This window comes from Cryobacterium gelidum (assembly GCF_004403985.1).
GTDB lineage: Bacteria > Actinomycetota > Actinomycetes > Actinomycetales > Microbacteriaceae > Cryobacterium > Cryobacterium gelidum.
In genome coordinates, this window is sequence record NZ_SOHL01000007.1 from 1 (window position 1) to 47,233 (window position 47,233).

Here is a 47,233-nt window from a genome sequence, read left to right on the forward strand (position 1 = left end):
GGCAGCGCTCGGGACTGAGGCTTCGCTGGCTCAGATCGGCTGTGCTGTACACCCACGGCAGCTGGTAGATCTCCACGGCCGGCTCCGCGAACAACCTGTTACGACGCATGCCGATATTGTCGATTATGTCAACAAGTAGAGTGGTTATTACCAAATTTTGCTCTTGGGCCCCGGTTGATATTGAGTGCCCATTCCCGAAATATGCATCTGACCAAGTGTCTTGCTGAATCAAATTAGTAATCGCGCCCTGGGTCGGGTGCACGCGGGACGTGTTTGACCCATTGGGAACGCNTCGCGCCCTGGGTCGGGTGCACGCGGGACGTGTTTGACCCATTGGGAACGCCCATTGACTCTGTCGTTATTTGGGTGCCCCGCGAGACACCGACCGAGGCCAAACCAGCTCACGCCAGCACCTCCATCGGGATCGCCGCGAACGCTCGCGTGACCAGCCGGGGTCTGATCATCTGGTACCGAGGCTGCAGTGACTCCGGCGCACCGTGGATTTGACCACCGAACTCGCCGGTCAGAAGATCAAGCACGCCCGCGGCGACCTCTCCCACCGACTGGTCCACGCTCGACAGCCCGATTGCGGCAGCGACCGGTGTGTTGTCGTAGCCCGTCACCGGCACCCGCTCAGGGTTGGCGATCATCGCTCCCAGGGCCAGCGAGTCGCTCGCGCAGAGAACTGCGTCCAGCGGCCCAGCCCTGCGTCGCAGGTCCTGCATCGCAGCGGTACCCTCGGCCACACCATCGACGGTAACCACCTCGAGCTTGGTCAGGTCAGCCTCGGTCACGTCGCCGCGTTCGTGCATCGCATCGTGCCAGCCGCGGCGCCGGTCATCGCCGGTATCCGCCGAGCTGGGCCAGCCAATGTAGCCGATACGCCGCGCGCCGGCATTCTGCGCCGCCCGGGTCGCCTCATGCAGCCCGGCCCAGCCATCCACATCTACCCAGAGGTGCTGCGGGTCGCTCACGTCGTCGGTCCCCCAGGGCCGCCCAAAGGTCACGAAGGCGATCTTGTTCTCGATCAGCCACTTCGTGCGGGGGTCGCCAGCAAAAGTGGAAGTAAGCACGAAGCCGTCCACGTCGGCCCCGTCGTTCAGTCGCTGCAACTGGATGATCTCGTCCTCAGGGCTGGTCGCGGTGAACAGCAATACCCGTAAACCCTGTTTGTCGGCCTGCTCGGTCAACGCGTGCAAAAACCGATCCAGCACAGACCCCGATATGCCGTCGATCATCGGATCCAGCCGGATGCCAATGGTGGAGCTGCGTCGGGTACGCAATCGCCGCGCCGAGGCGTGCGGGCGGTAGCCCAGCTGCGCGATCGCAGCCTCGACCCGTTCGCGCGTATCGGCGCGCACAATGCCGGGCGAGTTCATCACATTTGAAACGGTCTGGCGGGAAACGCCTGCCGCGAGTGCAACATCCGTCACCGTAGGCATCGAAGCCATAGTCGATCCTCCCCACGAACCTCAGAATGCATCGATCCAATATTGGATCTCCACAGGCTACCGCTTTTGCATTGGCTGAAGCCTCACCGCATTGGATCGATCCAAGAAATTATTTGATCGATCAAATAAAGTCAGCTACTGTGAACACCACACAAGATGTGCGCACCGTAGCGCGATAGAAGGAGCATCAAGATGCAACGACGCAACTCCCGCTTGCTGATCGGCGCAGGTCTCACCGTGGTCGGTGCCCTCACCCTCAGCGCGTGCGGTTCCGGATCCGGTTTCAGCAGTGACTCCGCCACCACCGGAGGCGAACTCACCAGCGACTCCTCCCAGGGTCTCTCGGTTCTGATCGGCTCAAGTGGGGACGCCGAGACCGCTGCCGTCAACGCCGCCGTGGCCGCCTGGTCCAAGACCTCCGGCACCAACGCCGAGGTCAGCGTCGCGAGCGACCTCAATCAGCAGCTCGCCCAGGGCTTCGCCGCGCAGAAGCCTGCCGACGTGTTCTACCTCTCGACAGATGCCCTCGCCGGGTACGCGTCGAACGGCTCGCTGCTCGCATATGGTGACAACCTGGCCAACAAAGACGACTTTTACCCCAGCCTGGTCAGTGCCTTCACCTATGACGGCGAGTTCTACTGCGCCCCGAAGGACTTTTCTACCCTGCAGCTGCTCATCAACACGGATCTCTGGGCCCAGGCCGGGCTCACGGATGCCGACATCCCCACCACCTGGGACGAGCTCGCGACGGTGAGCGCAACGCTGACCACCGGCTCCCAGGTGGGCCTCGCCCTCGGCAGCGAATACGCCCGCCTGGGCGCGTTCATGGCCCAGGCCGGCGGCAGCCTGATGAACGAGGACAGCACCGAGGCCACCGCAAACAGCCCGGAGAATGTTGCGGGCCTCGAATACGCGCAGACGCTCCTCAACGACGGCGTGATGAGCTATGCCAGCGAGATCGGTGCAGGTTGGGGCGGCGAGGCGTTCGGAAAGCAGTTGTCCGCCATGACAATCGAGGGTAACTGGATCACCGGCGCGATGACGAACGACTTCCCCGACGTCAACTACACGGTGGCCGAACTGCCGGCAGGTCCAGAAGGCAAAGGCACCCTGCAGTTCACCAACTGCTGGGGCATCGCCGCCGACAGCCCCAACCAGACCGCGGCCCTGAACCTGGTGGAACAGCTCACCAGTAAGGACGCCCAGCTAACCTTCTCCGAGGAGTTTGGCCCGATGCCCTCGATCATGTCGGCCGCCGCCGAGTGGAAGAGCGCCAACCCCACCCTGGTTCCGTTCCTGGACGGCGCGGACTACGCCCAGGGCGTGCCCATTGTGAAGGGCGCCGCGGATGTCGTGAGCGACCTGAACGCACAGCTCGAGTCACTCAAAACCGGGAACGCGCAAGCAATCCTCGACTCCACGCAGAAGAACCTTCAAGCGCTACTGAAGTAGCCCCATGTCGATGCCTGCACGCACGCCTCACCGCTCCGGCATCCGGGGCGGTGAGGCCGCCTCGGGGTGGCTCTTCACAGCCCCGATGATCATACTGCTCGGGATGTTTTTGGTCATCCCGGTGCTGATGGCCCTCTGGGTCAGCTTCTCCGACTGGAACGGTCGCGGCAGTCCTTTTTCCGGCTCCGTTGCTTTTGTGGGCTTGGACAATTATTCCGCTCTCGTCGGCGGCGGCGGCCTCGCCGAACAGGACTTCGGCACAGCGTTGCGCAACAATGCCTGGTACGTCCTTCTGGTCGTGCCGATCCAGACGACGCTGTCCCTGTTCTTGGCCGTTTTGGTCAACCGGCAGATCTTGCGCGGCCGCGGCTTTTTCCGCACCGCGTTCTATTTCCCGTCGGTCACCAGTTCTGTGGCCATCACGGTGCTGTGGCTGTTCCTGTTCAGCGCCAGTGGCGCCGTCAACAAACTGCTCTCATTCATCGGCGTCAACGGACCGAACTGGTTCAACGACCCTAGCGGAGTGCTGCACAACATCTTCGAGGCGTTGGGCGTCGAGACGGGCCCCGCCGTCCTCACCGGCAACTCGTTCCTCGGTATCTCGTTCTGGGAATGGCTGGCCGGGCCATCCGTTGCCATGAGCGCCTTCATTTTAATGGCCGTGTTCACCACGAGCGGCACGTTCATGCTGTTGTTCATCGCCGCACTGCAGAACCTCAGCGGAGATGTCGTCGAGGCCGCCATAATGGACGGCGCCAACGGTTGGCAACGGTTCTGGCAAGTCACCCTCCCCCAGCTGCGGCCGACCCTCTTCACCGTGCTCACTCTCGGCCTGATCGGTGCCTGGCAGGTTTTCGACCAAATTTATACCGGCACCCAGGGCGGGCCAGGCAAGACGACACTCACCCCGGCCTATCTCTCCTACCAGGCCGCCTTCACCAACCAGGCCTGGGGCCAGGGCGCCGCGATCGCGTTCATCCTGTTCGTGATCATCGTGGTCTTTACCCTGTTTCAACGGTGGCTACTGGCCGAACGCACGGTTTCCGCCCGGCGGATGCGCTTGTACCTGAAAACCCCAACCTCCGGAGGTTTCAAATGACCACCACCGTGAGAACCCGCATGCGCCTCAGCACCGCCTCCCAGCGACTGCGCAACCTGAGCCGGCCGCAGCTACCCACCAGCGTGATCGCCGGCCGGTCGCTGCTCTACGCGATCCTGATCGTGCTCGCGTTGATCTACATCGCTCCCTTCCTCGTGCAGGTCGCGACCTCCTTCAAAACGGATGTCGAAGCAGCCACCAATCCCATCTCACTGCTACCGCAGACCTGGTCGACGTCCGCGTACGAGAGGTTGTTCCTCAACTCGGACTTCCCGATCTGGTTCCAGAACTCCGCGATCGTCACGGTCTTCGTCACGCTCGGCCGCGTGTTCTTCAACTCTCTGGCGGGCTACGCCCTAGCCCGGCTGCATTTTCGAGGCCGCAATGTGATCTTCGCGCTGCTCATCGCTGTGATGAGCGTGCCCGGGGTGGTGCTGCTGATTCCCAAGTTCCTGGTGATCAACCAACTCGGCATCTACGACACCTATGTGGCCATGATCGTGCCGCTGCTCACCGACGCCGCGGGCGTCTTCATTATGAAGAACTTCTTCGAATCGATCCCGGCAAGCGTCGAAGAGCAAGCACGCATCGACGGGGCAGGCAACTTCCGAGTGTTTTGGTCGATCGTGCTGCCGATGGCCCGGCCGGCCCTGGTTACGATCATCATCCTGTCGTTTCAGGGCTCCTGGAATGAGCTGTCGCACTTCATCGTGGCCACGCAATCGCCCGAATTGACCACACTCACCAAGGGAGTGGCCTCGCTGGCCTCCGGGCAGCTGAGCCAGGGGACCCAGTACCCGCTCAAGCTCGCCGCGGCGGCGATCATGACCATCCCGGTCGCGGTGATGTTCTTCATCTTCCAAAAACGCATCATGAACACCACTGACGGCGCTGTGAAGGAGTAGTCGGCGCCGTCCGTTTTTTCCCCCAGATCACACCACAACACCTTGGAGTCGTACCTCACTCATGTTCTCTCACCCTGTCCAGCCGTTGCTCCATAATTCCGCCATTGTTTTGGCCGCGCCAACCCAGGCATGGTCCGGGTCCGACGGACGCACGACGCTTCCTATCCATGGCCTTTACCACTCCGACACCCGTGTCCTCTCCGGCTGGAGCCTTCGGGTCGGCGGGTCTGCGGGCGAACCGATCGGCTCAGCTGCTCGCGGCGCTGGCGAGATGACGTTCAGTGCGCTGCTGCGCCACCTTGACGACCGCACCGCCGACCCGCGGTTGCGACTGGAGGTTACCCGCAGGGTCACGGCCGGCCACCTGACCGAGAGCATCACTCTTATTTCCGGACTGCAACACGCGATTGACACGACTGTTTCCGTGCGCCTGGTTCCCGATTTCGCGGACATGCAGATCGTCAAGGCCGGCCTTGGTGGCGGCGCTCAGCTAGTCACATCTGGGACAGCCGACCTACCCGAGGCGCCGGTCATCACCGTGAAAGAGACGGGCACCGGCATCCATCTGACCACCCCGACCGTAGCTGCTCTAGTGAGCCTGAGCCACGACGGTGTGCCGAGCACTGCTGCCACAGAAGTTGGCGGCGACTGGTCGGTTACCGTGCCCGCCCGCGGCAGCGTCACCGTGCAGTGGACGATCGATATCGAGCACTCAACGACCGTGGTTCAGGCGGCCTCGGGCCTGCCCGAGTGGGCCGGGGTATCGGTGAGCTCCGGCGACGCACGCCTGGACCGCTGGGTGCAGCGCGCACTCGACGACCTCTCCGGCCTGCGAATGGCAACGACGGCACGGCCGGATGAGCCATTCCTTGCTGCCGGCGCCCCTTGGTTCTTCACCCTGTTCGGCCGAGATTCACTCTGGGCTGCCCGGTTCCTGCTCCCCCTCGGCACCGAGATCGCGGCCTCCACTCTACGGTTACTCGCCCAGCTGCAGGGCACCCGGAACAACGCCGAGACCGCAGAACAGCCCGGCAAAATCATGCACGAGCTGCGGCCCGCCGCGTTCACGATCCCCGGCGAAGACATGTCGCTACCGCCGCTCTACTACGGCACCGTCGACGCCACTCCCCTGTGGGTCTGCCTGTTGGCCGACGCCCACCGCTGGGGCATGGCCGACGCCGAGGTCGAGGCCCTCCTGCCACACCTCGAAGCAGCCCTGGCCTGGATGCGCGACTTCGGCGACAGCGACGGTGACGGATTTCTCGAGTACGTCGACAGCACCGGGCACGGGCTCGCTAACCAGGGCTGGAAGGACTCCGGTGACTCCATCCAGTGGCGTGACGGAAGCCTCGCCACTGGGCCTATCGCTCTCTGCGAGGTCCAGGCATACGCCTACCAAGCCGCGATCGATGGCGCCGGCCTGCTCGACGCATTCAACCGGCCCGGTGGCGACACCTGGCGCGCCTGGGCCGAGGAGCTTAAGACCCGGTTCCGCCAGTCATTCTGGATCGACTCCGCGCAGGGCCGCTACCCGGCTGTGGCCCTGGACGCGTTCAAACGCCCGGTCGACACCGTCACCAGCAACATCGGCCACCTCCTCGGCACCGGCTTGCTCTCCGCCGAAGAGTCCGCCCTCGTCGCTGCCCGTCTGGTCTCTCCCGAACTCAACTCCGGCTTCGGCCTGCGCACCATGTCCACCGACTCGGCCGGGTACTGGCCGGTGAGCTACCACGGCGGCTCGGTCTGGACCCACGACACCGCGATTGCCATCGCCGGGCTCGGCCGCGCCAGTTTCGGTGCCGAGGCAGGCGTTTTGATCACCGGTCTGCTCGCAGCGGCCGAATCGTTTGACTACCGGATGCCCGAACTCCACTCCGGCGACGCCTCCACAGCTGTCACCGCGGCGGGGTCCTACCCTGCCGCCTGCCGCCCGCAGGCCTGGTCCGCTGCGGCTGCAGTGTCCGTGCTCAGCACCGTGCTGGGCCTCGAACCGGACCCGGTAACGGGCGAGGTAACGTCCACTCCCATCAGCCCCGCTATCGTCGGAACCGTCACGCTAAATGGCCTGGCCGCCACTCTCTGAGTCGGCTGAGGTCCGCCTTCGCTCACCCTGTCAGCGGGTCAGCCGATGACGGCGACCATGTCAATATCTTGATGAAGCCCCACCGGAATCTTCCGATGGGGCTTTTTCACACCCCAAATCCTCGCCGGCCGAACCGCCGCTCGCGCTTTCCACTTCCCACTTCCCACTTCCCACTTCCCACTGGATCTTGTCGTAGTTGAACACGATGTCGAATGCACCAGCCCCCTTGTCCGACCTATCGACGAGAAGGAGCTGGAACGAGTTGAGTTTGTCTGTGCCACCGGAGTAGTAGCCGACGTTGACCCAGTTCACACAGAACGCGTTGTGGCCGTCAAAAACGGTCTCGCCATAGCCGTATCGAACAAGATCCGATTCGCCTCCCCTGGTGTCGACATCAGCGAAGGACGGCGCGATGATCGGCGTGCTCGCCGCGATGAGTCCGAACGGAGTGAACGTCGACAGCGGACCATCGAAGGTGACGTTCCCATTGTGCACCCAGAGGTGATCGTAGGTCGCGCCCTAGAAATCGACATCGAACGGAAGATCAACCTGCCCGCTGTACGAGTCGTCATTTGCGGGAATCGCGTTCTCGCTACAGGCGGCCGAGTCGATGATCGCAGCGCCACCTGCGGCGATTGCAGACATCGGGCTGACTCCAACAGCCAGCACACCCGTTACTCGCACGAAATCTGGGGCGCCCCACGTCGACGATTAGCCATGAGTTGCGGCGCAACTCACACCCGACAACGCGCAGCTACCGGCCATATGCCGCTTAGAAACGTTGCGTGATCAGAGCGGGCCGGCCCAAGCCGAGCAAGCTCGACGACCGGCTGTTTGCCGCTGCCGTGGAGGAGCGGTTGCGGAAGAACTGGAGTCCACAGCAGATCAGTGACGATCTCGCGGTCGTGTTCGCCGGCCAAGGCGAGATGCAGGTCTCCCACGAGTCGATCTATCAAAGCCTCTACGTTCAAAGCCGTGGTTGCGTCGGAGTTCACCTGCACCGGCACCCGCGGCGGGGCCGGTCAGCGCGGAAACCGCGGGCCACGCAGCTGAACGCGGCGGGTGAAATTCGCGACAAAGTGATGCTGAGCGATTGGCCCACAGAGGCCAATGACAGGCTGGTCGCCGGTCATTGGGAGGGTGATCTGATCGTGGGTTCGGCGTCGGGATCGGCGATCGCGACGTTGGTTGAACGCACGACGCGGTTCGTCGTGTTGGTGCACCTGCCCAACGGCGCTTCCTCGGAGCGAAGTCGCCAGAGTCCTTCCACTTCAAGGCGCGGGGGCACCGGATTATGGCGGATGAAATCGTCGAGCTTTTCAGCAAGCCGGTGCTGCCTTCCTTCGTGATCAAGCCGCAGCAAATCGTGACCCGCTCGCCGTTCGTTTCCGGGCGCTCAATGCATTTCAACGCAGCGTGGCCCGGAAGCGACGTGATCATGACCCTGATCTCGCCAAGTGGCGTCCGGTACGACCGCTCCAACACTCGTGAAGCCGTTCACGGGAACGGGCCCACTTATGAGTACTTCGATATCGACAACCCCGAGCAGGGCACCTGGACGGTGGCGATGTTCGGCGCTGACGTGGATCCACTCGGCGAGCCCGTCAGCTATACCGCCGCCGACCAACCAGTCCCGAACGTCAAGCCGACCGCCTCGTTCACAACCTCCGGATCCGGCACCACGTACCGCTTCGATACCTCCGCGTCGACAGACCTCGACGGCTCGGTCGAGGAGTACTTGTGGGACTTCGGTGACGGGGCGACAGCGTCAGCTCCGACAGCGGAGCAGAGCCCCCCGTGTGCTCGCACGCACAAAGATGCCAGGCGCAAGCACGACGGTCCGATGCAGCCCTCAAGCCCCGGTGGACTCGCGAACGACCAATTCGGGCTGAAACACGATATGTTCGGGCTCAAACGTGTCGCCGACCTCGGCCTCGCGCAGCAGCAGGTCGACTGCGGTGTAGCCGATCAGCACGCTCGGCTGACGGATCGACGACAGCGGCACCACGGCCGCAGCGGCGAAAGCGATATCGTCGTAGCCGATCAGGGCGATATCGCGCGGCACGTGCAGCTCACCGCGCATGTTGAGCGCCTGCAGCACACCGATGGCGAGCAGATCGTTGGCGGCAAAGATGGCATCGGGACGGTCACCGGGTGCCCGCTCCAACACCAGCTCGCCGGCGGCACGGCCGGCCAGCACCGAGAGGGCATCGGTTTCGATGACTTCCAGAGACACCGACGGATGTTTAGCAACGGCTTCCCGCGCACCCTCCAGCCGATCGACCACCTGCCGAATGCTGATTGGTCCGCCAACGAAAGCGATACGAGTCTTGCCGATGGACACCAGGTGATGCGCAGCGAGGCGCCCGCCCGCAACGTCGTCGACGGCGACGGAGGAAAAGCTACGGTCCTCCGTCTGGCGATCGACCAATACGGTCGGTGTACCGCGAGCGCGCAATCGGGTGAGTCGGTCGCCGACGTCACCAAGCGGTGAGATCAATACTCCGTGCACACGCTGTTCCTCGAACAGGTCGAGGTAAGCGGCCTCACGGGCGAGACTGTCGTCGGTGTTGCCGAGTAGAACTGCGAGCCCCTCTTCGGTTGCTCGATCTTCGGCACCACGGGCGACATCGGTGAAGAATGGGTTCGCGACGTCGAGCACGATGAGCCCTAGGCTGCGACTCCGACCGGCCCGCAACTGACGGGCGGCGTCGTTGCGTACGAAGCCGAGATCGGCAATGGCAGCTTGAACTCGCGCGACCGTGCCCGGCGACACTTTTTCGGGTCGGTTCAACACGTTCGACACCGTACCCACCGATACGCCGGCGGCGGCGGCGACGTCGTTGACGCTGATCGATGCCACACTGACTCCCTTTTCGCTGGGACGCCTCCGGCGGCCCAGCCCTCAGCCTATTGGCCATAGGCGCCCACAATGAAACGAATCAACACAGGTGGCCGAGTTTCATGTCAATTGGGAAACGATGATGGAAAGTGCTGTTGACGATCAGGTGGCCGCCACCCTAGTATTCACTGAGTAGCCGAAATGAAACGATTCATTCAGGCATTTCCTCGACGCGGAGGCACGACCTCGAAATGATCAACACTCCCGAACCGACCATCGGACGGTCGATTACACCGCTCCTGTCATTGCGCGGGGCGGCCAAAGCATTCGGCCCGGTCATCGCCCTCGCCGACGGCGTGGTCGAGATACTCCCCGGTGAGATTCACGCCTTGGTCGGCGAGAACGGTGCGGGCAAGTCCACCCTGGTCAAGATTCTGGCGGGGCTTTACAGCCTGGACGCCGGCGAATTTCTGGTTCGGGGGAAGCCGGTGACCTTTCGCACTGTGGCCGACAGCAAGGCTGCCGGCATCTCCGTTATCTATCAGGAGCCGACGCTCTTTCCCGATCTCACAGTCGCGGAAAACATCTTTATCGGGCGACAGCCCAAGAACGCACTCGGCCTGATCAACCGGTCGGCAATGCGCAAAGAGGCTCGTGCCCTGTTCGAGCAGCTCGGCGTGCGCATCGATCCGGACCGCATCGCCGAAGGACTCTCGATCGCGGACCAACAGATCATCGAGATCGCCAAAGCGATCTCCCTCGATGCGAACGTGCTAATCATGGACGAACCGACGGCGGCACTCTCCGGCCTCGAGGTGGAACGACTCTTTCAAGTCGCACGGGCCCTGCGCGCGAACGGCGCGGGCATTCTGTTCATCTCGCACCGGTTCGACGAGGTATTCGCGCTGTGCGACCGCATCACGGTCATGCGCGATGGCGAATACATCACGACCCACCAAACCAACGAGGTGACCTCGCCCCAGATCGTGCGTGAGATGGTCGGTCGGGACGTTGGCGCCCTATTCCCCAAGGTGGTCGCCGAGGTCGGAGAGACCGTGCTGAAAGTGTCTGACCTTTCGCGCACCGGCGTCTTTGCTGATATCAGCTTCGAGGTCAAGGCCGGCGAGATCGTGGCACTGGCCGGCCTGGTGGGTGCCGGTCGCACGGAGGTGGCTCGCGCCATTTTCGGTATCGACCCCTACGATCACGGCTCAGTAGAACTGCACGGCGCTCGCGTCAAACCGAACAACCCGCAGGCGGCGATCGACGCCGGCATGGGTTTTGTTCCCGAGGACCGCCGGAAGCAGGGACTCGTCATGGACCTCTCGGTGGCACGCAACGCCGCCCTCACGCTGCGCAACCGCCTGTCGCGTTTCGGCCTCATCAACGCTGCAACCGAGCGCCGCGCGGCGGAGGATTGGACGACCCGCCTGCAGGTGAAGACGAGGTCCCAGGAGTACAAGGTCTCCACCCTTTCCGGCGGCAACCAGCAGAAGGTCGTGTTGGCCAAATGGCTGGCCACCGAGCCGACGTTCCTCATCGTCGACGAACCCACGCGTGGCATCGATGTCGGCACCAAGAGTGAAGTGCACCGTCTACTGTCAGATCTCGCCGGGCGAGGCATTGCCATCCTGATGATTTCCAGCGAACTGCCCGAAGTCCTGGGCATGGCCGACCGAGTACTGGTCATGCACGAGGGTCGTCTCACCGCCCAACTCGACCGAGCGGATGCGACAGCCGAGTCGATCATGCACGCGGCAACCGCAAAACTGGAGCGCTCACGATGACCATCGGCACCTCGCCACCCGACACGGCCGGCACCGCGATGCGGCGCACCTCGGGCGTACTGGCCTCCGTGCTGCGCCTCCGGGAGCTTCCGGTCACGCTGGCCCTTATCGCCCTGGTCGCCCTGACCTATCTGGCCAATCCGCTCTTCCTCGGCCAGCAGGGCATGAAAGACCTGCTTCTGAACGCGACGATCGTCATCATCCTCGCCGTCGGGCAGGCGATGGTCATCATCACCCGCAACGTCGACTTGTCGGTGGGGTCGATCCTCGGCATCGTTGCTTTCAGCACCGGAACCCTGTTCGTGGCCGTTCCGGGTATTCCGATCGTGCTGATTTTTCTCTCGGGAATGGCGCTCGGTGCCCTGCTCGGCAGCGTCAACGGTTTTCTCGTAACCGTCGCCAAAGTTCCGTCGCTCGTCATCACCCTCGGTACCCTGTACATTTACCGCGGTCTCAACAATGCGTGGGCCGGTGGTACGCAATACTTCGCCGGAGACCGGCCCGACAGCTTCGGCGCCCTGTCCGTCGACACCATCGCCGGCTTTCCCCTGATCACCCTGATCGCAATCGTCGTCGTCATCATCATCGCAATTTTCATGGCGTCCACGCGACCCGGTCGTGATTTGTGCGCCATCGGCTCCGACCCGGAAGCGGCCAAACTGTTCGGTATCCCGGTCACTCGCCGCGTGCTCCTCGCCTTTCTCAGCAACGGCGTGTTAGCCGGTCTCGCCGGCGTGCTCTACGCCAGCCGGTTCAACTCGGTTGGAGCGACGACCGGAACCGGCCTCGAATTCGACATCATCGCCGCTGCCGTCGTCGGCGGCGTTGCGATCTTCGGCGGCAGCGGCACCGTTGTCGGAGCCGCCATCGGCGCGCTGCTGCTGACCACCATCACAAGCGCCCTGACCGCCATACGTGTCGACAAATTCTGGCAGCAGGCCATTGTCGGCCTGCTCATCCTGGCCGCGATAGTCATTGATCGAATCGCGCGCATTCGAACAGCGAAGAAGCTCCGACACAGTGAGGCACGCGATGTCTAATCCGCCGACCGAACTGCTCCCGACCGCGACGAACAAATCCGGAACCCGCTCGGCCGGGGTACCGACCGCCCGCGGTCGCACCGGAATCGCCCGCATTCTGCTTGGCCGCGACACGGTCATGATCTACGCGCTCATCGTGTTCATCATCTACGCCGCGCTGTTCATTCCGCGGTTCTACAGTCCTGTCTCGACCGGTTTTCTACTCCTGGACGTAATTCCAGCCCTGCTGATCGCCCTACCGATGACGCTCATCATCATCACCGGCGAGATCGACCTTTCAGTGGCTAGCATCGCCGGTCTCACAAGCGCACTGATGGGGGTACTCTGGGCAGCTGGCCTCGATATCGGCCTTGTGCTCATCATCAGCCTGCTCGCCGGAGTGCTCGCCGGGGCTTTCAACGGTCTGCTCGTAGCGGTTCTCGGGCTGCCCTCCCTCGCTGTGACCATCGGCACATTAGCGCTGTTTCGCGGCCTGGCGCTCGTCGTCATCGGCGACAACGCGGTGGCCAATTTTCCGCCGGCACTCACGAGCTTCTTCACCTCTAAATTGGGCGGCACCGGAATACCGACGGTCATGATCGGCGTGGTTCTGGTCGCGATCATCTTCGGCGTGGTGCTGCACCTCACTCCATTTGGTCGTGGCCTGTTCGCCCTCGGGTATAGCAAGGAAGCGGCCATCTTCGTCGGCATCAAGGTGGTGCGGGCCAAATTCTGGCTCTATGTCGCGTCTGGCTCCGTCTCGGCGCTGGCCGGAATCTATTGGACCTTGCGCTATTCGAGCGCCCGCAGCGACAACGCCAGCGGCCTCGAACTCACGGTGATCGCTGCCGTGCTGCTCGGCGGAGTCTCCATCTTCGGCGGCAAGGGATCGATTCCCGGTGCCATCGCCGGAGTGCTGCTGATCGGAACGATCAACTTCACGTTACGGCTGGGCCGCACCTCCGACGTGGTGCTCATCATCGTTACCGGTTCCCTGCTCATCGCCTCCGTGGTGGCCCCCAGCATTATCGACGGCATCACGAAATGGCTACATACCCGGCGACACCGCCGCACTCTTCCCCAGGCACCGGCCTCGGGAGCAAACCGCGCCACAGCATCCGGCGTTCAGGAAGGGAAATGACAATGCAGTTCATTCGCCACACCAAGACGAGGCGCACTCGCCGCTTCCTCACCCTCGCAGCAGTCGCCGCGTCCGTTGCCCTCGTCGCGAGCGGCTGCGCCGCAGGCAATGATGCCGGAACCGGCACCGCCGCCGAGGGAGATCTCAGCATCACCTTCATTCCCAAGCAGCTCAACAACCCGTACACCGACGTCGTTCTCGGCGGCGGAAAGGACGGCGCGACCGCCGCCGGCTTCGCCGCGACCGAGGTCGTCGGCCCGCTCGAAGCGAGTGCGTCGAGCCAGGTGTCGTTCATCAATGCTGAAACCCAAGCCGGAACCAGCGTCATCGTGATCGCTGCCAACGACCCGGATGCCGTCGGTCCGGCCCTCGAGGAAGCCCGCGCCGCCGGCGCCAAGATCGTGGCGTTCGACTCGGACACCAATCCGGACTACCGTGACGTGTTCATCAGCCAAGTCGTCGCCAAGGACGTCGCACTGATTCAGATCGAGCTACTCGCCGAGCAAATCGGCGGATCGGGAGAAATCGCGATTCTCTCGGCCACGGCCAATGCGACCAACCAGAACGAGTGGATCAAGTTCATCGAGGAGGAGCTCGCTTCCAACCCGGAGTATGCGGAAATCTCCCTCGTTGCCAAGGTCTACGGTGATGACGACGACACCAAGTCGTTCCAGGAGGCTCAGGGTCTGCTGCAGGCCTACCCGAACCTCAAGGGCATCATCTCACCGACCACGGTCGGCATCGCGGCCACGGCACGCTATCTCTCCACCTCGAACTACAAGGGCACCGTCGCGCTGACCGGGCTCGGGCTACCCAATGAAATGCGCCCGTTCGTCAAGGACGGCACCGTCACCGCGTTCGCCCTCTGGGACCCGGCACAGCTCGGTTACGTCGCCGCGTTCGCCGGCAAGGCCCTCGCCGACGGAACCATCACCGGAGCCGAGGGCGACACCTTCGAAGTCGGCGACCTCGGTGAGCGTGAGGTGGGTGCCGACGGGATCGTCATCGTCGGCCCGCCGACCACGTTCAACGCCGACAACATTGATGACTACGACTTCTAAGTAGTCCTCGCAGGGAGCGGATGCTGTGGGACGGATGCTGCGGCATCCGTCCCACAGCCCTCGGCCGCCCAACTTAACGAACTTCAGAGGCAGGAGTGATCCATGACGAACACGACGACGTCGAACGCCGCTACGGTGACCGGTGGGCGCGCTCTGCCGACCGGCCTGCTCGAGCCCAAAACACGTCGCAGCACCCGAATCGGCCTGGTCTCCGGCGGACTTGGCGCTTACTGGCCGCAATTTCCCGACCTTCTCCCCCTGCTACAGGACTCCGCGCGGTATGTCACCGATCGATTCAGAGCTCTTGACGCCGACGTGATCGATGCCGGATTCATCTCCGACGCCCAAGATGCCCAGATGGCTGCCGAGAAGTTGCGGATCGCGGACTGCGACCTCATCGTGGTCTTTCTAGCCACCTACCTCACCTCGTCGATGGTGCTGCCGATTGCTCAGAAGTCGCACACCCCGGTGCTGGTCATCGATCTGCAGCCGACCGAAGCGATGGACCATGCCACCTTCGATACCGGCCAGTGGCTCGCCTACTGCGGCCAATGCCCTGTTCCCGAGGTCGCCAACGTATTTCGGCGGGCCGGGATTCCGTTTCGGTCGGTCTCGGGATACCTGCGGCAGGAGCGCGCCTGGGACCGCATTATTCAATGGGTGCACGCGGCCGGTGTCCGAGCGACGCTGCGCACTGCCCGCCACGGTCTCATGGGCCACGTCTACCCCGGCATGCTCGATGTCGCGACCGATCTCACCAGCGTATCGACCACGTTCGGCTCCCACGTCGAGGTGCTCGAGTTCGACGATCTGCGTGTGCGGGTCGACGAGGTGACGGATGCCGCGGTGCGGGAACGCATGCACCTCGCGTCGCAACTGTTTCAGGTCGACGATTCGGTCCAACAGGAGGACTTCGCCTGGGGCGCAAAAGTCTCGGTCGGGCTGGACAGGTTAGTGGCAGACTTCGACCTCGATTCCGTCGCCTACTACCATCGCGGCCTAGCCGGCGAACAGCACGAACGGCTCGGCGCCGGCATGATTCTCGGATCGTCGCTGCTCACCGCCCGCGGAATTCCGATGGCGGGTGAATACGAGCTGCGCACCTCGATCGCGATGCTGGCCAGCCAGGCCATCGGAGCCGGCGGGTCATTCACCGAAATTCAGGCGCTAAATTTTTTCGACAATGTCGTGGAGATGGGGCACGACGGGCCCGCCCACCTCGCCGTGAGCGCACGGGAGCCCCTACTGCGCGGGCTCGGCGTCTACCACGGTAAGCGCGGCTGGGGCGTGTCGGTAGAGTTCGATGTGCAGCCCGGACCGGTAACGACCTTCGGTGTCGGACAAGACCCCGATGGGCGCTACGTCTTCGTGACCTCAGAGGGCACGGTCGTGCCCGGTCCGCTGCTCGCGATCGGCAACACCACCTCCCGTGTCGACTTCGGCGGCGATCCGGGTCGCTGGGTTGACGAGTGGAGTCAAAGCGGCATCGGCCACCATTGGGCACTTAGCCTCGGCCACTGCGCCGCCGACATCAAGGCTGCCGCGAGCCTGCTGGAAATCGAGCACCGCCATGTCGCGCTCGTCTAGCGTCTGAACCGCGCGCCGGAAGCGGGCTCCGCTCGATCCGGTCTTGCCATCCGGCATCCTACGCTCCATTATTGAAACGATTCATTTAGTCCTGGAGGAGTCACCGATGACGAACACCGCCGCACGCCGCGTGTGCTTTGCGTTACAGGTCAAGCCGGAACGCATCGACGAGTATCGCGAGCGCCATGCGGCAGTCTGGCCTGAAATGCTTCGGGCGCTCAAAGCCACCGGCTGGAACAACTACTCGCTGTTTCTTCGGCAGGACGGACTGCTGATCGGCTATTTCGAAACAGCGGATCTGGCATCCGCTCAGGCTGGCATGGCGGCAACCGCCGTCAACGCGCGCTGGCAGGCTGAGATGGGTGAATTCTTCGTCGCCCTCGATGGCTCCCCCGACACCGGGTTTCTGCAACTGACCGAGGCCTTTCACCTCGAAGACCAGCTCGCCGCTCTCACCACAACCGCTACAGAAAGAAGTACCTCGTGACCATCAGCGCTGCCGTACTCATCCAACTCGAGGCGCAGGCCATCGAGCTGCCCTCCTGGGCGTTCGGTAATTCCGGAACACGCTTCAAAGTGTTTGGCACCCCGGGTACCCCCCGCACCATCGAAGAAAAGGTATGCGATGCGGCCCAGGTCAACCATTACACCGGCCTCGCGCCAAAGGTGGCGCTCCACATTCCGTGGGACAAGGTCGACGACTACGCGGCGCTCCGCACCTTCACGGCCGATCAGGGCCTCGTGCTCGGCACCGTCAACTCGAATACCTTTCAGGACGACGCCTACAAGTTCGGCAGCCTGACCCACACCGACGCGGCGACGAGGCAGAAAGCCATCGACCATCACTTTGAGTGCATCGAGATCATGCACCAAACGGGCTCGAACGACCTCAAGATTTGGCTCGCCGACGGCACCAACTACCCTGGCCAGGGCGATATTCGCGGCCGTCAGGACCGCCTGGCCGAGTCGCTTGCCGCCATCTACGCCCGCCTCGGCGACGCGCACCGCCTCGTGCTCGAGTACAAGTTCTTCGAGCCGGCTTTCTACCACACCGATGTTCCCGACTGGGGAACCAGCTACGCGCAGGTCGCCGCGCTCGGCGACAAGGCCAGCGTCTGCCTCGACACCGGTCACCACGCTCCCGGCACCAACATTGAATTCATCGTCGCCCAGCTGCTGCGCCTGGGCAAGCTCGGCTCCTTCGACTTCAACTCCCGGTTCTACGCCGACGACGACCTCATCGTCGGCGCGGCCGACCCGTTCCAGCTGTTCCGCATTCTGTACGAGGTCGTTCGGGGCGGCGGCTACGGCCCCGATTCGACGGTGGCGTTCATGCTCGACCAGTGCCACAACGTTGAAGACAAGATTCCCGGACAGATTCGCTCGGTACTCAACGTGCAGGAGATGACCGCCCGCGCACTGCTCGTCGACCGGGATGCGCTCACCTTGGCTCAGGACGCCGGTGATGTGCTTGGCGCCAACGGCATTCTGATGGACGCCTTTTACACCGACGTACGCCCCGGCCTTGCTGCCTGGCGGGAGGACCGCGGCCTCGCCGGTGACCCGATGTCCGCCTATGCCGCCTCTGGCTATCAGGCGAGAATCGCTGCCGAGCGCGTGGGCGGAAGCCAGGCCGGCTGGGGAGCGTAAGCAACCCTTCAGCGTCACTCCCGACATCCGCTCTCACCCTGCAAGGAAACCTCATGACTTTGAATCCCGCAGCCGCCGCGCTGATTGCCCGGTCGAACCGCCTCGGCGCCGACCCGAAGAACACGAACTATGCCGGCGGAAACACCTCCGCGAAGGGCACGGAAACCGACCCGGTCACCGGTGAGGCGGTGGAGCTGCTGTGGGTGAAGGGCTCTGGCGGAGACCTCGGCACGCTCACCGAGAGGGGGCTCGCGGTGCTGCGGTTGGACCGGCTGCTGGCGCTGAAGAACGTCTACCCCGGCCTCGACCGTGAAGACGAGATGGTCGCCGCGTTCGACTACACCCTGCACGGCAAGGGCGGCGCTGCGCCGTCGATCGACACCGCCATGCACGCCCTCGTCGACGCGGCGCACGTCGACCACCTGCACCCCGACAGCGGCATCGCCATTGCGACCGCGGCCGACGGCGAAGCGCTCACGCAGACGATCTTCGGCGACAGAGTGGCCTGGGTCGACTGGCGTCGCCCCGGCTTTCAGCTCGGACTCGACATTTCCGCGATCAAGGAGGCCAATCCGCAGGCCGTCGGCTGCATTCTCGGCGGTCACGGCATCACGGCCTGGGGAGACACGAGCGAGGCTACCGAGGCGAACTCGCTCTGGATCATCGACACCGCCGCCTCCTATCTAGAGGAACACTCGCGGCCAGCGCCGTTCGGGCCGCTACTCGACGGATTTTCCGCGTTGGAGCCGGCCGAGCGCCGCTCGCGCGCTGCCGCTCTCGCGCCGACGATTCGCGGGCTGGTCTCCACCGACACCCCCAAGGTCGGGCACTTCACCGATGCCCCCGAGGTGCTCGACTTTCTCGCCCGCGCCGAGCACCCGCGGCTGGCCGCCCTCGGCACCAGCTGCCCGGACCATTTCCTCCGCACCAAAGTCAAGCCGATGCTGCTGGACCTGCCGAGCGGGGCATCCGTTGAAGAATCGCTCACTCGCCTGGTGACCCTGCACGAGGAATATCGCGCAGAATATCAGGCCTACTACGACCGCAACAAGACGGCCGAGTCACCCGCGATTCGCGGCGCCGACCCGCTCGTCGTGCTTATTCCCGGCGTTGGCATGTTCAGCTATGGCGCGAACAAGCAAACCGCCCGCGTCGCGAGCGAGTTCTACATAAACGCCATCAATGTGATGCGGGGCGCAGAGGGACTCTCCAGCTACGCCCCGATCAATGAGGCCGAGAAGTTCCGCATCGAGTACTGGGCGCTCGAAGAAGCCAAATTGCAGCGGATGCCCGCCGCCAAGCCGCTCGCCACCCGCGTCGCGCTCGTCACCGGCGCTTCCTCCGGCATCGGCAAGGCCATCGCCACCCGCCTGGCCGCCGAGGGCGCCTGCGTCGTCATCGCCGACCTCGACCTGGCCAAGGCACAGGCCGTGGCCGCCGAGATCGGCAGCACGGACGTCGCCATCGGCGTGCAGGCCAACGTCACCGACGAGGAGCAGGTGCAGGCCGGCGTCGACGCCGCCGTACTCGCCTTCGGCGGACTCGACCTGGTTGTGAACAATGCCGGGCTGTCGCTATCGAAGTCGCTGCTCGAGACCTCGGTCGCCGACTGGGACCTGCAGCACAATGTGATGGCCAAGGGCTCCTTTCTGGTGTCGCGCGCGGCGGCCCGGGTGCTCATCGACCAGAAGCTCGGCGGTGACATCATCTACATCTCCTCAAAGAACTCGGTCTTCGCCGGCCCAAACAACATCGCCTACTCGGCGACGAAGGCCGACCAGGCCCACCAGGTGCGGCTGCTCGCGGCCGAGCTCGGTGAATACGGCGTGAAGGTCAACGGCATCAACCCCGACGGCGTCGTGCGCGGCTCGGGCATCTTCGCCGGCGGCTGGGGCGCCAAGCGCGCCGCGGTATACGGTGTCGAGGAGCAGGACCTCGGCAAGTACTACGCGCAGCGCACGCTGCTCAAGCGTGAGGTGCTGCCGGAGAACGTCGCCAACGCCGTGTTCGTGCTGTGCACGAGCGACCTGAGCCACACCACCGGGCTGCACATTCCCGTCGACGCCGGTGTGGCCGCCGCATTCTTGCGCTGATGGAAATGGCCGTGTTCGCCGGGAACTGCGCCCTATATAAACAAGAGCGGTCATTCTGCAAGGCAATCGTGTTCCTTGCGACCGCTCTCGGTAAGGAACGTGGCGCATGAACGCCGGCACGGTTGCGGCGATTGACCTCGGCGCGTCAAGCGGGCGGGTCATTCTCGGTCATGTCGGACACAACGAACTGAACATCCGCTCGGTAGCGAGGTTCGTGAACACCCCTGTGCGCACGATCGATGGGCTGCACTGGAGCATTCTCGACCTTTATCGCGGTGCCATCAGCGGCCTGCGTTCGGCCGTACGCGAGGAACCGGAGTTGCTCGGTGTAGCCGTGGATTCATGGGCGGTCGACTACGCGCTGCTGCGCGGGCAGCGGATGCTCGGCAACCCATTTCACTACCGCGACACCCGCACCGCGGCAGGGGTGACCACCGTGCATGCGATCGCCCCACCGACTGAGCTCTACGGACGCAACGGCTTGCAATTCCTCCCTTTTAATACGCTGTACCAGCTGGCCGCCGACCAACTCGACGGCGCGCTCGACGACGCCGATTCGATGCTGCTTATTCCAGATTTGATCACCTATTGGCTGAGCGGTGAGAAGATCGCGGAGCGCACGAACGCCTCGACGACGGGGCTGGTCGATGTTGCGGGCGGAGAATGGGACGACGAGCTGATCGACCGGCTTGGGCTGCCGCGCGGGCTGTTTCCGCGGTTGGTCGATGCGGGAAACCGGGTGGGTTCGGTGCTTCCCGAGGTACTGGCCGAGATCGGAACCGGCCACAGCATCGACGTGATGACCGTCGGGTCGCACGATACGGCATCCGCTGTGGTGGCCGTGCCGATGATCTCGGGTAATGCCGCCTATATTTCGTCGGGGACCTGGTCTCTCGTCGGTGTTGAACTAGCCGGACCGGTGCTCACCGAGGCGAGCCGGGCGGCGAATTTCACCAACGAGGGCGGTGTCGACGGACGGGTGCGCTACCTGCGCAACGTCATGGGTTTGTGGTTGCTGAGCGAATCGCTGCGCACCTGGGAGCTGGCCGGGCAGACCTTCGATCTGCCCGGCCTGCTGACCCAGGCCGGCGCGTGGAGGGGGCCGGTCATCGTGTTCGATGTGGATGATCCGCGCTTTCTCCCGCCGGGCGACATGCCGAGCCGCATTCGCGACTATTGCCGGGAGCACGATTTGCGCGAGCCGGCGACGCCCGTCGAGCTCGTACGCAGCATCGTCGAAAGCCTCGCGGATGCCTACGCGCACACGCTGCGGGTCGCCGCCGAACTCTCGGGAACCAGCATCGACACCGTGCACGTCGTCGGCGGCGGCTCTCAAAACGAACTGCTTTGCCAGCTCACCGCCGATCGCACGGGGCTGCCCGTGCTGGCCGGTCCGGTTGAGGCGACGGCGATTGGCAACGTGTTGGTGCAGGCGCGCGCGCAGGGCCTGGTCACCGGAAGCCTCGAAAGCCTGCGCGCCCTAGTCGCCCGGGCGTTCGCGCCGAGGCGCTACGTCCCGCGCGCCTGAAAAGCACGCGCTACGGACACGAGTTGGTACACGACCTGAGCGCCTTGGCAGTCCGCTCATTCCAAGAGGCCAGACAACGTTGGGGACTGCCCCGATTTCAGTTGACTCAGTGGGTTAGTGGTTTCAGGCGGCCGTGAGGGCCATGTTCATTGTCTCAAACTCGATCGGGGTGAGTTTGCCGAGGCGGCGTTGTCACCGCACGCGCCAACGCGGCCCATCGATCCGGTGATGCCGTTGTTCTTCAGCACCCGAAGAAACGCGTGGGAACGGAACTGAAACCCGCGATCACTGTTAAGCCGAATTCGGCTTAATTCCGATGCCGGATCTCAATACACATCGATTAAATTCACCGAGACTGTCGCTCTGGAAGGCCTCGTCGCCTCGATCGGAACCATCGGCGACGCCTACGATAACGCGGCCGCGGAGACGGTCATGGGCTTTACAAGAACGAGGCCGTGGCGAAGAACTCACCCTTCGTGACGGGACCGTTGAAGACCCTCGCAGACGTTGAGAAACTCCATTTCGACTGGCTGGACTGGTACAACAATCGGCGCCTGCACAGTGCGCTCGGGAACATGCCGCCCGAAGAATATGAACGCAACTACTACGCTGAAACAAACGGCCCGACAAACATCGAAGCCGCCAACAAAACGGCGGCATGAAACCCGGGACGGTTCACTACGACTGGCGCGTGCACGGCAAAGCCCCGTTGCGTACCGGTTCGGCAAGCATCTGAAATTCGCGATCTCCGACGTGCGCTCCTGGATGGCCCAGCAACGCGAACCGTCGCATCGTCCATCACGCCGACGTACTAACCCTTAAAGGCGCCAGCTACCGGCTGTACAACACCGGGATCGAATCTCTACCTTCAGTCCGCGCCGAAAACGCGGCGCTATAAAACACACAACAAGTGGACCAGTGTCACCGTCGATAGTGGCTCAATTTTCAACCGTCGTCGACACCTACCCGAGGGTGCGGCTTTCGACGAGTTCAATATCTACTCGGCGCCCACGCTTGGGGAAGAACGTAATACCACCACCGAGCAGCACCGGGTAGAACGTGACGGACGGCGTTGCCCCGTGCCCTGTGGCGCAGCGCCGCCACTTCGATATCGCGCGTGCGTTCTCGACAAGCTCAGCGACCTCGATAACGACAGCGAGTCCCCCACGAGCTCGCGACCTTCGACATGACGGTGCGGATGACGTCCCCAGCTCGCGATTCTGAGCTGAGACGACAACTCACGGCTCGCGTATGTGGGCTCGTGAGTGGAGCGGCATTGTCGTGGCGGCGTGGTTTCTTGCTGGTGTGGGGAGGAGTCGTGGGATGAGTCGGACGAAGACGACCATGATCATCAGCTCAACGAGGGCCTGGGTGACGACAACGAGTGGGGCAAGGTTGAACGCTGTGGGCAGGGCCAGGACGAGGGGCAGGACGACGAGGGAGTTTCGGGTGACGCCGCTGAACACGATCGCCCGTCGTCCCGGCACGTCGAGTCGCGCGATCCGTCCGGCCACGGCCCCGATCGGCACCATGACGGCAGCGAACAGCACGTAGACGGGGATGGCGAGTAGCAGCGCGGGCAGCTTTTGTCCGACGCCGGTGATCTGCGACGCCACCACGACGGCGAGGGTGAGCATCATCAGTGGCACCATCGCCCCCAGCAGGACGTCCTGCACGATCCGCCCGGCACGGATGTGGGCGGCGGCGAACTGCGTGAGCGCTGCTGCTGCGAGGGGCAGGGCGATCAGGAGCAGGAACGCGTCGACGAACGGTGCAAGGTCGACGGCTTGGACGAATTCGGAACCGACGAACAGCCACAGATACAGCGGGAGCAGCAGCATCTGGGCGAGCATGAGCAGCGGGGCTGCAGCAAGAAGGCGGTCCTTGGCGCCGCCGGCGATGCCGGTGAACACGATGACGTAGTCGACGCACGGCGTCAGCAGCACGAACAGCACTCCGATGAGCAAGACCTGGTCGTGGGCGACGATCCGAGACAGCAGGAATACGACGACCGGGACGGCCACAAAGTTGATCACGAGGATCGTGGTCAGAAACCGCCAGTCGCGAAATGCCAACCCCATCTTCGCGAACGGCACCCCGAGGAACGTCGCATAGAGCAGCATCCCGAGGACGGGGTTGATCGCGAGCTCTGCCGGGGCGGCGACCCCAGGGATCAAAAGGCCGATCCCGGCGCCGGCCACGAGCGCGGCCAGGTACAGCGGAACTTGCTGCCGTTCCATCCACTCCACGCCCGCTCGCACGCTTCCCATCCTCGCAGTCTTGGTCGGAATCGCAGGCGCATTGTGTATTCAGATCGAAGACGCCCGGCTATGGATGAAGACGAGAAGCGAGAATGACACTCGCAGCGCTGTCCGAGCTCGGCGACGCGATTACGGGAACCTGGTCGCTCGGCTCGGTGCAACGGAGACCGTTCAGTTCATCACCTCCGACGTTCGCCTGCCCAACGGCATCGACCCAGCCACGGGCGAACTTTGGCGGCGGCGACTCGCCCCGCGCAGCAACCCCGGTCAGATCCATCGCATCCTGGCCGACATGGAACGTGACGACCTGCGCCTGCTGACCCCGGCTGACGTCGAATGGCCGAGCGAACAGCAGCAGCTCGGAACGAGCGCGCCGATCGCGCTCCGGCGCAAGGGCGACCCGGGCCACCTTTCCATACCACTCCCCGGCCACCCATTCTCGCCGGTGCCAGAGCCAGTTTGGCCCGGGGAATCACCCGCCGATGCCGTGGCGTACATCGTCAGCGGTGTTCGCGACGAGGACTTGGTGGCTTCTAGGATGGGGCTATGAAAACGGTTGCGGTGTACAGCACCAAGGGTGGGGTCGGCAAGACAACTGCGGCGGTCAATCTTGCTTGGCAGGCGTCCCGAGAGTGCCGGGTGCTGCTGTGGGATCTGGACCCGCAGGGCGCCTCGACGTATGTCCTCAATGTGAAGGCCAGGGTGAAGGGGGGCGTGGATTCTCTCATTCGCGGGAAGACGGAGATGGATGCTGCCATCCGGTCGACCGCGTACGCGAATCTCGACGTGCTCCCGGCTGACGAGACTTACCGGCGTCTCGAACTTGCCCTGGACGCGGCGAAGAAGTCGACTCAGCGTTTTGCCAAGATGCTCGAATCAGTGTCAGATCATTACGATGTCGTGATCCTCGATTGCCCGCCCGGGGCTTCTCTCGTCGCCACGAACGCGCTCCACGCCGCCGACCTCGCCGTGGTCCCGCTCGTTCCGTCGCCGCTGTCGCTCCGGTCGCTGGCGCAGGTCAACGAGATCATCGAAGTATCGGACCGGCCGCCCAAGGTTTTCGCCTTCCTGTCAATGGTGGATCGCCGCAAACTTGTGCACCGTTCTGCTGCCGAGCTTCTGCCGCAGGAACACCCACAGGTGATCGACATCGTCGTCCCCGCAACTGTCGTGATCGAACGGATGGGTGCCGAACGCGCCCCGATCGGAGCATACGCACCGGGATCCGAAGCCGCTCGAGTCTTTGCCCAACTGTGGGACTACGTTCGGTCATCGTCGAAGGTCAAGCGGGGCTCTCTGTAGGACGAACGCTGGCGTCTTAACCAGCAGCGTCACCGAAGTCGTCGTGATGCAGCGGCATATGCACCGGTCACTGGTATCGCTACTGTGTAGACAACGGCCACGTGCCGACGATTCAGGGAGGTGCGCGGAATGGCGCAGACATCGAATGGTAAGCCCACGTCCGTTTCGACCAGCCGCGATAAGAAGAAAGTGAAAAAGGCTTTAGCACGCGCTGAAAAATCTGTGCAAGCCGCCCGTAAAGCCGTCGCCCACTCCAGCGCAAAGTTGCGCAAAGAGGCGAAGGCTTTATCAAAGCAAACGCAGAAGTTGGCGGCCAAACACGAGAAAGCGGCCGGCAAGCTTGCTGCCGCGACCGAGAATGCTCGCTTCCAGGCGACGCCCGCAAAGAAGTCCAGCCCGGGAGCGCCGTTGGGTGCGGCCCTCCCCCGGCCCTCCGCGCCGACCCTGGCCGAGCTCCGGCAAGAGGCAAAGAAGCACAAGATCGTTGGCTACACCCGCCTGAACAAGGCCGACTTGATGGCGAAACTGGAGTCCGCGCGACCCTAAGCACAATCGAGTGCGTTGCTGCGGGCATTTCGGACAGCGGGATTAATGGATTCTTCTACGCTGCCAATGCTGGCAGTCGATAGCCATGGTGCACCTCATTGGGCCGGCGATAACCCAGCGCAGAAGGCCGGCTCCGCAGTTGTAGAACCCTTCGATATACCGGATGACGTCTCGCCTGCTTGTGCCTTTCTCGGTGCGGTTCTGCAGGTAATTCTGGGTGCTTTCCGTGAAACCACGGTGAGGTACGTCCACGTCACGGTGCGGTACGTCGACGTCACGGTGTGCGGCGGGGAAGGAGGGTGTTCCTCACCGAAGCGAAGCACGTCGTCCTATATATGACCCCACGTGAGGGACTCCCCCTCAAGGCCGCGCTGTTGCGGAACATCCCAGGGGTTTTCGTCACGAAGTGGTTCGGGGAGAAGTGCCTGTGGCATGTCCTGGTAGGCGACCGGGCGCAGGAACCGGTCGATCGCTGCACTGCCAACAGAGGTACTGGTGTCGTTGGTGGTCGCCGGCCACGGTCCCCCGTGCTGCATTGCCGGGGTGACTGCCACCCCGGTCGGCCAGCCGCCGAAGAGCACCCGTCCGGCGTGCTCGGCGATCCACCGGATCAGCGCGCGAAGGGACAGCGAGGCCTCCCCAGCACCCGCGTGCACAGTTCCGGTGAGGTTACCCTCAAACAGATCTTCGGCATGAGCGGCCAGCTCGTCTTCACTTTCATACTCGACCACGATAGACAGCGGTCCGAAAGCCTCGTCAAGCAGGGCGTCACGCTGGGCGATCAAATCGTCCACGCGAACGCTGACGATTGTCGGTGTGGCCCAACCTTGCCCCTCGTTATCGAAGCGCAATGAGCCCTCCGCGATCGGAGTGACACCGGGCGCGGCAAGGATACTGGCTCGCCGAGCGCGGTACCCCGCGGCGATTCCAGGATTCAGCAGGCGATGCTCAGCAACGGTATCCGCGCGGCCAGCGAGTGCGTCGGCGAGCCCGTGCCCAACGGGCAGGAAAAGAAAACCGGGCTTTGTACAGAGCTGGCCAGCCGAACCGGAGACACTGGCGACGTATCCGTCAGCGATCGTGTCCGCCCTCTCGGAAAGTGCCGCCCGCGTTACGAAAGCCGGGTTGACGCTACCCAGCTCGCCGTAAAATGGGATCGGTGCAGGCCTGGCTGCCGCGATGTCCGCAAGGATGCGCCCGGCGCGGATTGATCCCGTGAAGCTGGCAGCTGCGATGCGGGGGTCCTTCAACAGGTCGACGCCGGCCGCCTGTCCATAGATGAGTTGCAGGGTTCCGACCGGGGCTCCCGCAACTTCCAGAGCTGCGGCCACGATCGCGCCCGTGCGCTCGGACAGCATGGGGTGCCCGGAATGGGCCTTCACGATCACCGGGTTACCGGCCGCCAAGGCGGCCGCGGTGTCGCCGCCGGCCACGGAGAACGCGAACGGGAAGTTGCTCGCCGCGAAGTTCAGGACGGGACCAACGGGCATGCGATAGCGGCGGAGGTCGGGCCGCACGCCGAGCGCGAAGTGGGGGTCTGCGTCGTCGATGCGCACGTCAAGGTATGTCCCATCGACGATGGTGTCCGCGAACAGTCGAAGCTGGACGGCCGTTCGGGTCAGTTCGCCGGTGAGGCGAGCCTCGCTGAGGCCGGTCTCGCTCATCGCGACGGCAACCAGCTCCGCCCGATTGGCCTCCAGTGCGTCCGCTGCGGCAACGAGGGCGCGCGCGCGTTCACGCGGCGGCAGTGCTGCCCAGACGGGTGAGGCATCCGTCGCCCGCTGCGCGACCTGTCCGGATTCGGCGGGCGAAGTCGGCGCCGGGGCCGGCGTGGAGGGAGAGTTTACATAAGACGTCATAGTGCTCCTAGAACTGGAATCCGGTTGGAAAGGGGTCGGACGGATCGAGCAGGTACTGGCCGATCCCCGTTACCCACGCGCGGCCGGTGATGGTGGGAACGACCGCGGGGATGCCGGCTACGGTCGTCTCCCTGACCAGGCGGCCCGTGAACTTTGACCCGATGAAGGATTCATTGACAAAGTCTTGGTCGAGGGCAAGTTCGCCGCGTGCCCAGAGTTCGGCCATCCGCGCCGACGTGCCGGTGCCGCAGGGCGAGCGGTCGAACCATCCGGGGTAGATCGCCATCGCGTGCCGTGAATATTGCGCGGTCGAACCAGGGGCGATGAATTCGACGTGATGGCAGTGGTCGAGACCGTCAATTTCCGGATGCCGTGGCGGGTTGGTGGCGTTGATCGCGCTCATGATGGCCAGACCCGCCCGCAAAATCTCCTCCTGGCTGGCACGGTCGAACGACAGGTTCACCGCGTCGAGGTTGACCATCGCATAAAAGTTGCCGCCGAAGGCCAGGCTGTATGGCAGGGTGCCATAGCCGGGCACGTCCACCGAGTCATCGAGTCGTACGCTGTACGACGGGACGTTCTCGATGGTCACCGAGTCGGCGTGCCCGTCACTGACGGCGACACGGGCGATCACCAGCCCGGCCGGAGTGTCCAGCCGGATTGTGGTGACCGGTTCCTGCACGTCGACCATGCCGGTTTCGACTAGGACCGTGGCGACGCCGATGGTTCCGTGGCCGCACATGGGCAGGCATCCGGAGACCTCGATGTACACGACGCCCCAGTCGGCGTCGGGTCGGGTCGAGGGCTGAAGAATCGCGCCGCTCATCGCCTTGTGGCCACGGGGCTCATTCATCAGGAACAGACGAATGTCGTCTAGATACTCCATGAAATAGAGTCGTTTGTCGTTCATGGTCGCGCCGGGGATCACGCCCACACCACCGGTGATCACCCGGGTGGGCATCCCTTCGGTGTGGGAATCGACGGCTGTGAACATCCGTTTCAAACGCATGGTGCAGTCCCCTCAAAAGTGATGCTGAGCTACGCGGCTACGCGGCTACGATGACGCGGCGGGTCGATAAGTAGTCGAGCGCCTTCTTGGTGTCCGCCCGCACCTGGGCTTCCTGCGCCGCGTTGAGCGGTCCGCGCGGCGGGCGAGTCGGCCCGCCGTAGCTGCCGCCAGCGAGATCGACCGACAGCTTAATAGCCTGCACGAACTCGGTCTTCGAGTCCCACCGGAAGACGGCGACAAGGTTGGTGTACAGCTCCAGCGCCTCCGGAATTTTTCCGGCCTTGACCAGGTCGTAAATCTCGACAGCCTCACGTGGAAATGCGTTGGGGTAGCCAGCGAACCAGCCGGTCGCGCCGACGACGAGCGACTCGAAGAGCAGGTCGTCCGCACCTGAGATGACGTCTATGTCGCAGAGTTCCTTGATTTCCAGCACCCGACGGATGTCGCCGGAGAACTCCTTGATCGCGACCACCTCCGGGATCTCGGCGAGCTTCGCGACGAGGCTGGGAACGAGGTCGACCTTGGTGTCGAACGGGTTGTTATAAGCCATGATCGGCAGACCGACCTCAGCGACGTGCTGATAGTGCTCAACGACCTCCGACTCGTTCGCACGGTAGATCGTCGGCGGAAGCAGCAGCACCCCATCGGCGCCGTCATCCTTGGCGTACTGGGCCCATTGCTTCGCTTGGTGCCAGCCGACACCGTGCACGCCAGCGATAACGAGGCCGCGACCGTCGACCGCCTCCACGGCGACCTGGACCACCTTGCGGCGCTCGTCGTCGGTCAGGGAAGAGTACTCACCGAGCGAACCGTTCGGACCGACTCCGCGGCAGCCGTTGCTAATCAACCAGTCGCAGTGCGCGGCGAACTTGTCGTAGTCGACGGCGAGGCCGGCAGGCGCGGAGGTGTCTTTCTTGAAGGCGAGGGTGGTGGCGACGATGACGCCGCCGAGGTCGAAGGCCTGCTTGGTCATAACGTTCCTTTCGAGGATTCAGACGTGCTGGTGAGACGGTAGGAATCTGCGGGGGTCACCGCGGCGGCAAGTTCGCCGAGCCTGATCGTGCCGCTGATGGGTCGACGGTCTGTGTTCACGCCATCGACCAACCCACCCCCGGCGCGGCAGGCGAGGAGCTCTTCGACGCTGCGCCCGCAGATGCGGCCCTGGCAGATGCCGAGGCCCGCGCGCGTGCTGAGCTTTATAGCGCGCAGCGATCGCGAGCCGGTGCTCTCCGCCGTTTCGCACAGGTGCCCATAGGTCACTTCTTCGCAGCGGCAGACGATCGTGTCGGACGTCAGCATCTCCGGCCAGCCGGCGCGGATGCCATGGGCCGCCTCGATGCGCGCGGCGAACCCTTGGAAGGTGCGGCGACCGCGCACTGTGGTGCGCAGTGCGCGGTCGCCGATAGTTCCGCCGGCAGCGGCGTGGCCGGCGATGGTGCCTTCGGCCAGGGCCAGATCGACGCCGCCTATTCCAGTGATTTCACCGGCCGCGTAAACACCGGGGGCGCTGCTGTGTTGTCGGTCGTCGACCCGGACGAACCGTTCAAGGGTGAGTGCGCAGCCCGCAGCGACGGCTAGTTCAAGCCTGGGAGTAAAGCCATGACTTATGCACACGGCGTCGACCGCGATGCGGCGCTCCGTGCCGGGGATCGGCGTCCAGTCGGCCGTGATCTCCGCCACGGTCACCGACTCGACCCGGTCGGTTCCGTGCGCGGCGACGACGGCTCGGCCGAGCTTGTACGGGATGCGATGGGCCAGGTGGCCGCGAGCGTACCCGCCGAGTTCTGCGCCCTTTTTCCACGCGCCGAGCAGCTGCCAGGGCCGCGGCAGCCAGCCACGTACCAGCGCTGGGAGTCGATTCGCTTCGTACACACCGAGCACGCGGGACCCAACCGCGACCAGCGATGCGGCAACGGGAAGCAGGAACGGGCCAGCGCCCGAGACGACGACACGGCGGCCGACGGCGAGTCGTTCACCCTTGGCGAGGGCCTGCGCCGCGCCGCCGGTGAATACACCGGGTAGGTCCCAACCAGGGAATGGCAGGGTGCGGTCATGCGCGCCGGTGGCGAGCACGATGGCATCGGGTGAGAAGCTCAGGCGCTTGCGGCCGACACCGTCGGGGGCGCCGACGATGACGTGCACCGTGCCGGGTCCGGCCGCAGCCGTTTCCAGGGCGAACACGTTCGCGGAACGGATGATGCGGCATCCGCCGTCGGATTCAAGCGTCGCGCTGAGTGACTGGAACGTGTCCCAGCCGTGGTGCAGGATGCGTTCTCGCGCGGCGGGCCGGGCGGCGGGGAGATGGCGCCAGAACTGTCCGCCGAGCTGGTCGGACGAGTCAAGCAGCGTAACGGAGGCGCCCAGCCTGCGTGCCGCGCGGGCGGCGGCGAGCCCGGCCGGCCCCGCGCCGATGACGAGGACCTGGATCATGAGGCTGTTACTCCCGGTGTTGGGGTCGCCTCGCCAGGCCCGGCCGGAAGTGGGTCGTGCTGGGATCTGACGACATCGCCCTCGGCCGCGCGGCGCTGGCAGGCGCGCACGTCGCGCTGGTCGTTGACTTCGACCAGGCAGTCGTAGCAGACGCCGATTCCGCAAAATACGCCCCGCGGACGCCCGGCGACAGAGGTATGGCGGAACCCGAGCGTGCCGCCGGCGAGGATGACCCCGGCGAGGCTCTGCCCGGTCACGCCGGTCATCGGTTCGCCGTTGACGGTAATCGTCACTGGGGTCGGCGACGCGGGCCGGATCGAGTCGTTGCAAAATGGAAGCAGTCTAGATGGCATAGGAGGCCGCCTTGAGGTGAGGCGCGAGCGATGCCCGTGCTGCGGAGAAGGGAGAAGCGTCGAGGTGCGTGGGGCGCTTCAGCATGAGCGCAGTGAGGAGTTCGGCAGTGGCGAGGCTGAGGCCGATTCCCGCACCCTCGTGGCCGGCCGCGTGCCAGAGGCCCGGCATCCGCGGGTCTTCACCAATCACCGGTAGATGGTCTGGCATGAATGGGCGGAATCCGCCGTAACTGCGTATCACCGCGGCGCCCGCGAGGAACGGGAAGAGGCGGAGGGCCTTCGCCGCGATCTCGCTGAGTGCATCTACGCGGAGGCGCGCGTCGAACCCGACCTGCTGACGGGAGGAACCGATCAGCACCGTGCCGCCGGCCGTGGATTCGATCACGCTGGAGGTCTGCAGGGCACTGTCATCGGAGCCAACGGCGCCCACGTAGTCGGCGTCGTAGACCTTATGGAAAATTCGGTGCGGCATACGGCTGGTGACGAGCAGCTCGCCGCGGCGCGGACGCACAGGCAGGTGCACCCCGAGAAGCGCTGCCACGTCACCTGACCAGGGGCCGGCCGCGATGAGTACCCGGCTCGCGCGCAGGTCGCCGGCGGGGGTTTTCACCCCGACGAGGGCACCGGCCGAATCGAGGATGGCCCCGGTCACCGGCGTGTTCTCCAGGAGCCGGGCTCCATAGCGCCTGGCCGAGGCCATTAGGGCCTCGGTAGCGATGGTTGGCTGTACCTGCGCGTCTTCCGGGTAATGCACCGCGGCCGTGATCCCCGGCGTGAGGTCGGGTTCGAGTTCGTGGGCCGCATCGGCGTCCAGCACGCACGCGTCGACGCCGGCGGAGCGTTGGCTCGCCGCGAAGTCGAGCAGTACGCGGGCTCCGGCCTCCGTCGTGGCCACGACGAGGCCACCCTTCGCTTCGTATTCGACGGAGGGGAACTGCGGGCCGAGTTGCTCGGTGAGGTCGACTGCGGCAGCCTTCCACAGCGTCGATGCGTATTGGGCGAGCACGAGTTCGTAGCCCGGGCCCTTGTCGGAGACCAAAAGGTTGCCCTCACAGGCGGAGGACGTGCCGCCCGCGGTCGTTCCGCGGTCCACAACGGTGACATCACAGCCGGCGGCGGCGAGCGACCGTGCGCAGGCTGCGCCGATGATGCCCGCACCGACGATGATCACGTCGTTGGTCATTCCGCTCCGCCTTTGCTCTGCGCTGGTTTGCCCTGCAATAATATGTTACACACTACGACGTGCTCGGAACGGACCAGTTGACGGATGCTGCGGCGTCGGTCGCGGAGACTACGACCGGTCCCGACCGCGGCAGCAGGGCAAGCCCGGCCGCATCGAGGAGCAGGATTGGCATCCGGATTCCGTAGATCTCGGCTGCCGCGAGGGCACCGAGCGTCACGATCAGGTCGCGGGACGACAGCACGATGGCGACAGGACCGACGCCCGCGCGTACCTGCTCGGCCAGCACGCTCGAGGAGGAACTGGACCCGCGGGATGCGCTCATCACGACCACGCGACCAGCCAAGGAGAGCCCGCGCTGCGGGTGGTGCACGTCGATGATGACCCCGCTGGCGAGGTCCGTTCCGCCCCAGAACGACAGCGGTTCATCGAGCCAGAGAATTTCCCCGAATCCGTCTCCTGCACAGAGCGTGAGGGCGCGGACCTGCCGGACTGCCGCGTCACTGCCAAGCCGACTCACTGCGAATCACCCGCCCCGCGCGCGCCGAGTCAATGCACTCGGCCAGGGAGCCGAACATCACGCTGATACCCATGTTGGCCGGCGCATACCAGGCCCATTTGCCAGAGGTGGTCATGGCCGTGCGCACCGTCTCGGCGAGGATCGGCACCAGGTAGGTACAGGTGTCGACAACGATTTTCGCGCCTGACGCCTCGCAGACCTGCGCGAACCCGGCCGCTTGGGCCGTCGCGAGGACATCGCGCGACGTGGAGATCCATACCGTGCACGATGGGTGGAACGGCACGCCGTCGTCGAGGATCTCGGCCAACTTGGCGAACTCGGTCAGCGAGAAGTGGGGTGTACCGATCGATACCGCATCGAGGCGATCGCCGATGGTGGCGGTGGTCAACTCATCGCGGGCCGCCCGCAACATCGTCGGGGTGATTTCCACACGCAGTACCCCCTCGGCTGGCCACGCGGCGCCGGCTGCGACCGCTTCCGGGGTTACTCCTTTGATGTGAAAGAGGGCGACCCCGCCGCTTGATGCCGCGGTCGCACCGAGCGCCTTGAGGCGGTCCTCGTTGGCGATCTCCGGCGCGAGTCCGGTGAGGATGCAGACGCTCTCGCCGACCTGCTGGCCGACGACGAACCCAAGCGCAGCCCAGGCCGCGTCGGAGTCGAGCACCCGGCTCGGGATCCCCGAGCAATCCAGTTGCATGGTCGGAACTCGGTTCTCCGGCACGTGCAAACCAGCCAGCGGAACGCGGCCAGTTATGGCGGCGCAAATGTCGACGAAGTCGCCGTAGCGAGCAGTGCGGGCGCCGAGCACCGAGTTCGCAAAGACGATCGCGTTCGACTCGGCCCAAGCGATATCGATGCCCTCCGTCGGCCGCCCGTCCAGCTGATACGGCGCGCAGGTCCAGGTAGACCGGGCACCAAGCGCAACGTACGCATCCATCAGCCGACGAGCTGCTGCCGTCTCGGCCGGGCCCTGCCGGACGAGCCCCGGATGCATGAGGTCGAGTGAACTGACGTTCAGAGTGGTTGGCACGGTCACGACGGCACCCAGTTCGACCAGTTTCTCGGCGAAGTCGAGCCCGGCCTGGCCGTGGTAGAGGCATCCGTCGATGTGCGCGGACTCCACGTCGATCAACTGCGGCGCGAGCGAGAGGCGCGCTAGCGCCACGACGATGCGCATGGCCATTGCCATGCCGGGCCCGAGAGCGCCGGAAAGCTTCGCCTGATCTTCGACGGTGAGGTGCAGTTGGACCGATTGCCCAGTCTGTCCAGACATGGCTACCATCCCTCAGGCACCCAGGTAGGCATCAATGATGCGGGAATCGCCCAAGAGGTCGACCGCGCGACCCTCGATCGTGGTCGTTCCCCCGTCGATGACGTACGCCCGGTCGGTCACCTTGAGCGCGGCGCGCGCGTTCTGCTCAACGAGCAGCACCGTCGTACCTTGGTCACGAATCTCGGAGATGACCTGCATCACCCGGGCGACAATCAACGGGGCCAGTCCCATCGACGGTTCGTCGAGCATGAGCATCTTTGGTCCGGCAATCAGCGCACGCCCAATGGCGAGCATCTGCTGCTCACCGCCGGATAGCGTTCCGCCCTGCTGGGTGCTGCGCTCGGCCAAAAGCGGCAGTAGCTCGTAAACCGTCGCGATCCGCTTCGCGACGAGGGCGCGGTCCTTCACGAGGTAGCCGCCGAGCAGCAGGTTTTCGAGCACGGTCATGGTGCTGAAAATACGGCGTCCCTCCGGCACGTGGATCAGGCCGGCGCCGACGACATTCCACGGCATCGCCTTGGTGATGTCCGTTCCATTGAACGAGACACGGCCGCTGTGCGACTTGACCAGCCCGGAGGCCGTGGACAGGGTCGTGGTCTTACCCGCGCCGTTGTTGCCGAGGAGGGCGACGATTTCACCCTCCTCAACCGTGAGGCTGATGCCGCGCAACGCCTGCACTTTGCCGTAGTACACCGCGACATTGTCAAACTCAAGCATCGCCACGAGCTGATACCTCCTCGTCATCGTCTTTACCGAGATACGCCTCGATCACGGCGGGGTTCGCCTTGACCTCGGCCGGGGTGCCGTCCGCGATCTCCTTGCCGAAGTTCATCACCACGATGCGCTCCGAGAGCTCCATCACCAGGCCCATGTCGTGCTCGATCAGCACGATCGCGGTACCCAATTCTCGGATTCGCTGGCACAGGTCAAGCAGATCCCGCTTTTCGGTGTAATTCAGCCCGGCCGCTGGCTCGTCCAGCAGTAACAGCCCAGACTTGCGCGCGAGCGCCCGGGCAATCTCCACGTGTTTCTGCTGGCCATAGGACAGATTGCGAATGGGGACCCCGCGGGCGCCGGAATAGCCCACAAAATCGAGCCAGTGGTGGGCCTCTTCCGTATAGGCGGCCTCACTGCGTTTGAAGCGAGGGGTGTGCAGGATAGCGTCCAGCCAATTCTGCCCACCGTACAGGTGCATCCCGGCGCGCACGTTGTCAAGAACCGTCAAGTCAGGGAATAGCCGCAGGTTCTGAAACGTACGCGACACCCCGGCCGCGGCGATGTCCGCCGGGCGCTTGCCGGTAATGTTCTGCCCGTAGAGCAACACGGCCCCGCTGGAAGGCTTGTAGAAGCCGGTGATGCAGTTGAAGGCGCTCGTCTTACCGGCGCCATTCGGGCCGATCACTGCGATGATCTCCTTCGCGTCGACAGAGAAGCTCAACCCGTCGACGGCTTTCACACCGCCAAAGGCAATCTGAAGATTCTTGACTTCGAGAACGACGGTCAACGAACCGTTCCCTTCGCGAGTCTGCGGTCGCTGACATCGCCCATGCGTTCGGGCTCGTACCCGCGCGCTGGCCAAAATCCCTGCGGACGAAACACCATCACCACGACCAGCAATAATCCGAAGACCAGGTACCGGTAGGTGGAAAGGTCACGCAGCAGCTCGGGCAGCAGGCTGATCACCAACGCACCGATCACCACACCGCGCATGTTGCCCATGCCGCCGAGCACCACGGCCATCAGCACGAGCGCCGACTGGAGAAAAACGAAGCTCTGTGGTGAGACTGCTGAGAGATGCGCGGCGAACAGGATGCCGCCGAACCCGCCCCAGACCGCGCCGAAGATGTAGGCCATCAGCTTCACCTTGTAGGTGTGGATCCCCATCGCCTCCGCGGCGTCTTCATCTTCACGGACAAAACGCCAAGCCCTACCCAGTCGTGATTTGCCTAAACGAGCGGCCGCGAGAACAAAAGCGGCGACCACGAGAACGGTTACGTAGTAGAACACGGCCGGTTCCTGCAGGTCGAAGTCGCCAATCTTCAGCAGCCCGGGAATACCGAAGATGCCGGACGGACCGCCAGTGATCGAGAGGTTGTTGGCGGTAATGCGGGTGATCTCGCCGAAGCCGAGGGTAACGATGGCCAGGTAGTCGCTGCGTAATCGCAGCGTTGGCGCACCGATGATGAGACCGGCCAAAACCGTCATGATGATCACCGCGGGGATCGTGAAGATCAGCGGCAAATCGAAGGCCTTGGCGATGATCCCGGCGGTGTACGCGCCGACCGCCATGAAGGCGATGTAACCGAGGTCGAGCAGACCGCAGTAGCCGACCACGATGTTCAGGCCCGAGGCGAGGAGCACGAAGATCGCCGCGGTTGTCATCACGTTCAGTGAGTACGGTGTCGCGATCAGAAGCGGGATGAGCAGGGCGATGGCAAGGGCGATCCAGCCGAGCTGCTTGCTTTCAAAGAGCCGAGAGATCGGCGAGGCGGGCGGCCTCGTCGTCCGGGGCGCGAGGGTCGTGTCGACGTTTTCGCTCATTTCAGACACGCTCCGTAACGCGCTGTCCTAGGATTCCGGTGGGCCGCAGAGTCAGGAAGAGGATGAGTACGGCGAAGGCGAAGACGTCGCGCCATTGGCCGCCAAACCACTCGGCGCCGAACGCTTCAACGAAACCGAGCACGAGCCCACCGAGCATCGCGCCCTTGATGTTGCCGATCCCGCCGATGACCGCGGCGGTGAACGCCTTGAGCCCAATGATGAATCCCATCAGGAAATCGATCTTGCCGTAATAGGCGCCTGCCATAACTCCGGCCGCTCCGGCCAGCGCCGAGCCGATGAAGAAGGTGCGAGAGATCACCTGATTGACGTTGATGCCCATCAGCAGCGAGGCATTGCGGTCCAGCGAGATGGCGCGCATTGCCCGCCCGGTCGAGGTTTTCTCAACGTAGAAGTTCAGCAGCACCATGAGCATCGCGGCAATGAGCATAAGGATGATTTGCGGCAGCGATATGCGGGCCCCGAGCAGGACGAAGACGTTGCCTTCGAGCCGGATGGGGAACGCACGCGGGTTCGGCCCTGCAAGTGCGCTAATGCCGTACTCAAGCGAGAACGAGACTCCAACCGCGGTGATCAGGACCGCGAGGCGAGGCGCGCCCCGAAGCGGACGGTAGGCGAGTCTCTCAATCAGGACGCCGGCCGTGCCGGTAAGCAGCATGCTGACCAACATTACGACCAGCAGCGCGCCGATAGAGAGCGAAGCGGGGATTCCGCCCACCGAGGTGAGAACGGCAAAACCAATGAAGGCGCCAAGCATATAGATGTCGCCGTGCGCGAAGTTGAGGAGTTTGATGATGCCGTAGACCATGCTGTAGCCCAAAGCGATCAGGGCGTAGAACGAACCGACGAACAGTCCGTCCCAAATGAGTTGAATCATGCCAATCCGTTCCATGAGCGTGGGTGATGGATGCCGCAGCCAGCTTGAGCAGCCGGCCGCGGCATCCTTCACTACGGATTTAGGACAGGTCGTCCTCGAGACTGAACTTGCCGTCCTTGATCACGAGGATCACGAATCCGCCACTGGACAGCGTGTGCTCCGCGGTGAACTTGAGCGGGCCGGAGAACATCTGAAACCCGTCGATGGCTTCAAGCGCCGTGATGATAGCGGCACCATCGGTGCTCTTGGCCTGCTTGATCGCCTCGGCCGCGAGGCGGACCGCGTCGTAGGACTGGGTCGAGTACGGCCCGGGGTCAGAGTTGAACGCCTTCTTGTAGCTGGCGATCCAGTCTTCGGCACCCTTGAGTGTGTCGGGAGTTTGCGTCATCGTGGCGTAGACACCGTCAGCTCCCGCTCCCGCGATTTGAGCCAGTGACGGGTCGACGCTACCGTCGGCCACCATGATTTGGCCTGCGAAACCAGCGTTCTTCAGCTGGTTGATGATCAGACCGCCCTCCTGGTAATAGCCGGTCCAATAGACGAGTGCGGGCTTAGCGCCCATAATGTCGCGCACGACTGACGAGTAGTCGCTCTCCCCGGCGGTCACCGAGGTGCTGAGGACGACCTTCACTGCGCCGTCTGCCTCTATCTGCGACTTTGTCTCGGTGTTGATGTCCTTGGAGTAGCTCGTGTTGTCGTCGACTAACGCAACGGTGGCGAACTTTTGTTTCTTGATGAAGGCGAGAGCGGCGGTGGACTGCTGCTTGCCCGTACCGTTGATCATGAAGACGTTCTTGGCACCCTGGTTGACCAAATCCTGCGAGTTGGCCGCGGGGATGATCATCGGGATGTTGGCCTTCTGGAAGATCGGGATCTCCGGCAAGGTCGCGCCCGAGCAGTATCCGCCGACCGAGATGACGACACCATTGGAGACAGCCTTGTTGGCGCCGGCCACGGACTGCTGAGCGTCGCAGGCTTCGTCTTCGACGTCTAGCTCGAGCTGACGACCGAGCACTCCGCCAGCCTTGTTGATCTCGTCCACGGCCAACTGGGCGCCGTTCTTCATATACGCACCGGTCGGAGCGCTGCTGCCCGAGATCGGAATGACCATGCCAAGCTTGATCGGGCCCGAGTCGCCCGTGCTGTCGCCCCCGTTGCCTCCACCGCCGAGCAGGCCGCCACTACAGGCCGAAGTTGTGAGCAGTACCGCTGTGGCAATGCAGAGCAGTATCGAGCCGCGTTTTCCGAATTTCATGTCTGCCTCTTCTTTGATGGTGACGTTCAGGTAACGAGTACAATATGACATAGCACACAGCGCGCCGTCAACGCCCTAAATTCCCCGAATGCGCCTCGCCCCGACAGGGGAATTGAGAAGACCAATCACTGCCTAGCGATCGCCCCGGACCACCAACTGACGACGTGGCTAAGGTGAACAATGATGAGCTTCTCGAGGGCCTCGCCGTCTCCCTTCTCCAGGAGATCGAGCATCTCGTGATGCTCCTGAGCGGAATCGTGCAGCTTGTTACTTTCCCGCATACGGACCAGGTTGACCATGCGGGTTTGCTGCCGCAGTTCTCGCACCGCGTCGACGAGTCGCTTGTTGCCGTACAACTCAAGTAGGCCGAGGTGAAAATCACGGTCGCGCTCGATGAATCCGCTGAGGTTGGAGCTATCGGCATAGTCAGTGATCTCCGCAGCCATGGTCCGCCACGTGGGAAGCGTGGCTACCGGGAAGTCCGAAGCGAGCGAGCGCATCGCCGGAACTTCGAGGAGCTGGCGCAGTTCGACGATTTCCCGAAGGTCATTTTCGCTGACTTCGGTAACCCGGAAACCCTTGTTCTTAACCGAGGTAACAAATCCCCGCTGCTCGAGGTCGAGCATCGCCTCACGCACGGGCGTGGCAGACACCTCGAATTGGGCGGCGAGGGTGGGCACGGAGACGAGGGTGCCTGGTGCAAGCTCGCCGGAGATGATGGCTGCAGACAGGGATTCACCGATGCGACCGCGCAGGCTTACCCCCTGCTCAACCTTGTGAATGTCGGAGACGGTCACTTTGCACTCGCTCTCATCGCGGATCGGCCAAGACCTTCGCGGAGGACTCGCGACGTCTGCTCGGCCTCGTTACGATCATGGTATGTGCCATATTATGACAACTGTTCGGGCAATTGATTACCACACGGCCGGGGAGCCCTTCCGAATCGTGCTGGACGGAATGCCGGAAATAAAAGGTACAACGGTCGCCGAACGACGCATATTTGCGCAGAATTCCGCCGAGATCGACGCATTCCGACAGCTCCTCTGCCGGGAGCCACGCGGTCACGCAGACATGTATGGCGGGTTCATCGTGCCACCGGACGACGACGGAGCCGATTTCGGCGTTCTCTTCTGGCACGGGGATGGGTTCTCGACCGCCTGCGGTCACGGCACGATCGCGCTCGGCGTCTGGGCAGTTACGACAGGCCGGGTCCCGGCGGCGGCGGAAGGAGTGACACCGGTCACGATCGACGTTCCTTCCGGCCGGGTCGTCGCTCACGTGCGGCAGACCGCTGGGGCGGTCACCGGCGTGGTCTTCGAAAACGTGCCGTCGTATCCGGTCGCCCGCGATGTCGTGCTGCAGACCTCCCGCGGGTCGGTGTCAGTCGACCTCGGCTTCGGCGGAGCCCTTTACGCTTGCGTCGAGGCGTCGGCGCTCGGCCTATCCGTCGTACCAGAGCACTATGACGCGCTGCTCGGAATTGGTCGCGAGATCAAGTGGGCCCTGAACGACATCGACCTGGCGCAGCATCCGGATGACGATCGACTGAGCGGAATTTACGGCACGATAATCTTCGACGACCTCGGAGACACCGCTGATGGTCCCCATCAGCGGAACGTGACGGTGTTCGCGGACGGACGGGTGGACCGCTCTCCCTGCGGATCAGGCACCGCGGTGCGGCTGGCACTTCTCGCCGACTCCGGTCGTCTCGGCACCGGGCAGACGCTCACCCACGACTCGATCGTAGGCACCCGATTCCTCGGCCGTGCACGCCCGGTCGGCCCTGCCGGAAAACCCGGCGCGATCATCCCGGAGGTAGAAGGAATGGCATACAAGACTGGCGAACACATCTTTACCCTTGACCAGTCGGACCCGGTTGGAACGGGATTGGTGTTGCGATGAGTGCCAGCGCGCCCCCTTGGATCTCCTCCGACGAGGTGTTCGCCCGCGTCGATTACGGCGCGGCCGTTCGCGCTATCCAGCGCGACCTACTAGCCGGTCTCGACCCGGCGGCCGACTTCGACCGCGGCATCCTGGATCTGAAGAACGGTCAACTGCTCCTCATGCCGACTGAATCTTTTGAGTTCGTCGGCGTCAAGATAGCCAGCGTCGCCCCCAACAACCCAGCGATAGGTCGGCAGCGCATCCAGGGGATCTACGTGCTGATGGATGCTGAGACACTCAGCCCGGTTGCCCTCCTCGACGGCTCAGCGCTAACGACTTTGCGCACTCCAGCAGTTTCCGCCGCGGCCGCGGACCTCCTCGCGCCCGCCGTGATCGAGAACCTCGTGGTCTTCGGGTCCGGCCCGCAGGCCTGGGGCCATATCCAAGCCCTCCGGTCGATCCGTTCGATCGGCAAAGTCACCATAGTCGCCCGCAACCAGGAGCGTTCCGACCAGCTGAAGGCGAGAATCGAGGCGACTAGTCTCGCCGCCTGCGTCGGCACCGCGGACGACGTACGCGACGCCCAGATGATCGTGTGCGCGACAACCGCCAGGGAGCCATTGTTTGACGGCCTGCTGGTTCCTGACGATTCATGCACGATCGCCGTCGGCTCGCACGAACCTGACGCTCGCGAGTTGCCTTCTGCACTCGTCGCTCGCGGACAGATCGTGGTTGAAGACGCTGCGGTTGCCCTGCGCGAGGCGGGAGACTTGATAATTCCAATCGGAGAAGGTCTGGCCTCCGCCGACTCGCTCGTCTCAATGCGGCAGATCATCGTCCGGGAAACTGAGGTCGATCGCACCCGACCACGTATATTCAAGAGCTCTGGAATGTCGTGGGAGGACCTGACTATTGCGGCAGAAGTGTACAAAACCGGGCGGGGGAAAAAACGCTGCGGCTCCCTTTCTCGCGAGCCTGGGCCACGAGATAAGGCAGACTTGAACTGATCGAGTTTGCCCAGTGCTGCTAATCCGCGTCACCAACTCCCGGTTCCAAACCAAGAGATTTGGATGCCCGCATGGGGAAACGGTTTCCGCAGCAACACGAACGCGATCAGGCCGGTCACATCAACTTTCAACGGCGCTGCCCTGCGCGGTTCTGCCGGTCCTCGTCGCCGCAACCTCGCGCTTCCTGTAGGCAAGCACTTCGGCCAGCACCGCATGATCGGCCTGCGCCACGTGCTTCTGAATCGCTGCGTCGCACTTGTGACCGGACGCGAGAAAGCGACGACCGACAGAATCGGGCACGCACCGGAACCGGCGACCGCCTCATCCGAAGGGACAATTGACAAGTCTGGCTTCATTCCGCATCGGGAACGATCAACGAGGCATGAGATATTTCCCGGGTGGCTCGCTCAGGGCGCCCTCAACGCGTCCGGTGTTTCGGGCTGGATTGACTGCTCCGGCCAGATTGCACGGAGGATACGGATGGTGTCGTCCAGCCCCGTGCCGGCCTGGGTGCTGGTCGCGGCGAGTTGCCGGGCGGCTTCCAACACTGGCCGCGGTATTGTCGTGGCGCTTCGGCTCACACGGGTGCCTCCACCGGTACGGGCTGTGAGGTAGCCCTCGGTTTCGAGCGCCTTGTACGCCTTTGCCACGGTGCCGGGGGCGACGCCGAGGTCCTTCGCGAGCTGACGGACCGAGGGAAGGCGCTCGTCGGCTGCGAGTCGACCCGACGCGACCAGTCCGCGGATTTGATCGCGGATCTGCTCCGTGGGCGGAGCAGATCCGGACAAGATGATCATCGTGTTGTGACCCTGGCCGGTGCCCACCGCCGCGACGGAATCGCTGACAGGACGACAGCGACGCACAGCGCCAACCCGAGCGCCGCGGCGACAGCGGATGCGCCGATCAACACCGGCTGTAGCCCAGCAAACGTCGTCCAGAACGTCACGCTTCCCTCCGAGGTCGGGAACGAGGATGTTATCGATACGGTCCCGGCGAGTGAGCTGAGTATGAACCCGAGGTGCATGAGCAGCGCACTGGTTCCGATCGCAAGAACGTTGCCTGTGCGGAAAGTTCGAATGTGAACGTCGTGCTCGCGGTTGGCGGCCGGTGTGGGTCGGGCGATGAGCACCAGGTCCACGCTGGCGACAATGATCAGGACGCCGATCAGGATCAGACACGGTATTGAGTTGTACCACCCGTAGATACTCGAGCCCATTCCACGTTCGCCCCCAAGGTCCACAAGGTACATCGTGTAGTGGCCTGTGCTGGAGTCCGGCCGGGAGGCGGCACCGGCTGTGACGGTGACGCTGAGGATGAGCGCCAGAAGCAGGGCAGGGGCGACGAACCACCAGCCTCGCGCAAAACTTAGCGGCGTCCGCGGAGTGAGATCCGCAACGCCCCGCCCGCTTCGACCTTGAACCGGGAAAGCGAGAAGCACCATCCCGACGATCCCGAGCAGGAGTGGGGCCGTGAATCGGTAGTCCTGAAACCAGACCCAGTATTCAGGTGGCAGCTGTAGCGGAAACAGCCCGGTACCTAGCAGCAGCAAAACAACGTTACCGCCGCCAAGAAGCAAGCCCGCCGCCACAGTGAACGCGCCCACGCCACCGCCGGATAGCTGCCTCTTCCGCCCCCAAATCAGCCACCACGCCAGGGCGAGAAGGATGCCCGCGAACACCGGTCCCAGCACCACAAAGTAAAACCAAGACATCCCGACACCCCTCGACTCTGTATCACCTAGACAATACACTTATGTATCATCTGATTGCCACAAGTTGCAGGTGAGGCCGGTCTCAGCGCGAATGCACCATGTCATTGACACAGCGTGGGCCACGCGTACATCGCTCGTCGTCCTCGAAAGGGCGGGCCCCGGCGCCAGTGTCCACGCAATGCTGACGCATCTCGTCACCGCCTGAACCAGGCAAGAACGCATTCGTAACGCGGATGCGTCACGGCATTCCGCCCACAACGCGCCTGAACTGACGAGCTTCCGAGGCAGCCTGCCTGTACGGCGGGCAGACACTTCACGAGACACGTGGCCGACACCGGAGTGGGAGCTTGAGCCCACAACCACTAGACGCTGGTGCTTGTCTGCCCTGTCCCCTAGGGTCGCACCTGGGAGCTGTGTCAGTATTCAGCTCCTGCCACGAGGAAGGACATTCATGACTTCTCGAACACCCAGGCTCTCTGTGGTCATACTTGCCGCGTTGGCACTCAGTGCCTGCTCCGCTACCGCCGACGAGGTATCGTCGGGTACCGGGGGAACGATCGAGTTGGCGATATCGGAAACGTGCGCAGAGGGGTCGGATTCGCAGTGTGTATCGGTCAACGGTGAGAATGTTTTGCTCCCCTCCGCATTCGAACGAGCCGGCGTTGAGGAGTCCAGTGTCGCCGGAGATGGACAGAATGCGGTCGACGTGACGTTCAACGCAGACGGGGCGGAGATCCTTCACGCGCTCACGGAGAAAGCCGCCAGAGCCGGAGATTCGGCGCGCCTGGTTATAAGCATTGGGGGTGAGCTACAAGCTGCGGTCGTGGTCATGGAAGCGTTAGAGGGCGATCAGGTACAAATCGCTCTCTCGCCAGACGACAACGTCCAGGAGATCGTTGATCTAATTCAGGGAGGCTGAGGAGCGCGGCATCACCTTATCGCGGGTAGAGCCCCTAGACCCCGACGAATGGCGGCTATCAGCTCGTCCGATATGACTATCGATCGGAATTTGCGCGTTGGGTCCGTATCGTCTGTGATGGCCGCGAGGTACCGCTCGATGTCGTCACGGGTTGCGAAAGTGAAAGGCTTGACCCGCTGTTGACACCCGGCGGTGACGATTTTCGTGCGTCACCACGATCATGTGCGGCACGGTTAGCCCCGCCAAACCGATGAACACCACCTGCAGAATTTGCTCGCTCAGGGCGCCGTCAGGGCCGAGCCAGACCAGCACCGCGCTCACCATGAGGATGGGCACCACCGTATAGACCACCACTATCACGGCCGACAACCGTCCACCGTCTCGCTCGGCGTGGAACCCCGCTTTCAGGTGCCGAAAACTGTGCAGCGCGCAGAAGTACAGCAGAAAGAAGACCAGCGGCTCTGTTGCGAGGGCGAGAACGGTCGCGAGCAGAATTTCGATGCTTTCGTGCGCCCGACGTCGCAGGGCGACCAAGGCTGCGAGCAGCAAGCTGGCCAGGGCGAGCGGCCCCAGCCACTCTTGTACGTTGGCCACTATCGCGCCTCCGTCTCCGGCCAGCACCACGTAGGCGGCACTCACCTGCGCGGGATGTGACAGCGCCGGGACACTGAGCAGTCCGAACCCGGCGAGAAACCGCAGCCAGGGCGCCCGATCGGCATTCCAATCGGACCCGAAGTGCAAAGCAGACACGAGCAGGAACGTGACCAGGCTCGCCACTGGAGCGATTAGCCAAAGCAACACAACGCCGACCACGACGAGAATGTAGGCCATGTTGAACCCTGCGAAGCCCAGTGGGGTGCGCCACAATCCGGCACGGCGCGCGATCAGCGGATCGAGGGCGCCGTGGGGCAGGCCCAGAATTCCGACCAGCACGCCCAGGAGCACGACCTGAACCGTGAGCGAGGGCAGTGGCAGGCCCAACCCGAGCACGACCAGGGTGACTAGGGCGAAGCTGGCGAACACGACCGTCTCGACGGGCGCCCGACGCCGCCGCGGCCTGACGCGGGCGGACCTCGCATGAGACGGAGCTGCTTGGCCGGTCATCACTGCCCGCTCGTGCTCGTGCCTGGCGTCGCGGTGACGGCCGCGGCCACTGGCGCGGCCGTCACCGGGCTGAATACGGTGGGCGCGGCCAGCTGGGCGATGAAGGGGCTCCACGGCAGGCTGGAGATGATGCGCGCGTAGTCTTCGGCCCGCGCACCGTCACTGAGGAAACGCACCAGTGCGGCCGGGGGAACGCCGCGGGCGAGGGCCAGGAAATACTCTGCGGTGCGTTCCGGGTGCGCCCGAACGGCCTGCAGAAAAATGCGATCGAAAGTGCGTCGCAGTCGAGGTTCTTCCGGGTGTCCCACGGCCTCTCGTCCCGCAAGCAGGCGCTCCGCGCACAGCTGGGCCCATTCTGCGATGCGCAAGAACCCGTAGCCCGAAGCGGCCCGCAGCGCACCGCCAGCGTTTCCCGCATGCACCACGCCAGCGATCGGCGGCGCGGCCTGGCGGCCCAGTCCCATGGCCAACACGCCGCCCTCGCTTCTCACCCGGCGGGCGTCAGCCAAGCCGAGCCCGTTGAGCACCTGATCCAGCTCGAGGATTAATCGGTCCCGGTTGATCGGCGCCGTGCCGAACCGCGTCCACTCCACGATCGCGCGGTTCGGTCCCAGTGGCAAGGCATACACAAAACGTAAGCCCTCGGCGTCGGACGCGAGGGACCCCATCAGCGTCACCTCACCAGGGTCGAATGGCAGCGGACGGTCACGTTCCAGTTCGAGGCCCACGAAGCTCTGGTACAGCATCGCCGCAGAGGCCCGGGGCCGGGTATCAATCACCTGACGCGCCAACAGCGTGCCCGCGCTGGTCTCCACCCGAACGCCGCCCGAAACCGCCGTGACCGTGCCGGCACGCACCCCGAGGCGCAGATCGACCCGCGGCGACTCGGCAATGTCGGCCTGCGCGCTCGCGTAAAAATCGCTGCCCCGGACGTACTGGTAAGCCAGCCCGGGCACCTGGTGCCGAACGGTCAAGCCCGCCGCATCGGAAAAAGTCCATGTTTTCCAACGTCGCGAAACCAAATGCGACAGATCATGCTGTTCCGGTCGCCAAAAACACCAGCTGCGATCGTCTCGATAGGCCGTGCGAGGTTCTAGCAGCACGACGCGCGGGCCGGAACGCTCCCGAGCCAACCGGGCCCCCAAAGTGAGCCCGGCCAAGCCCGCGCCCAATATCACGAGGTCAGCGTCCGCGGCATGAATCATCCGTGCTCCTTCGCACTCGGTTTCGTGCACGGGTGCAGATCAAGTGATTTACAAAAAGAGCCTAGCGAGAAACCCGACGCTGGCCAGGATCTCTAGGAATCCGTCTCGAATTGGCTGGCAAACTCTCGTCTGCCGGAGTACGTTGAGAAACATAACCTAATCAGCTATTAATTTTCGTTTGATCCCCGTCATTTCGGCGAATGCTCGTGAACAGCAGAGGACAACTTGATACCTGACTCCCTGACCCAGACCCAGTACGACACCATCTACAACATGTTCTC

The 47,233-nt window shown here is 63.9% G+C and carries 42 protein-coding genes and 5 pseudogenes; 22 read left to right on the plus strand and 25 right to left on the minus strand.

Features of this window, described 5'->3' with window-relative positions:
• Positions 1 to 401: 401 nt before the first annotated feature.
• Complete coding sequence (locus E3T50_RS03960; protein ID WP_134550694.1) at positions 402 to 1,451, minus strand: LacI family DNA-binding transcriptional regulator; 1,050 nt, start codon at positions 1,449 to 1,451, stop codon at positions 402 to 404.
• 192 nt (positions 1,452 to 1,643) lie between these two features.
• Between E3T50_RS03960 and E3T50_RS03965 the strand changes: the two genes are divergently transcribed.
• The 4 genes from E3T50_RS03965 (at position 1,644) to E3T50_RS03980 (ending at position 6,990) form a co-directional block, all read left to right on the plus strand.
• Positions 1,644 to 2,903 (plus strand): sugar ABC transporter substrate-binding protein, encoded by a 1,260-nt coding sequence (locus tag E3T50_RS03965; protein ID WP_134550695.1) that lies wholly within the window; start codon positions 1,644 to 1,646, stop codon positions 2,901 to 2,903.
• A gap of 4 nt (positions 2,904 to 2,907) precedes the next feature.
• Positions 2,908 to 4,002 (plus strand): carbohydrate ABC transporter permease, encoded by a 1,095-nt coding sequence (locus tag E3T50_RS03970; protein WP_134550696.1) that lies wholly within the window; start codon positions 2,908 to 2,910, stop codon positions 4,000 to 4,002.
• Positions 3,999 to 4,907 (plus strand): carbohydrate ABC transporter permease, encoded by a 909-nt coding sequence (locus E3T50_RS03975; RefSeq protein ID WP_134550697.1) that lies wholly within the window; start codon positions 3,999 to 4,001, stop codon positions 4,905 to 4,907. The genes E3T50_RS03970 and E3T50_RS03975 overlap by 4 nt, the downstream gene beginning before the upstream one ends.
• A gap of 85 nt (positions 4,908 to 4,992) precedes the next feature.
• Positions 4,993 to 6,990, plus strand: a complete 1,998-nt coding sequence (locus E3T50_RS03980) for a glycogen debranching N-terminal domain-containing protein (protein ID WP_338145332.1) — start codon at positions 4,993 to 4,995, stop codon at positions 6,988 to 6,990.
• 60 nt (positions 6,991 to 7,050) lie between these two features.
• On the opposite strand, the gene E3T50_RS03985 is transcribed toward E3T50_RS03980, so the two are convergent.
• Together E3T50_RS03985 and E3T50_RS16720 are read right to left on the minus strand one after the other, a co-directional pair.
• A complete protein-coding gene (locus E3T50_RS03985; RefSeq protein WP_134550699.1) occupies positions 7,051 to 7,485 on the minus strand; it encodes a nidogen-like domain-containing protein in 435 nt (144 codons plus the stop codon).
• A gap of 24 nt (positions 7,486 to 7,509) precedes the next feature.
• On the minus strand, positions 7,510 to 7,635 hold the full coding sequence (locus tag E3T50_RS16720; RefSeq protein WP_255454261.1) for a hypothetical protein: 126 nt from the start codon (positions 7,633 to 7,635) through the stop codon (positions 7,510 to 7,512).
• A 32-nt stretch (positions 7,636 to 7,667) separates the two neighbouring features.
• Between E3T50_RS16720 and E3T50_RS03990 the strand changes: the two are divergent.
• Both E3T50_RS03990 and E3T50_RS16545 read left to right on the plus strand, forming a co-directional pair.
• Positions 7,668 to 8,234: pseudogene (locus E3T50_RS03990) on the plus strand (IS30 family transposase); the annotation flags it as partial.
• Between the two features lie 323 nt (positions 8,235 to 8,557).
• A pseudogene (locus tag E3T50_RS16545) lies at positions 8,558 to 8,758 on the plus strand (PKD domain-containing protein); the annotation flags it as partial.
• An 84-nt stretch (positions 8,759 to 8,842) separates the two neighbouring features.
• On the opposite strand, the gene E3T50_RS03995 reads toward E3T50_RS16545, so the two are convergent.
• Positions 8,843 to 9,853, minus strand: coding sequence for a LacI family DNA-binding transcriptional regulator (locus E3T50_RS03995; RefSeq protein WP_134550701.1), 1,011 nt, complete (start codon positions 9,851 to 9,853; stop codon positions 8,843 to 8,845).
• 230 nt (positions 9,854 to 10,083) lie between these two features.
• Here E3T50_RS03995 and E3T50_RS04000 point away from each other — a divergent pair, with 230 nt between their 5' ends.
• From E3T50_RS04000 to E3T50_RS04040, 9 genes are all read left to right on the plus strand, one after another.
• Complete coding sequence (locus E3T50_RS04000; RefSeq protein WP_134550702.1) at positions 10,084 to 11,619, plus strand: sugar ABC transporter ATP-binding protein; 1,536 nt, start codon at positions 10,084 to 10,086, stop codon at positions 11,617 to 11,619.
• Positions 11,616 to 12,659, plus strand: a complete 1,044-nt coding sequence (locus E3T50_RS04005) for an ABC transporter permease (RefSeq protein ID WP_134550703.1) — start codon at positions 11,616 to 11,618, stop codon at positions 12,657 to 12,659. The genes E3T50_RS04000 and E3T50_RS04005 overlap by 4 nt, the downstream gene beginning before the upstream one ends.
• Positions 12,652 to 13,779 (plus strand): ABC transporter permease, encoded by a 1,128-nt coding sequence (locus E3T50_RS04010; protein ID WP_198417943.1) that lies wholly within the window; start codon positions 12,652 to 12,654, stop codon positions 13,777 to 13,779. The genes E3T50_RS04005 and E3T50_RS04010 overlap by 8 nt, the downstream gene beginning before the upstream one ends.
• Before the next feature lie 2 nt (positions 13,780 to 13,781).
• A complete protein-coding gene (gene rhaS / locus E3T50_RS04015) occupies positions 13,782 to 14,840 on the plus strand; it encodes a rhamnose ABC transporter substrate-binding protein (RefSeq protein ID WP_134550735.1) in 1,059 nt (352 codons plus the stop codon).
• Positions 14,841 to 14,942: 102 nt separating this feature from the next.
• Entirely contained in the window at positions 14,943 to 16,427 is a 1,485-nt protein-coding gene (locus E3T50_RS04020) for an L-fucose/L-arabinose isomerase family protein (protein ID WP_134550704.1), read from the plus strand.
• A 106-nt stretch (positions 16,428 to 16,533) separates the two neighbouring features.
• Positions 16,534 to 16,914 carry an L-rhamnose mutarotase gene (locus E3T50_RS04025; RefSeq protein ID WP_134550705.1) on the plus strand — a complete coding sequence of 127 codons (381 nt, stop codon included), beginning with the start codon at positions 16,534 to 16,536 and terminating at the stop codon, positions 16,912 to 16,914.
• Positions 16,911 to 18,077 (plus strand): L-rhamnose isomerase, encoded by a 1,167-nt coding sequence (gene rhaI / locus E3T50_RS04030; RefSeq protein WP_134550706.1) that lies wholly within the window; start codon positions 16,911 to 16,913, stop codon positions 18,075 to 18,077. The genes E3T50_RS04025 and rhaI overlap by 4 nt, the downstream gene beginning before the upstream one ends.
• Positions 18,078 to 18,130: 53 nt before the next feature.
• Entirely contained in the window at positions 18,131 to 20,170 is a 2,040-nt protein-coding gene (locus tag E3T50_RS04035; protein ID WP_134550707.1) for a bifunctional aldolase/short-chain dehydrogenase, read from the plus strand.
• 106 nt (positions 20,171 to 20,276) lie between these two features.
• Positions 20,277 to 21,698: a rhamnulokinase gene (locus E3T50_RS04040; protein ID WP_134550708.1), complete on the plus strand. Its 1,422-nt coding sequence runs from the start codon at positions 20,277 to 20,279 to the stop codon at positions 21,696 to 21,698.
• Positions 21,699 to 21,880: 182 nt separating this feature from the next.
• Here the strand turns inward: E3T50_RS04040 and E3T50_RS16925 are convergent.
• A pseudogene (locus E3T50_RS16925) lies at positions 21,881 to 22,000 on the minus strand (IS3-like element ISAar45 family transposase); the annotation flags it as partial.
• 144 nt (positions 22,001 to 22,144) lie between these two features.
• Here E3T50_RS16925 and E3T50_RS04045 point away from each other — a divergent pair.
• Positions 22,145 to 22,360 (plus strand): annotated as a pseudogene (locus E3T50_RS04045) (integrase core domain-containing protein); the annotation flags it as partial.
• 576 nt (positions 22,361 to 22,936) lie between these two features.
• On the opposite strand, the gene E3T50_RS04065 reads toward E3T50_RS04045, so the two are convergent.
• Positions 22,937 to 23,968, minus strand: a complete 1,032-nt coding sequence (locus E3T50_RS04065) for an arsenic resistance protein (RefSeq protein WP_166784197.1) — start codon at positions 23,966 to 23,968, stop codon at positions 22,937 to 22,939.
• 64 nt (positions 23,969 to 24,032) lie between these two features.
• Between E3T50_RS04065 and E3T50_RS04070 the strand changes: the two genes are divergently transcribed.
• The 3 genes from E3T50_RS04070 to E3T50_RS04080 all read left to right on the plus strand — a co-directional run bounded on the left by E3T50_RS04070 (position 24,033) and on the right by E3T50_RS04080 (position 25,807).
• On the plus strand, positions 24,033 to 24,509 hold the full coding sequence (locus E3T50_RS04070) for a hypothetical protein (protein ID WP_134550711.1): 477 nt from the start codon (positions 24,033 to 24,035) through the stop codon (positions 24,507 to 24,509).
• Entirely contained in the window at positions 24,506 to 25,261 is a 756-nt protein-coding gene (locus E3T50_RS04075; protein ID WP_134550712.1) for a ParA family protein, read from the plus strand. Before E3T50_RS04070 ends, E3T50_RS04075 begins: the two co-directional genes overlap by 4 nt.
• Before the next feature lie 129 nt (positions 25,262 to 25,390).
• Positions 25,391 to 25,807 carry a Rho termination factor N-terminal domain-containing protein gene (locus tag E3T50_RS04080; protein WP_134550713.1) on the plus strand — a complete coding sequence of 139 codons (417 nt, stop codon included), beginning with the start codon at positions 25,391 to 25,393 and terminating at the stop codon, positions 25,805 to 25,807.
• A 55-nt stretch (positions 25,808 to 25,862) separates the two neighbouring features.
• On the opposite strand, the pseudogene E3T50_RS04085 reads toward E3T50_RS04080, so the two are convergent.
• From E3T50_RS04085 to E3T50_RS04155, 15 genes and pseudogenes are all read right to left on the minus strand, one after another.
• A pseudogene (locus tag E3T50_RS04085) lies at positions 25,863 to 26,017 on the minus strand (IS3-like element ISAar4 family transposase); the annotation flags it as partial.
• 119 nt (positions 26,018 to 26,136) lie between these two features.
• Entirely contained in the window at positions 26,137 to 27,666 is a 1,530-nt protein-coding gene (locus tag E3T50_RS04090; protein WP_134550714.1) for an aldehyde dehydrogenase (NADP(+)), read from the minus strand.
• Positions 27,667 to 27,673: 7 nt separating this feature from the next.
• A complete protein-coding gene (locus tag E3T50_RS04095; RefSeq protein ID WP_134550715.1) occupies positions 27,674 to 28,675 on the minus strand; it encodes a proline racemase family protein in 1,002 nt (333 codons plus the stop codon).
• Between the two features lie 37 nt (positions 28,676 to 28,712).
• Positions 28,713 to 29,648 carry a dihydrodipicolinate synthase family protein gene (locus tag E3T50_RS04100; RefSeq protein WP_134550716.1) on the minus strand — a complete coding sequence of 312 codons (936 nt, stop codon included), beginning with the start codon at positions 29,646 to 29,648 and terminating at the stop codon, positions 28,713 to 28,715.
• Entirely contained in the window at positions 29,645 to 31,105 is a 1,461-nt protein-coding gene (locus E3T50_RS04105; RefSeq protein WP_134550717.1) for an FAD/NAD(P)-dependent oxidoreductase, read from the minus strand. Before E3T50_RS04105 ends, E3T50_RS04100 begins: the two co-directional genes overlap by 4 nt.
• On the minus strand, positions 31,102 to 31,458 hold the full coding sequence (locus E3T50_RS04110; RefSeq protein WP_134550718.1) for a (2Fe-2S)-binding protein: 357 nt from the start codon (positions 31,456 to 31,458) through the stop codon (positions 31,102 to 31,104). Before E3T50_RS04110 ends, E3T50_RS04105 begins: the two co-directional genes overlap by 4 nt.
• Positions 31,448 to 32,641 (minus strand): NAD(P)/FAD-dependent oxidoreductase, encoded by a 1,194-nt coding sequence (locus E3T50_RS04115; RefSeq protein ID WP_134550719.1) that lies wholly within the window; start codon positions 32,639 to 32,641, stop codon positions 31,448 to 31,450. The genes E3T50_RS04110 and E3T50_RS04115 overlap by 11 nt, the downstream gene beginning before the upstream one ends.
• 52 nt (positions 32,642 to 32,693) lie before the next feature.
• Complete coding sequence (locus E3T50_RS04120; RefSeq protein WP_198417944.1) at positions 32,694 to 33,158, minus strand: aconitase X swivel domain-containing protein; 465 nt, start codon at positions 33,156 to 33,158, stop codon at positions 32,694 to 32,696.
• Positions 33,139 to 34,431 (minus strand): aconitase X, encoded by a 1,293-nt coding sequence (locus E3T50_RS04125; RefSeq protein ID WP_134550720.1) that lies wholly within the window; start codon positions 34,429 to 34,431, stop codon positions 33,139 to 33,141. Before E3T50_RS04125 ends, E3T50_RS04120 begins: the two co-directional genes overlap by 20 nt.
• Before the next feature lie 12 nt (positions 34,432 to 34,443).
• Entirely contained in the window at positions 34,444 to 35,148 is a 705-nt protein-coding gene (locus tag E3T50_RS04130; RefSeq protein ID WP_174844728.1) for an ABC transporter ATP-binding protein, read from the minus strand.
• A complete protein-coding gene (locus tag E3T50_RS04135; RefSeq protein WP_134550722.1) occupies positions 35,141 to 35,935 on the minus strand; it encodes an ABC transporter ATP-binding protein in 795 nt (264 codons plus the stop codon). Before E3T50_RS04135 ends, E3T50_RS04130 begins: the two co-directional genes overlap by 8 nt.
• Complete coding sequence (locus E3T50_RS04140; protein WP_134550723.1) at positions 35,932 to 36,972, minus strand: branched-chain amino acid ABC transporter permease; 1,041 nt, start codon at positions 36,970 to 36,972, stop codon at positions 35,932 to 35,934. Before E3T50_RS04140 ends, E3T50_RS04135 begins: the two co-directional genes overlap by 4 nt.
• A 1-nt stretch (position 36,973) precedes the next feature.
• Positions 36,974 to 37,867 carry a branched-chain amino acid ABC transporter permease gene (locus E3T50_RS04145; RefSeq protein ID WP_134550724.1) on the minus strand — a complete coding sequence of 298 codons (894 nt, stop codon included), beginning with the start codon at positions 37,865 to 37,867 and terminating at the stop codon, positions 36,974 to 36,976.
• A 79-nt stretch (positions 37,868 to 37,946) separates the two neighbouring features.
• Positions 37,947 to 39,122, minus strand: coding sequence for a branched-chain amino acid ABC transporter substrate-binding protein (locus E3T50_RS04150; protein WP_134550725.1), 1,176 nt, complete (start codon positions 39,120 to 39,122; stop codon positions 37,947 to 37,949).
• Between the two features lie 125 nt (positions 39,123 to 39,247).
• On the minus strand, positions 39,248 to 39,919 hold the full coding sequence (locus E3T50_RS04155; protein ID WP_134550726.1) for a GntR family transcriptional regulator: 672 nt from the start codon (positions 39,917 to 39,919) through the stop codon (positions 39,248 to 39,250).
• A gap of 94 nt (positions 39,920 to 40,013) precedes the next feature.
• On the opposite strand from E3T50_RS04155, the gene E3T50_RS04160 reads away from it, so the two are divergent.
• Both E3T50_RS04160 and E3T50_RS04165 read left to right on the plus strand, forming a co-directional pair.
• Complete coding sequence (locus E3T50_RS04160) at positions 40,014 to 41,024, plus strand: proline racemase family protein (protein ID WP_134550727.1); 1,011 nt, start codon at positions 40,014 to 40,016, stop codon at positions 41,022 to 41,024.
• A complete protein-coding gene (locus tag E3T50_RS04165) occupies positions 41,021 to 42,013 on the plus strand; it encodes an ornithine cyclodeaminase family protein (protein ID WP_134550728.1) in 993 nt (330 codons plus the stop codon). Before E3T50_RS04160 ends, E3T50_RS04165 begins: the two co-directional genes overlap by 4 nt.
• Before the next feature lie 407 nt (positions 42,014 to 42,420).
• Here the strand turns inward: E3T50_RS04165 and E3T50_RS04170 are convergent, their stop codons facing one another.
• Positions 42,421 to 42,810: a GntR family transcriptional regulator gene (locus tag E3T50_RS04170; RefSeq protein WP_134550729.1), complete on the minus strand. Its 390-nt coding sequence runs from the start codon at positions 42,808 to 42,810 to the stop codon at positions 42,421 to 42,423.
• The gene (locus E3T50_RS04175) at positions 42,807 to 43,724 is read right to left on the minus strand and encodes a hypothetical protein (RefSeq protein ID WP_134550730.1); all 918 of its coding nucleotides are present in this window, start codon (positions 43,722 to 43,724) and stop codon (positions 42,807 to 42,809) included. Before E3T50_RS04175 ends, E3T50_RS04170 begins: the two co-directional genes overlap by 4 nt.
• Before the next feature lie 451 nt (positions 43,725 to 44,175).
• On the opposite strand from E3T50_RS04175, the gene E3T50_RS04180 reads away from it, so the two are divergent.
• The gene (locus E3T50_RS04180; protein ID WP_134550731.1) at positions 44,176 to 44,643 is read left to right on the plus strand and encodes a hypothetical protein; all 468 of its coding nucleotides are present in this window, start codon (positions 44,176 to 44,178) and stop codon (positions 44,641 to 44,643) included.
• Positions 44,644 to 44,787: 144 nt separating this feature from the next.
• Here E3T50_RS04180 and E3T50_RS04185 read toward each other — a convergent pair whose 3' ends face one another.
• Together E3T50_RS04185 and E3T50_RS04190 are read right to left on the minus strand one after the other, a co-directional pair.
• Positions 44,788 to 45,666 (minus strand): Brp/Blh family beta-carotene 15,15'-dioxygenase, encoded by an 879-nt coding sequence (locus tag E3T50_RS04185; protein WP_166784198.1) that lies wholly within the window; start codon positions 45,664 to 45,666, stop codon positions 44,788 to 44,790.
• A gap of 80 nt (positions 45,667 to 45,746) precedes the next feature.
• A complete protein-coding gene (locus E3T50_RS04190) occupies positions 45,747 to 46,952 on the minus strand; it encodes a lycopene cyclase family protein (protein ID WP_134550733.1) in 1,206 nt (401 codons plus the stop codon).
• Positions 46,953 to 47,233 lie beyond the last annotated feature (281 nt).

Excerpts from the sequence above, each read along its gene's own strand:
- E3T50_RS04175 (WP_134550730.1), bottom strand. The coding sequence starts at position 43,724 with ATGTCTTGGTTTTACTTTGTGGTGCTGGGACCGGTGTTCGCGGGCATC.
- E3T50_RS04095 (WP_134550715.1), bottom strand. The coding sequence starts at position 28,675 with ATGCGTTTGAAACGGATGTTCACAGCCGTCGATTCCCACACCGAAGGG.
- E3T50_RS04025 (WP_134550705.1), top strand. The coding sequence starts at position 16,534 with ATGACGAACACCGCCGCACGCCGCGTGTGCTTTGCGTTACAGGTCAAG.
- E3T50_RS03965 (WP_134550695.1), top strand. The coding sequence starts at position 1,644 with ATGCAACGACGCAACTCCCGCTTGCTGATCGGCGCAGGTCTCACCGTG.
- E3T50_RS04065 (WP_166784197.1), bottom strand. The coding sequence starts at position 23,968 with ATGGGAAGCGTGCGAGCGGGCGTGGAGTGGATGGAACGGCAGCAAGTT.
- E3T50_RS04145 (WP_134550724.1), bottom strand. The coding sequence starts at position 37,867 with ATGATTCAACTCATTTGGGACGGACTGTTCGTCGGTTCGTTCTACGCC.
- E3T50_RS03975 (WP_134550697.1), top strand. The coding sequence starts at position 3,999 with ATGACCACCACCGTGAGAACCCGCATGCGCCTCAGCACCGCCTCCCAG.
- E3T50_RS04150 (WP_134550725.1), bottom strand. The coding sequence starts at position 39,122 with ATGAAATTCGGAAAACGCGGCTCGATACTGCTCTGCATTGCCACAGCG.
- E3T50_RS04130 (WP_174844728.1), bottom strand. The coding sequence starts at position 35,148 with ATGCTTGAGTTTGACAATGTCGCGGTGTACTACGGCAAAGTGCAGGCG.
- E3T50_RS16720 (WP_255454261.1), bottom strand. The coding sequence starts at position 7,635 with ATGTCTGCAATCGCCGCAGGTGGCGCTGCGATCATCGACTCGGCCGCC.
- E3T50_RS04090 (WP_134550714.1), bottom strand. The coding sequence starts at position 27,666 with ATGACGTCTTATGTAAACTCTCCCTCCACGCCGGCCCCGGCGCCGACT.
- E3T50_RS04040 (WP_134550708.1), top strand. The coding sequence starts at position 20,277 with ATGAACGCCGGCACGGTTGCGGCGATTGACCTCGGCGCGTCAAGCGGG.
- E3T50_RS04075 (WP_134550712.1), top strand. The coding sequence starts at position 24,506 with ATGAAAACGGTTGCGGTGTACAGCACCAAGGGTGGGGTCGGCAAGACA.
- E3T50_RS04035 (WP_134550707.1), top strand. The coding sequence starts at position 18,131 with ATGACTTTGAATCCCGCAGCCGCCGCGCTGATTGCCCGGTCGAACCGC.
- E3T50_RS04100 (WP_134550716.1), bottom strand. The coding sequence starts at position 29,648 with ATGACCAAGCAGGCCTTCGACCTCGGCGGCGTCATCGTCGCCACCACC.
- E3T50_RS04110 (WP_134550718.1), bottom strand. The coding sequence starts at position 31,458 with ATGCCATCTAGACTGCTTCCATTTTGCAACGACTCGATCCGGCCCGCG.
- E3T50_RS04170 (WP_134550729.1), bottom strand. The coding sequence starts at position 42,810 with ATGATCATCTTGTCCGGATCTGCTCCGCCCACGGAGCAGATCCGCGAT.
- E3T50_RS04190 (WP_134550733.1), bottom strand. The coding sequence starts at position 46,952 with ATGATTCATGCCGCGGACGCTGACCTCGTGATATTGGGCGCGGGCTTG.
- E3T50_RS04020 (WP_134550704.1), top strand. The coding sequence starts at position 14,943 with ATGACGAACACGACGACGTCGAACGCCGCTACGGTGACCGGTGGGCGC.
- E3T50_RS04125 (WP_134550720.1), bottom strand. The coding sequence starts at position 34,431 with ATGTCTGGACAGACTGGGCAATCGGTCCAACTGCACCTCACCGTCGAA.
- E3T50_RS03970 (WP_134550696.1), top strand. The coding sequence starts at position 2,908 with ATGTCGATGCCTGCACGCACGCCTCACCGCTCCGGCATCCGGGGCGGT.
- E3T50_RS04105 (WP_134550717.1), bottom strand. The coding sequence starts at position 31,105 with ATGATCCAGGTCCTCGTCATCGGCGCGGGGCCGGCCGGGCTCGCCGCC.
- E3T50_RS04180 (WP_134550731.1), top strand. The coding sequence starts at position 44,176 with ATGACTTCTCGAACACCCAGGCTCTCTGTGGTCATACTTGCCGCGTTG.
- E3T50_RS04000 (WP_134550702.1), top strand. The coding sequence starts at position 10,084 with ATGATCAACACTCCCGAACCGACCATCGGACGGTCGATTACACCGCTC.
- E3T50_RS04080 (WP_134550713.1), top strand. The coding sequence starts at position 25,391 with ATGGCGCAGACATCGAATGGTAAGCCCACGTCCGTTTCGACCAGCCGC.
- E3T50_RS04160 (WP_134550727.1), top strand. The coding sequence starts at position 40,014 with ATGACAACTGTTCGGGCAATTGATTACCACACGGCCGGGGAGCCCTTC.
- rhaS (WP_134550735.1), top strand. The coding sequence starts at position 13,782 with ATGCAGTTCATTCGCCACACCAAGACGAGGCGCACTCGCCGCTTCCTC.
- E3T50_RS04115 (WP_134550719.1), bottom strand. The coding sequence starts at position 32,641 with ATGACCAACGACGTGATCATCGTCGGTGCGGGCATCATCGGCGCAGCC.
- E3T50_RS04070 (WP_134550711.1), top strand. The coding sequence starts at position 24,033 with ATGAAGACGAGAAGCGAGAATGACACTCGCAGCGCTGTCCGAGCTCGG.
- E3T50_RS04005 (WP_134550703.1), top strand. The coding sequence starts at position 11,616 with ATGACCATCGGCACCTCGCCACCCGACACGGCCGGCACCGCGATGCGG.
- E3T50_RS04010 (WP_198417943.1), top strand. The coding sequence starts at position 12,652 with ATGTCTAATCCGCCGACCGAACTGCTCCCGACCGCGACGAACAAATCC.
- E3T50_RS04165 (WP_134550728.1), top strand. The coding sequence starts at position 41,021 with ATGAGTGCCAGCGCGCCCCCTTGGATCTCCTCCGACGAGGTGTTCGCC.
- E3T50_RS03960 (WP_134550694.1), bottom strand. The coding sequence starts at position 1,451 with ATGGCTTCGATGCCTACGGTGACGGATGTTGCACTCGCGGCAGGCGTT.
- E3T50_RS04140 (WP_134550723.1), bottom strand. The coding sequence starts at position 36,972 with ATGAGCGAAAACGTCGACACGACCCTCGCGCCCCGGACGACGAGGCCG.